This window comes from Sphingopyxis sp. (assembly GCF_035998965.1).
GTDB lineage: Bacteria > Pseudomonadota > Alphaproteobacteria > Sphingomonadales > Sphingomonadaceae > Sphingopyxis.
The window spans coordinates 1-56885 of sequence record NZ_DASYHE010000057.1 but is presented as its reverse complement, the minus strand read 5'-3'; the positions used below and the strand labels follow the sequence as shown (position 1 = coordinate 56885).

Sequence of the window (56885 nt, the reverse complement as noted above, 5' to 3'; positions counted from 1 at the left end):
GCGGCGGCCTCACCGCGTTTCTCCGGCAAGCCGAAAGGCCCAGGTCACAAGTAGGCCGGGGCTATTCGAGGCGAGTGCACATTCCCCCGAAATGCACGCGGCCCGGCGCGGTGATGATTTGTGGCCGTCCAGCTCATCGCGAACTTTCTGCGCAACGACGGCGGGCCAAGTATATTGCGGGAGCGCGCCCAAGCCGGGGGCGGCGCCGATGCGGTGTGTCCAGCGGCCCGCCTCATAGGAATGTTCCCATCGAAGCAAAGGCTCCGCTCCACTCTCGATGAGCAACTGGGCCGCAATCATTGCAGCGGGGTCGGAGGTCAGGCCTGCAATCACCTGCGCGCCGCGGGGCCAGTCGCCAAGCAACTCATCCAGCCCGCTTCCGACATCCAGCGCGAGAGACTTTTTCGAAGACGATATGAGGGACGCGGCAAAACGCTCGCTTTCCTCAACCCTTGGCTGGCTGACGACGAGAACGGCCTCTTCGTCCGCCGCACTTCCTGACCGGAAGCGGGAGGCTCCAACCAGACCCGCGCAAAAAACCCCGGCGCCCAATAGCTCCCGGCGCATCAGCACTGCCGCCATCAAATTGTCCTTTCCGATTTATCCGCCTGCGCCAGAGGCATCACTTCTGCGCCCTTCAGTCCGGTCCATCGGCGATCGGCGGCCCGATGGATGCCGAACTGGTCGAGGACCCGGATGCAGCTATGGTCGACGATTTCGTCGATCGACGATGGCCGAGCGTAGAACGCCGGGACGGGTGGGAAAATTATCGCCCCCATTTCGGTACAGGCTGCCATGTTTCGAAGATGGGCAAGGTTCAGGGGCGTCTCTCGCACCATGAGCGTTAATGGACGACGCTCCTTGAGCATGACGTCGGCAGCTCGGGTGATCAGATTGTCGGAGAGCCCATTGGCGATCGCCGCAAGGGTGCGCATGGAGCAGGGCGCGACAATCATGCCGTCACAGAGAAACGATCCGCTCGCGATACTGGCGCCGACATTCCGTATGTTATGAACCACGTCAGCCGACGCTTCAAATTTTTTCAGCGTTAGCGGCAGTTCCTCGCGGATGTTGAGCACGGCTGCCTGGGAGACCACGAGGTGCGTTTCGCAGCTCGGATCTTCACGCAGCATTTCCAGCAGACGCAGACCGTAGATTGATCCTGTCGCGCCGGTGATCGCGATCACGATCTTTTGCAACGTCATCGCCCCCGCCGGCGGAGGCCGCCTGTATCCGGTCGATTCGGCACTAGCATAGCCCGCTCCCGATTTCCTATTTGGACACAGCATACAATCCGTTGCTTATTGTGCAAGGCCAAAACCGGCGCGCGGATCGCGGTCACTGGCGGAATCGATCGAGCAGCCCGCGTGCCGCATCGGCGAGGGCGAACGCATCTATTCCGACAGCGACGAAGCTTGCGCCGCCGGCGAGATGTGCATCGAGAAGCGCGAGATCGCGCGACAGAATTCCCGCTGGCTTTCCCGCGGCAAGGATGCGGGACAACGCGCCCATCGTGAGCTCGCGCACCCGCTCCCGGTTGGCGCTTCCCAAGAGCCCGGCCGACGCTGCCAGATCGGCTGGACCGATGAACAGCGCGTCGATCCCGTCGACGCCGGCGATTGCTTCGATATTCTCGACACCCTGAATCGTCTCGATTTGCGCAATCAGACAAAGCCGCTCGTTGGCATCGGCAACATGGGTCGCAATGCCGCCCCAGCGCGATGCCCTTGCACCGCCGATGCCTCGGCTGCCCGATGGGGGGTAGCGGCATGCTTCGACCAACCGGAAGGCCTGCTCAGCCGTTTCGACCATCGGAACCATGAGGGTCGTCGCTCCCAAGTCGAGGATTTGACGGATCGCGACGGGGTCTGATGAAGGCACGCGCACGACGGCAGCGCAGGGCGGGCAGGACGCTATTGCCCGCAATTGCTCGATTATCCCGGGCAGAGTTTGCGGTCCGTGCTCGGCATCGACAAGGAGCCAGTCGAACCCCAGTCCGGCGCAGATTTCGGCGATGTCGGCGTTCGCCAGCGCCAGCCAGAATCCCATCTGCGTCCGCCCTTCGGCGAGCGCGACTTTGAAATGGTTGGGAGGATTTGCTGACGACATGTCAGACAAACCGCATCGCGATCGAGCCGAGCCTGCCATAATCCGCAGATATCACGTCGCCGCGCGACACAGGGACCGGGCGGGTAAAAGAACCGCCCAGCAGGATTTCGCCCGCCTGCAACTCTTCTCCCCACTGCGACAAGCGATTTGCCAACCACGCGACCCCTCGCGCTGGATGGTTTAGCACGCCAGCCGCAATTCCTGTTTCCTCGATGACGGCATTGCGAGATAATATGGCGCCGGCCCATCGCAGGTCGATGGCGTCCGGCCGGATGGGCCGGCCGCCGAGGACGATCCCGGCATTCGCCGCGTTGTCGGCAATCGTATCCTGGATTTTCCGGGCGCTGCCGGTCTCCGCGTCGATCGGCTGAACGCGGCTGTCGATGATCTCCACGGCGGGCACTACATATTCAGTGGCAGCGAGAACAGCCCGTGTCGTCACATCGGGACCACCCAGCGGCCGGGAGAGAATGAAGGCCAATTCGACTTCGACCTTCGGATTGATGAAGCGATCGATGGGAATTTCGCTCCCCTCCTCGAACGCCATGTCATCGAGCAACGTGCCATAGTCGGGCTCGGTGATACCAGCAGACGCCTGCATCGCACGCGATGTCAGACCAATCTTGCGGCCAATGGACCGACGTCCCGCCGCCTTCTTGAGCTCAACCCACGCGCGGGCGATGCGATATCCATCTTCTATCGTCATCTGAGGGAAGCGAAGCGACAGCTGCCGGACGGGTGTTTGGCTCGCCTCGGCGACATCCAGTTCACGCGCGAGCGATGCAACAGTCTCGTCGTCCATCTCGGCTACTCCCCGTCCCACAATTGCTTATCTGGCAAATGCATTGCACAATGAGATATGAGAGTCCAGTCGGCAGGTCGCTAGAGTTTACAATGGACAACACGATAGCCATTGTGCAATGTCCAGGTCGGATGGAATGCCATCGATAAGACGGAAGGGAGAGATTTCATGGGTTCGGATGTCATCCGGGAAGAGAAAATCGAAGGACGCGGGCTTACGTCGCACACGATGATCGCCGGCGATCCCAAGAAGCCTGCCATATTACTTCTGCATGGCGCCGGGCCGGGTGCGCACGCCGCATCAAACTGGCGCCACCTAATGCCCGATCTCGCCGAAAATTTCTTCGTGATCGCACCCGATCTGATCGGATTTGGCCAGTCCACCATACCGGATCCGTTCCCGGACAATGTCATGGCGTGGATCGGTGTCCGCGTCGAACAATGCCTCGGACTGATGGACGCGCTTGAGATCGACAGCGCCCATATCGTCGGAAATTCGATGGGCGGCGCGCTGACACTGCAGCTTCTGAGCGAAACGCCCGAACGATTCGATAAGGTCATTCTCATGGGGTCGATAGGTGCCCCGGCGCCGCGGACGCCGGAGTTGGTTCGGCTGCTCTCCTTTTATTCCGATCCGCGCCCAGCGCGATATCGCCAGCTGATGCACAGCTTCGCCTATGACGCTGACAAGTTCGAAGGAATGGAAGAGATCGTATCGTCGCGCTATCAAATTGCGACCGATCCCGCTGTCATGTCCATCGCGTCGAAGATGATCGATTCGATGAAGGTCGGGATCGAAACGCTTGCAATGCCGCCGTCGATCTTGGGCAAGCTTCCGCACGACGTGCTGATTTTTCACGGCAGGCAGGACCGGATCGTCCCTCTCGATACGAGCCTCTATCTGCTTGAGCATCTCCAGCATGCCGAACTCTATGTTCTCGATAGGTCGGGACACTGGAGCCAGCTTGAGCGATGGGACATCATGCGCCCGATGCTCGAACGCCATTTTGGCGCACGCGACTGGACGACGGCCTGAGGGCCGTTGTCACCCCGATGACGTACATATCCAAGGGCGCTGGCTCTCACCATCGCTCCCAGGTGTGACTAGATCGGATAGACCAGATAGCGGGGTAGTACCGTCGTATCGAGGAGGGTGCGACGGGAAAGAAGCTTAAGATCTCCATCCGCGCCTTCTCGAACGAGATCCTCATATTGCCCCGTCGCGAGGACTTCGGACACGCCGCTGTCTTCGGGCGTCATGAACACGCTGAAGTTGGACCGCGCTTTCCAGGTGTTATCATCAATTCGGTCCGCCGCGACGCGCTGAACGAAATGCCGAGTTCGATAGTCCTGAAATGTCCCGGCCCATATCTTCGTGATATAGGTCACTCGGTCGAGCAGGCGCGCGTGGCAGTCGTCGTACATGAAGCCCAGCGCGAGCCCCTGTTCCTCATTTTCACGCGACAGACAGATATAGGATGCGTCGTCCTCTTCCACATAGTTGGATAGCCAGCGCTGCATATCCTTGCTGTCGAGTGCGTCCGCGTCCGCGACGAGCAAGTCGTCGAGCGCGCGATTAAAGTTTTCGGGCGCCAAGGTCATGCTGCGCGCCTTTCGAAACCCATTATTTCCCGATAATATTCCCATCTCGGAAGATTTCCGCTCTCGTCGTTCTGAAGGAACTCGTCCTCGATCTTCTCTTTGTCACGGACACCTTTTTGAAAGATGGCCGCGCCGGGCGTGTGGTTCCCGATATGAATCCGGTGAAAAATCGACGCGTCTTCCATGCTGATCAGGCCGCTCGGACCCAAGAGGTTCGAACTTTGGCGCAAGCGGTGCCGCACCATCTCCTCATCGTCATCGGCATGCGCGAAATAAGCGTAATGCACTTCGACCCGCTCATGATCGATGGGCGTCGCGAACCGCAGGTTGATAACGTCCAAATGCTTCGTTGCAACGAAGGTCGGAAAGAGGCTGACGATCCGGGATCCGACGGAGGGGTCCTGCCCCTTGAACTCGATGATCGACGGATCTTCGAGCATCGTATCGCCACGGGCAACCGACAGCTCGGATTCAAAGCCTATATGGCCCCGTTTCGTGCTGGTGAACTGGCGCCCCTTACCGCCCTGCCAGTTTAGGAGATTGAAGGCCTGGTGCAGGAGCGGTGCATGATAGCCGTCATTGTCGGTATAGGACTTCCAGTTCGTGTTGTACCGGACCTTCTGGTAGCCGAGCAGCTTGAGGCGGCCGTCCCCCCCCACGAGCTCGCGGAGCGTTTCCACGATCGATCCGAGGCATTCGAGAAGGGGTTCGGTTCGAGCGGACATGGTGACGAACACGACGCCGTAGACGCTCTCCATCCGGGGTTGGGCCAAGGGATAGTCGGAGCGGTTGAAGCCAGGCACGAACTCGCGCTGGTTCGGACACCCGACCAGGTCCCCCCGCGTGCTGAACAGCCAGCGATGATATGGGCATTCGAATTCCTGCTTGTTACCCATCGGAGCGGTTTCGAGCTGGTTCCCGCGGTGCGAGCAGGCGTTGAAGAAGGCGCGAACGATACCATCATCGCCGCGCGCGATCAGCAGGGGAATACCGGCGAGACGAAACGTCTTGAAATCCCCCCGTTCCGGGATCTCGCTCTCATGGCAAACCGGATGCCACTCCTCGCCATGAAAAATGCGCTGCAGTTCGGTGTCGTAAACGTCCTTGCGTACAAAAACTTCCTTCGGAATCTCATTGAAATTGTGAGGCCAGTCCAAATCTAGCTTCGTCATGGGATTGCCTCCAATGATAATGGCGTGGATTGCTCGCGTTCCAGCTCGCGTCCCAGATCGGCCCACATCGTGCCGGATTTGCGCGCCCCGGCCAGAAACGGCTCGGGTACGAGATGATAGGGCGGCCGAACTGGTCCCGCTTTCATCCACCCTGCAGCGTCCATTCGGGCCTTCTCGAGGCCGATGTTATACGTTGAAAATTCCTTGAAGCTCCCATTCGGGAACAGGGGCGCGGCGGTGGGGCCCAGACGCGCCTGCAGCGCCCGCGCGGCCGCCCAGTCGCCGCTTGCCCTCGCCTTCGCGACAATATCGCGCAAACTCGTCGTCACGAGCGGATGGCAAACGGCGCCACTGGACCAGAAGGCATCGATCTCGTCGACCATCCGCGCCGCCGCATAATAATCGAAATCGATGGGGAGTAGCTTGATATTGCCCTTCACGGCCGCGAGATCGGCCAGCAGCGTACCGACCCCGATATATTTCGCGGTCACGACCTGGGGAATTTCCGCGACCTGCGCCCAGAATGCCCGCGGAAAATCGAACTTGAACGCTTCGGGGTTGGCGTAAATGGCGATATTCATTTCGGGGACGGCCTCGGCGACGTCGCGATAGAATTGCACGGAAACGTCGAGCGCGGGCGCGCACCACATCGGAATGCCAAGCATGGTCCCGTCGGCGCCAAGCGCAAGCGCTTCCCGGGTCAGGGCGATCGTATCGCGCGTGTTAAGGCAGGTCGTGCCCACGAACACGGGAACGCGGCCGCCGGCCGCATCGACAATCGCTCGCATATAATCGAGCTTTTCGCCGTGGGTGAGCGTTGCCGCCTCTCCCAAAGTTCCCATGCTGAGAATGCCGTCAATTCCAGCGTCGATCAGCCCGTTCACCACCCGCGCGGCTTCATCCAGGTCGACCGTGTTCTCTGAGCGCCAGTCCGAGGCGTTTTCGGTAGCGGGCGTCGGCACGATGGCCCAGGCGCCTTTGATATCATCGGGTCGGAGCAGCCGGCTGCGCATCATCCCTCTCCTTTTGGACCTGCAGAATCACGGCCCTTTCGTTGTTCATAGTGTAATGCATTACTCCTTGTGTTTGCAAGCTGCGACATGTAATTCCTGAATCAACCATTGCGTAACAATTCTATCCAGTTGATATTTATCAATTTTAGTTGCGCAATAATGGAGAGCTCACGATGATTTCCTCCGGGCGATATGCCGATAAAATTGCCGTGGTTACGGGCGGAGCCCAAGGCATCGGATTGGCGGTTGCGACCCGAATGGCCCGGGAAGGCGCGACAGTGACCATCGCTGACCGCGCCGAGGACGCCACGATGGCGGCCGTTGCGGGCCTTCGTTCCGACGGGCTCGACGCTTATGGTGAAATTCACGACCTTGAGAAAAGAGACGGCGCCTGTTCGCTTTACGGGAATGTGATCGAGCGGCATGGGCGCGTCGATGTCGCGGTCCATAATGTCGGCGGCACGATCTGGGCCAAGCCCTTCTGGGACTATTGCGCGGAGGAGATAGAGGCTGAGATCAACCGTTCGCTCTGGCCTACGATCTGGTGCTGTCATGCCGTGCTCCCGCATCTTTTGGCGGCGGGCCAGGGTGCGATCGTCAACGTCGGCTCGGTCGCGACGCGTGGGATCAACCGCTTGCCCTATGCCGCAGCGAAGGGCGGCGTTGCTGCGCTGACCGTGGCGCTTGCCCAGGATCTCGAAGACAGGCCCATTCGGGTCAATTGCGTGGCGCCAGGCGGCGTGAACGTCACGAGAGTCACACCCAGAAATCCGGCCGAGCCCACCGAGGCAGACAAGGCAGGGTTCGAGGCTGTCGTAAGGCAGACGCTGCGCGATACCCCGATGGCGCGCTTTGGCGAGGTCGACGAGATAGCTGCCGCCATCTGTTTTCTCGGCGCCCCCGAGGCCTCCTACATCACCGGACAGACGCTCTATGTTGCCGGAGGCGGGATAGGCTGAAGTTCGGGGACCTAGGAAGCAGACTTCTTCAATATTTCGCGCAGCGGGACATCGACATCGGCCAACTCCGCCGGTCCGACGCGCGCGCGGCGTTCGACAAGGCGCTTGGCGACTCCCATATCTGCCGACCGGTTCGCGGTCAGCGCGCCCATGACGAGATCTCCTGCGAGGAAGAATGCGCAAAAGGCATCATCCTCCACCCTCCCGCGCATGATGAGCTGCTGCTGCGCGTCGATGCGCCCGGTCACTTGTATGTTCAGATCATATTGGTCGCTCCAGAACCAGCACGGGCGGCAATATTCGACGGGTTGACCGAGCATGGCGGCCGCTGCAGCTGCGCCCTGCTCGGCTGCATTCTGATAGGTCTCCATTCGCACGCGGCCGCCGAAGAAGTCGGGTTGCTCGGCGACGTCGCCCGCGGCGAAGATGACGGGATTGCTGGTACGGCATTGCGCGTCGACTACGATCCCATTGCCGACGATCAGGCCGGCATCCGCTGCCAGTTCGACGGCCGGGACGATCCCGATACCCACAACAACTGCGTCGCAGGCAAGTTCTTCGCCATCATCGAGCTCGACGGCGCAGACTTTCGCGCCGCTCAGGCGAAGACCTTTGACCGATCGGCCGTAGAGCGCACGAACGCCCTGCATCCGGTGATGCTCGCCGAGCCAAGCTCCAAAATGGTCCCCGAGTGCCCGGATCATCGGCGAAGCGAACGGCTCAACAGCGGTAACATTGCAGCCCATTCGCCGCGCGCTGGCAGCAACCTCGGCGCCGATGACGCCCATTCCGATGATCACGATCTGCGCGCCGGGCCGCAGATCGGCGGCAAGGCCGGCGGCGTCGCCAAGGGTGCGAAGATGGTGCACATTGGCAGCCTCGGCCCTTGGCAAAGGCAGGCGGCGAGCGGCGCCGCCCGTTGCCAGGAGAATGCGGTCCGCCTGAACCGCTTCGCCGGACGCGAGCCTCAGCGCGCCGGCGCGCAGGTCGATCGCCGTTGTTCGCACGCCCAGGCGGAGCTCGACCTTGTTCGAGGCGTACCAATGCTCGTCATGAAGATAGAAGCTTCCAGAAGGCGTTCCGCCTTCCCACAGAAACTCCTTCGAAAGCGGCGGCCGTTCGTAAGGGCGCCACGGCTCCTCGCCGATGAGATGAATATGGCCGTCATAACCTGCGCTGCGCAGTGATTCCGCCGCCCTTGCGCCGGCCATGTTTGCGCCGACGACCGCAATGCTATTGATCACTATTGGTCACCCTATTGATCGAACATTCCAAGCTTGCCCTCGTCGAGGTTCACGATCACCGACTTCGTCTGGGTATAGTGGTTGAGCACCTCGTGACTAAACTCCCGGCCAAACCCGCTCTGCTTGTATCCGCCGAGCGGCATGTTTGGTTTGAGGTTATAATATCGGTTGATCCATACCGTCCCGGTTTCAAGCTTCCTTGCAATGCGATGCGCGCGCGCGAGGTCGCGGGTCCACACGCCGCCGGCGAGGCCGAAGCTCGTGTCATTGGCACGCGCCATCATCTCGTCCTCGTCGCGCCAGCTTTGCACTGTGGTAACAGGACCGAAGATCTCTTCTTGCGCAATTCGCATGTCGTTTGCGACCTTGGTGAAGATTGTCGGCTGGACGAAATGCCCTTTCGCGAGCCCGGCATCCGCCGAACGCGCGCCGCCGGCAAAGACCGTCGCCCCTTCCTCGATCGCGAGCGCGAGGTAGGATTCGATCTTCTCCATTTGCATAGTCGAAGCCTGCGCTCCGAGCTGCGTGGCAGGGTCCAGCGGATCGCCCTGCCTGATGTTGCCGAGCGCATCACGAAATTTCTCGAGAAACTCTTCCTCTATTGCCTCGTGAAGGAAGAGGCGCGACCCGGCGAGGCACACCTCGCCCTTGTTAAGGACGGTCGACATCGTTGCGCTCTCGACAGCCGCGTCGATATCGGCATCGGCACAAATGATGTGCGCCGATTTTCCGCCGAGTTCGAGCGTCTGCGGAATGATATTCGCCGAGGCATATTGGATCACGCGGCGCGCGGTCGCGACCGATCCCGTGAAAGCGACTTTGCGCACGTCGGGATGGGTTACGAGCGCCTCTCCGACGTCGGCCCCATAACCCGTGACGACATTCACCACACCCGGCGGCAGAATATCGGCCATCTCCACGAAAAATTCGAGCACCGAGAGGCATACCGTTTCGGCCGGCTTCAATACCACCGTATTGCCCGCCGCCAGAGCCGGCGCGATTTTGCACGCCATCATGAGCAGGGGAACATTCCACGGTATGATCTGGGCGCAGACGCCCAGCGGCTCGCGGTGCACGATGCCGATCGCATCGGGAAAGTCCAGCGTCTGGCCATGCAGGCCGTAGGCGGCACCCGCGAAGAGTTCGAACTGGCCGATCGCGTTGGGCAGGTCGAAATACAGCGACTCGCGGATGGGCTTACCGTTGTTCAGCGTTTCGAGGACGGCATATTCTTCAAGGCGCGCCTTGAGGCGGCGCGCAATTTCGTAAAGAAGGTCCTGCCGCTCCGCCGCGCTGCTCTGGGACCATGCGGGAAAGGCCGCTTTTGCCGCCGCCACGGCCCGACCAACATCGGCGGCGTTCCCAGCTTGAATTCGGGCGAGCGTCTCACCCGTAGCAGGGTTGAGCAGCGCGATTGTCTTGCCGCTGGCGCCCCCGACCCATTCTCCGCCAATCAGATGGCCATATTCGTCGCGAATGCCATAGTTGCTTTCAATCGCCTTCAGATTTGTCGACATGTCGCTTCTCCACCTTATTCCACAACTTCGATCGTCAGACGACCGAGAGGATAGAGCCGGCAAGCAAGGGCATAACCCGCCTGGAGCTCCGCGTCCGATACATGCGCCTTGCTCATCTTGCCGAGCCGATGCGCGCCTTCGATAACCCGTACCCGGCAGATTCCGCAGCCGCCGCCCCGGCATCCGACGCCGATGTCGCTCGCTCCGCTGCGCTCCATGGCAACGAGCACGCGCTCCCCGTCCGGGCATGGAAAGGCGCTGCCTCCCACGATTTCCACGAGATGCGGGCGCATAGCGACTATCCCCCGGACTCGCGCGCGCGCCGCGCGGCGAACGACTGGCCGCCAACTGCGAAATGTGCTGCGGGAACCTCACGCAGGATGACGCGAACCGACTCGATCGGCGCCCCGACGGCGGATACGGCGGCGTCGGTCAGCGCCGCGACGAGAGCTTCCTTCGCCTCCGGCGTTCGTCCCTCGAGCAAGGTGACCTCGATAATCGGCATCAGGCATCAACCCTGATCGAAACTGATCCGAGATTCTGGACAGTCGTGCGGATCGACTGACCCTTGGCAAGGGTCGGAGCAGCTGTGATCCCGCCCGCCAGGACGATATCCCCGGCCTCGATGCGCTCGCCGCCCTCCGACACCATGCGCGCGGCCGCAACGAGCGATCGTAGCGGATGCCCCAATATGGCGGCGCTGGACCCCACTTCGACGACTTCGCCGTCGATTTCGAGAATGACCCCGAGATTCGAGATATCCTGGTGCGGGTCGTTCCAGCTTCCGACGACAAAGCCCGAGGAAGAACTGTTGTCAGCGATGACATCGGCGAGCGCGAACTTGAAATTCTCGTATCGGCTGTCGATCACCTCCATCGCAGGCGCCACCGCGGCAACCGCGGCGAGCGCCTGGGCCATCGTAACCCTACCGGCGAGGGGAGCCGACATCAGGAAGGCGATTTCCGGCTCGATGCGTGGGTGGACGAAGTTAGCGAGCGCAAGGCTGCCCCCTTCCTCGATCAGCATCTTGTCGGTGAGTCGGCCCCAAGCCATCTGGTCGACGCCCACTTGTTGCATCTTGGCCCGGCTCGTGAGACCCATTTTGACGCCGACACGCCGCTCGCCGCGCTGGAGGCGAAGATCGATGGACAGTCGCTGGATTTCATAAGCGTCCTCAACCGTCAGCTCGGGTCGGGCATGGGTCAACTGCGGCGTAGCCACGCGTTCGTGCGCGGCCCGGTCCAGGATTTCGGCCAGACTTGCCAAATCGCTCATTGCGACACCGCCAGTTCCTGGTCCCGAACGAGGTCGAGGGCGACATCGACGATCATATCTTCCTGGCCGCCGACCATCCGCCGCCTGCCGAGCTCGACCAGGATCTGGCGGGTATCGAGACCATATTGTTCGGCCGCCTTTTCGGCATGGCGCAGGAAACTGGAATAAACGCCTGCATAGCCCAAGCTGAGAGTCTCGCGATCGACGCGCACCGGGCGGTCCTGCAGTGGCCGCACAATATCTTCCGCGGCGTCCATCAAGCCCATCACGTCGCACCCGTGCTTCCAGCCCTTGCGATCGGCGGCGGCGATGAAAACCTCGAGGGGGGCATTGCCCGCCCCGGCACCCATGCCGGCGAGACTGGCGTCGATGCGCACCGCGCCGGCCTGCGCCGCGACGATCGAGTTTGCGACGCCGAGCGAGAGATTGTGATGCGCATGCATCCCGCGCTGCGTTTCGGGCTTGAGGACCCGATCGTAAGCTTCGAAGCGGGTCCGGACGCCGTCCATGTCGAGGGCTCCGCCGCTGTCGGTTACATAGATGCAATGGGCGCCATATCCCTCCATGAGCAAGGCTTGCTGCGCGAGCGCTTCGGGATCGATCATATGGCTCATCATCAGGAAGCCAGAGACGTCCATGCCGAGGTCCCGCGCAATCCCGATATGCTGCTTTGCAACGTCGGCTTCGGTGCAATGGGTAGCGACGCGCACCGAGCGGACGCCGAGACTGTGCGCGCGCCTCAGTTCCTCGACCGTTCCGATGCCCGGAACCAGAAGCGTCGTCAGCACCGCATGTTCGATGACATCAGCCGCTGCCTCGATCCACTCCCAATCGGTGTGGGCCCCAAACCCGTAATTAAAGGATGTCCCGTTGAGGCCGTCGCCATGCGAGACTTCGATGGCATCGACCCCGGCTGCGTCGAGCGCCTTTGCAATGGCTCGCACGCTGTCGGTGCCATACATGTGAAGGATGGCATGCATCCCGTCGCGGAGCGTTACATCCTGGATGTAAAGCGACTGGCTGGATGGATCGAAGGTCATGCTGCGATTCTCCCCGTCTGACGCACGAGGACTTCGGCGGCAGCCTTTGCCGCAGCGGTCATGATATCGAGGTTGCCGGCATATTTTGGCAAATAGTCGCCGGCGCCTTCGACCTCGAGGAAGACGCTGGTCTTCATTCCTTCGAATTCGCCATAGCCCGGGATCTTTAGCGGCCGGTTCGATCCGAACCGTTCGAACTGAATGTCCTGCTTCAATCGATACCCTGGCACATAACGCTGGACCTCGGCGACCATCGCCTTGACGGCATCGCAGACCAAGCTCTCGTCAACCAAGTCGGTCAGGGTGAAGATCGTGTCGCGCATGATCATCGGCGGGTCGGCCGGATTGAGAATGATGATCGCGCGGCCTTTGGCCGCTCCCCCAACAACCTCGATGCCCTTGGCCGTGGTGCGCGTGAACTCGTCGATATTGGCCCTTGTACCGGGTCCGGCCGACCGGGACGAAACCGACGCGACGATTTCCGCATAATGGACCGGCGTGACGCTCGACACCGCAGCGACAATCGGGATCGTCGCCTGTCCGCCGCACGTGACCATATTGATATTGCGAGCGCCCGAGGAGACCGCTGCGTTGACCGGCGGTACCACGAAAGGGCCGAGCGCGGCGGGCGTCAGATCGACGACAAGCTTTCCATCCGCTGCGAGGGCCTTGGCATGTTCGACATGCGCATAGGCTGAGGTCGCGTCGAAAACGAGCTCGATGTCAGGGTAATTCGTAAGCGCGCGCAGTCCATCGATACCTTCGTGGGTCGTGGTTACGCCGCGCGCGCGCGCCATCGCAAGGCCTTCGGAGGCGGGATCTATTCCTACCACAACGGCAAGTTCGAGTTCGCTCGAGCCCCGCAATATCTTGACCATGAGATCGGTGCCGATGTTGCCCGATCCGATGATCGCGCATTTCGTCTTCGCCATCTCTTTATCCCTTTCCGGTTGATCGCCTCAGCTTGCAAACGCCGCTTTGACGGTCCCGACTCCATTGATTCTGGCCTCGACGACGTCGCCGGCCGCGACGGTTGCCATGGGTCCGAGAGCGCCCGACAGAAGAACATCTCCGGCAAGAAGCGGACGGCCTTCGCGTGCCATGACGCGCGCCAGCCACAAGGAGGCACTGATCGGGCTGCCAAGACAGGCGACGCCCGCGCCGACAGAAACAGGCTCGCCGCGGCATTCCATCACCATCCCGCACGCGCGTAGGTCGAGCCCGTCGAGCTTGCGCGGAACGGCGCCAAGCACGAACAGACCGCTCGAAGCATTATCGGCGATGGTGTCCAAGATCCGGATGTCCCAATTGGCGATGCGGCTGTCCACGACCTCGATCGCGGGCACGACATATTCGACCGCCCGGATCAGTTCGGCGATCGTAAGGTCGGGCTGAAGGAGGTCGCGCCCGACCACGATCGCGATTTCCGCTTCGACCTTTGGCTGGATGACCCGCCCGAGCCCGATCGGCTCGCCCTCGGGCACATCCATATCAGCGAAGAGCATGCCATAGTCGGGCTGGTCCACGCCGAGCTGCTTCTGGACCGCCCGCGAGGTAAGCCCGATCTTGCGTCCGACGAGACGGCGCCCCGAGGAGAGTGCGTGGCGGGTGTTCAATTCCTGCACCGCATAGGCCGCCGCGACGCCACCGCCGCTGAGGCTTTCGCGAAGCGGGGGGATCGGCGAGCGCTTTTCGGCCGCCGTTCGCAGGGCGATCGCTGCTTCTTCAATGATGTCAGGGTCAAGTGTATTTTGTTCGGACATGATCATATCTTCACGCAGATGTTTTCGAGCTCGGTGTAGAATTCGAGGCTGTGCGCTCCGCCCTCGCGGCCTATTCCCGATTGCCCCGAACCGCCGAATGCCGTGCGCAGGTCGCGCAGGAACCAGCAGTTCACCCAGCACACGCCGACGGACATTGCCGCCGCGACGCGATGAGCTCGAGAGAGATTTTCTGTCCAGACGGTAGCGCACAGGCCATAATCCGTGTCGTTCGCCCAACTTATCGCGTCGTCTTCGGTGTCGAAGGGAATGATCCCGCAGCAAGGACCGAAAATCTCCTCCCGCATGACGGTCGAATCATGAGCGAGGCCGGTCCAGATTGTGGGTTCGACCCAGAACCCGCCCGCCGCCGCGGCATCGACGTTGGGTACCCCGCCGCCCGTAACGGCGATTGCCCCTTCGGCGATCGCCCGCTCATAATATCCGAGCACTTTCTGCCGATGTTCTTCGCTGATCATCGGCCCGAGGTAATGCGGATCACCCTTGTTCCCGGGTTTCAGTGCGCGAGCGGCAGCGGCAAGCTTGGCTACGAAAGGTTCGAAGACGGATTGCTCGACATAGACACGCTCGGTCCCCAGGCACACTTGCCCGCTATTCAGAAAGGCGGCGCGCGAAATGCCTTCGGCTGCTTTCTCAAGATCGGCATCGGCGAAGACGATCGCTGGATTTTTGCCGCCGAGTTCGAAGCTGATGTCGCGAACGCCGACGGCAGCCTGCTTCATTATGGCCTGCCCGGTGCCGGTTTCGCCTGTGAAGGTGATGGCATCGACGTCCGGATGGGCGGTGAGGAACTCGCCTGCTGCGCCGGGGCCGAAGCCGTGGACGACGTTGTAGACCCCCGTGGGCATTCCGACCGCGTCCATCACTTCGCCGAGAAGGGCTGCCGTCCGCGGCGTCTCTTCGGACGGCTTGACGATCACGGTGTTCCCGCAGGCCAGCGCCGGGCCGACTTTCCAGGTCATCAGCAAGAGCGGGAAATTCCACGGGCAGACGACCGCGATGACACCCTTCGGTTTACGCACAGCGTAATTGATCGCACCGCTCCCGTCAGGCGTCGGGGTACCGAACGATTCTGTCGGGAGGGTCGTGACGATGTCGGCGAACATCCGGAAGTTCGACGCGCCGCGCGGAACATCGATGTGCGCCGCGACCGCTCTCGGCTTGCCCGTATCGGCCACTTCTGCATCGAGAAAGTCTTCCGAGCGCCGTTCGATCTCATCCGCAACAGCAGCGATGAGCCGAATGCGCTCGGCTGTTGTCATTTTGCCCCAAGGTCCTGTGAGCGCACGCTTGGCCGCCGCTACAGCGCGATCCACATCCTCACGGGTCGCCTCATGAACGCGCCCCGTCTCCCGACCGGTGGCGGGGTCGATGTTGGGGAACGTCGCCCCCGAGCCGCCCTTTACGAACCGTCCGTCGATAAAGTTCAAGATATCCGCAGCGACAGGTCGGTTTCTCTCTTCCGGTTCGACCGCAAGCTGTTGAACCTGTACCATTCAGAACTCCTTCGCACCAATCGAGGCGGCGGCTGCCCGGGCGCAGGCGATGTCGAACTCCTCGGAGCCGCCCGAGACTCCAATTCCCCCGATGCAATTCCCATCGACTATGATCGGGACACCGCCGCCGAACATCACGACCCGCGGCTGATGCGCGATGCCGTTGCATAAGGCTTCGGAGCCCGAGACCAGTTCGTAGACCGCTGCCGTCGGCACTTTGAAACTTGCGGCCGTGAAGGCTTTGTCCTGAGCGATCTTTTCGGAGTGAAAGGGAGCCGCGCCGCCTTTCAGGAACGCGACCAGTTCCCCCGACGCGCCCACGACCGCAGCGACCACGGGCGTTCCGCCGGCGGTGCCATGCCCTACGGCAGCGGCGACCGCCTCCAAGGCGGACCCGTGTGCAATCGTGTGGTAGTTTTCGACCATCGCAGGAAGTCAGGTATTGACGGTCATGAAGCGGTCGTTGAGCGCCTTTTCATAATAGAAAATCGCCTTGCCCGCCTGTTCGACGCCCCACGACCGGCGAGGATTATCGGGGTAATAATCATAACCGCCGGCAAAGGTCTCGTTCCGATTTCCCGAAGGGTCGAAGAAATATATGGTCTGACCACGCGTGATACCGTGGCGCGTCGGGCCGATATCGAGTGAGATATCATAGCGACTGATGATATCGGCAGCATTTCCGACGTCGTTCCAGGATTCCAGGCGGAACGATGTATGGTGGATTTTCGCATCCTCGGGGCCTGCAAGGAACGCGATATCGTGAGCCTTATTGCTACAGCTCAGGAAGATGCCGAGCCGAGTGCCGCTCGCTTCGTCGACGAGTTCCTCGGTAACGGAAAAATCGAGCGCTTCGACGAAGATTCGCGCCGATCCCGCGACATCGATGCCGTTGAGCGCCGAGTGATCATATCGCATAGCGCGCATGCCGCGCGGCTCACTGTGCCAGACGTCCGGGTTCTTTGTGGGAGGACCGTCTGCCGATAATTCCATGTCGGCGTAAAGGTCGAAGATATGCCCGGTAGGAACCGCGAAGCGCAGCTTGCGTCCGACGCCCTCTTCCTCGCCCGCGGTGATCCATTCGACGTCGACGCCGGTGGCTTGCAAACGGTCTGCGAATATTTCGAGGTCGCTGTCGCGGCAAACCTTGAAGCCGATCCGATCAAGACCGGGCATATCCGCCTCGCGCAGGATGACGCTGTGTCGATCGAATTCGTCGAACCCGCGGAAAAATGCCCGGTCACCCGAACGACCGACGAGTTCCAGCCCGATCCGGTCGCGATAATGGGGGATGGCCTCCTCGAGATCGAGGACGCGCATCTGGACAAAGCCTGGTCGCATCACGCCTGTAATTGCCATCACCGCTCTCCCGGGAAATTTAAAATTTTAGGCCGTGACTGAAAAATTCGATCACGGCGCGATTGAAACTGGCCATCCGCTCGATCTGTACCCAATGGCCACACTCTCCAAAGAAGCGGACGTCTGAGTGTGTGATCAGGTTTCCGAGGCGCAGCGACACCTCTTGCGGAATGACTTGGTCGGCCTTGCCGTGCAGGACGAGCACTTCATGGGGAAGCGCGGCGATATCTTCCTCGCGGCTCGACAGCATAGCAATATTGGCCTGCCGGTCGGAACCGCCGAACGTCGCATGATAGGGCTCATGCGCTCCTGGGCGGATGCTCGCGTGATAACGGGAGTCGATCAGATCGTCGGTCAGCCGGCTCTGGTCCCATGCGAGCATCTTCAGCGACTCATGCATCATTTCGCGGGATGGCTCATAACCCCAGACGAAATCGAGCGCCGGCGTGAGCGGGAATTCAAGTCCAGCCGCTCCCATCAAAACGGCACGATCGACCCTGTCGGGATGGGCGATCATGAAGGCGAGCGTCACGCCGCCGCCGAAGGAATTTCCGACCATCGAGACCTGGTCGATTTCCAGGTCGTCGAGAAGACGGACCAGTTGATTGGTCCAGATGGCCTTGTCGGTGATCCGACCCACCGAGTCGCTGTAGCCGAAGCCAATCATGTCGGGAGCAATGACCCGGAATTCCTTAGCAATCTCGGGCATATTAAGCCGCCAGTTCGCCCATGCCGTGACCCCGGGGCCCGAACCGTGGACGAGGAGGACCGGCCTGCCCTCGCCGGTGTCATGATAGTTGGTTTTGATCCCGTCAGCGACGAATGTCTTGCCGATTTCGGGCCGGACCATGTCGGGCGCCGAACTCATTGGCCAGCAACCATGTAATCATCATGTCGGGCGACCTGCCCCCAAACGGCTTCAAGCATCACTCAATCTCCGTTCCACGGGCCATCATGTCGCAGCCCTCTTGGGACAATGTTTTGCACCATGGGAAACGCGTTTGCAACCGGTAAATGAAACCGGCGCCTCTGATCCGGTCACTTCAGGCTCTCGGCTCGCACGGCTTCGAGGACACCGGGCTCCTCTTCCATCCGGGCGCGGTAGCGCGTCAAAGCGGGGAAGCCCGCGAGACCGATCTCCACTCGAGAGGGCCACCCGAGGATGCAATAGAGATAGGCGTCGGCCACGGTGAAGGCGTCCCCGAAGCAATAATTCTTGTCGGTCAATTCCAGGTCGAGCGCTTGGAGATGGTGCATGACGTCCCGCTTTGCCTCAGCGCGGATCTCCGGCCCCGCGGTTTTGGAGAAGAGCGGCACGAAGCTCTTGTGCAGCTCGGAGGCGATGAAGCTCAGGCTGTCCGTCAGCGTGTAGCGAGCGATTGTTCCGGCCGGCGGGGCGAGCCCCGCGCGCGGTGCCAGGTCGGCAACATAGAGAAGGATCGCTATCGTCTCTGTGAGAAGCTCGCCCGAATCCAGAAGGAGAGCAGGGATTTTTCCCGAAGGCTTTATCGACCGGAAGTCGGCGCCATGCTCGGTTCTGCGCGTGGGCATGTCGACTTTTTCAATATCGAACTCTGCCCCTATCCGGCGCAGCGCGATGTGCGGTGCCAGCGAGCAAAGGCCAGGCGCATAGTAAAGGAGCATCTCATATCCTTGTGGACGACTTGAGCACAGCGCGCGAATGGCCGTGCTTCACGCCGGAGTTGGGCCGGCGCGTCAGCGATCCACCTCGGAAAAGCCCTTTCCGGCGGTCAGCACCCCACAAGTCCGCATGGCACTCAGCATCATCGATGGATCGGCTTTGCCCGTTCCCACAATGTCATATGCCGTGCCGTGTGCGACCGACATATGGAGATAGGGTGGCCCCATCATGATCACGCAGTTTCCCGAGAATCCCCATGTCTTGACGGCTATGTGGCCTTGGTCGTGAAACATCGCTAGCACGAGATCGTATCGGCCTTCGATACATTGGCGAAAGACGGTATCGGGCGCGGATGGTCCATCGACATTGATGCCGCGCGCGCGCGCGCGCGCGACTCCAGGACCGATGGCACGATCTTCCTCATCGCCGATGGCATGAGGATTGAGACCCGCGACCACGATCCTGGGGTTGGCGACGCCCCAGCTTCGAAGCGCCGCGTCGATTTGCTGTAGGGCGGTATCGATCAACTCGGGCGTGATGAGGTCGCAGACCGCCCGAATCGACATATGATCGGTGAGGTGGGCGACACGGAGCGGTCCGGTGAGGAGGAGCAGATAACTCTCGCCCGGCGTCGGGCTGATCACCATATCCAGCTTTCCCGCCAGTTTAAGCGATCCGGTGCTGATCGGACCCATCACTGTGCCGGCGAAGACCCCGTCGCGCGCGAGCGCATCGAGTTCGGCTAGCCACTTGGCGGTCGCAATGCCCGATTCGAGCGTATCTTTCGCGAAGGGGAGCGCGCGGTCGTCCAGCGCACCTGTATCCAGGATATCGATGACTGCCGGGTCGTCGCTGAGCGGCTCGAGCGAACGCATGACACGCAGGCGGGCCGACACTTTAGTCAGGTCAAGCGCTCGTTCGACCGAGGCCGCCGACCCCACTAATAGGGGAACCGACACCTCATGCACGCGGCCTGACGCCCAGGCGCGAACGGTAACCTCGGGTCCGATGCCTGCCGGCTCGCCGACCATGGTACCGATGCAGGGCCGGAATCCGGCCTGCTGCGACGCTACGCCGACCTCAAATGCTGTAGACATCGAGCATCGTCTGCGCGAGGTCGTTGATGACGACGGTATATTTGCGTTTTATCACAAAGGCGTCGCCCATCGGTTCGAGATCGTAAATGGCCGACCCACTGTAGACCGTCGGCCGATCCTCCAAGACCGAGGTCACCGACCAATTCGTCCGCGCCCGAATGACGTCGTCCTCATGGTCGACCGCGAGCAGGCAAAAGATATGGGAAGTGCGCGGGGCCGGCGAACTGGCCGACGACCGGCCCGTCCGAATGCGATAGACGCGGTCCTCGAGCCCTGCCCGGGTCGGATAATAGATCAGCGAAATCTCGCGCCTTGGGTCCTCGGTCAATCGGCCGCTGTCATCCCACGCGGGGACCCAATATTCGGCATCGGGATGATATAGATCGATCCAGCTATCCCAATCCTTGGCATCGAGAGCGGCCGCTTCGCGCCCGAGAAATCGCTGGATCGCGGTCCATTGCGCAACTTCGCTGCTCATTTCGCCATCTCCGGCTTCGGGGGTAACGCGCGCTCGGCCTCTTCGCTCGCAATGGCTCCGCGCATGCGCAATATCCATTCGTCGTGGATCGCGACGTAAAGCCCCTCGTCGGCCACCGCCGTGCCGCTAAGGATGGCGTCGACGCCCAGGGCTTCGCCGTGGCTGCTGACGCCTTGCACCCACCGTGTCGATCCCCGCGACATGTCGTTCATCCGGCCAGCCCCGCCACCGAAACCGACCTGGCAATTGTTGAACTCGGTCAGGTCGTCCGGCGTAGCCATGCCGCTTGCATTGAAGAAATCTTCATACTGGCGGATGCGCAAGGCGCGGGCGTCGTCACTCTCACCCACCGGAGCTATGCAGTAGGTTGTCACCTCGGTCTCATCCACCGAGATGGGCCGGATGATACGGATCTGGGTGCTCGTCTGGTCCATGAGGAAGACGTTAGGGAACAGCTCCAGATTGCGTATCCGGCCGTTCATCCAGGTAGCGCGCTCTTCGCCGCGCTCGCGCTTCAACCAGTCCAGGATTTCGTAATTCGGCCGGTCCTGATAGTTTGCATAGTCATTCCAGAGCACGCAATGGCCGTTGTCGAAGGAGAAAGAGCCGCCCTCGAGCTGAGCCCAGCGACCGAAATCGAACGCCCTGGTATCGTTCTTCGATGTCCCGTCGACCCGGCGTGCGACCGTCATGAAGTAATTCGCGTGCACCGTGCCGATATGATAGCCGTCGAGGCCATTTTCGACCTGCAGCTTCCAGTTCCCTCGATAGCGGTAGCGCGTAGCGCCTGGAAGAACTTCGAGCTTCTCTTCGACCGACTGATCAACCATGAGATCGATGAATGTCTTCGCGCCCGCGAGATAGTCCTCAAGAGGAACGACCTCGGGGTTGAGACTGGCGAAAATGAAGCCCCGGTAAATCTCGATGCGCGCAACATGTTCTAGACCATAGTCTTCCCGCTTGAAGCCCGGCGCGTAGCCACCCCCAGCCTCATCTGTCACGTCGAGGAGTTGGCCCGCGGGATTATAGGTCCAACCGTGGAAGGGGCAGGTGAAGTTGCGGCGGTTTCCGCTCTTCTCGCGGCAAACGCGCGCGCCGCGGTGCGCGCAGGCATTGATCAGACAATGCAATTCCCCGGCCCGGTCGCGGGTCAGGATGACGGGCTGGCGGCCGATAAAAGTCGTGAGAAAGTCGTTCGGCTTTGCGACCTGGCTCTCGTGCGCAATGAAGACCCAGTTGCGCTCGAAGATATATTTCAGCTCGAGAGCGAACACGTCCGCGTCGGTAAAGGCCTCCCGGTCGATCTGAAAGCGGCCGCTTCCCTCGTCTTTTACGAGCCATGCATCGATACGCGAACGCAGTGATTCAAGCTCTGCCACGGCTGCGCCGTTTCCGTCAGGTTGCAACATCCTCTCCTCCATTTCCGGCCACCGAGATTCGTAGGTCAACTATTTGGATCAACGATTCTCGGCTCAACTCTTTGGACTCTTCCGATCCCGAATGACCCAACATAGCATGCGTGGCTCATTGTGCAATGGGTTGCACAATGATCTAAATTGCCCTATTCGAATCGCGTTGCATCATGTGCGACACGTCAACCAGGCTGGTTCAGGCGTATAAAAGCCAAAAATGGCTTGAGATTTGGGAGTGCGAAATATGGTGGGCGTGACCGAGCTGGGTTATCTAGGCTTGTCGGTATCTGATCTGGATGCATGGAAGAGCTTCGCGTGCGGCGTCGGCGGCATGGAATATGTCGATGAAGGCGAAGGCGACCGCGCGTATCTGCGAATGGACAAATGGCATCACCGCATCACGCTGCATGCTGATGGCGGTGACGATCTTGCCTATCTTGGCTGGCGCGTTGCGGGTCCGGTAGAGTTCGACGAAATTGTCGAGAAGCTGACAGTCCAGAATATCGAAGTCGAAATAGCGAGCGACGAAGCGGCGCGCGAGCGCCGGGTCCTCGGCTTGGCCAAGCTCAAGGATCCGGGCGGTAATCCCACCGAAATCTTCTTCGGCCCCCAGGTCGACAATTACCGCCCTTTTCATCCCGGCCGCCCGATGTTCGGTCGTTTTGTTACCGGCGCCGAAGGGATCGGCCATTGCATCCTGCGTCAAGATGATGTGGCCGCAGCGGTTCGCTTTTATCAGCTGCTCGGGCTGCGGGGCTCGGTCGAGTACCACCTCGCTTTGCCGAACGGTGAGGTCGCTGCCCCCTATTTCATGCATTGCAACGACCGGCAACATTCCGTGGCTTTCGGCCTCGGTCCGATGGACAAGCGGATCAACCATTTGATGCTCGAGTACAGCGAGCTCGACGATCTTGGCCTTGCCCACGACTCGGTGCGCGAACGAAAGATCGATGTCGCACTCCAGCTCGGAAAGCACGCGAACGACGAAGCGCTGACATTCTACTGCGCAAATCCGTCAGGGTGGCTGTGGGAATTTGGCTGGGGAGCGAAAAAGGCGGGCCCGCAGCAGGAACATTATCTGCGCGACCTCTTCGGCCATGGAAATGAAGCCGAGGGCTACGGAATGGACATCCCCCTCGGCTGACCACCTTAGGATATTTCAAGAGATGGATGTGATTGAAATGGAGAGACTTCGCCTGTGCCCAATTGACGCCCCCCAGGACGGCGAGCCGGTTGCGATACCGGCAGGCGCCTTCCCGGCGCTCGCGGTCTATAACGTCGATGGCCAGATTTATGTCACGGCCAACACATGTACGCACGGCAACGCGCAGCTTACCGATGGCTATCAGGACGGTGCGACGATCGAATGCCCCTATCATGGCGGCGCCTTCGACATTCCGAGCGGAGCCGCGACAACTTATCCCTGCCAGATCCCGCTTAAGACCTATGAAGTGACGATCGAGGACGGCTGGGTGACGATCGACGCTCCCGGTGCGCCGGAGAGCTGAGGCTATGGACCTTTCCACTCTGCCTCGCACCGAGCTCCTCCGGGAAGTGACGGACCTTATTGCCCTGCACGCCGAGCTGATTGACGACGATCAGCTCGAAGCGTGGCCCGATCTGTTCGTCGAGGACTGCCACTATTCCGTATTGCCGCGAGAGAATGCCGACCGCGGATTGCCGGTTGCGACGATCTTCTGTGACAGCAGGGGCATGCTTGTAGACCGCATCGTCTCGCTCCGGCGCGCCAACATTTTTCCGGTCCATCACTATCGACACATCATCAGCACCAGCCGCATTCACGAGGTTCGTTCAGATGCGGTTGTGGCACATACAAACTATCTAGTGCTCCAGACAAGAAACACCGGCCGATCATTTGTGTATAATGCTGGTAAATATGTCGATGAAATAGTGTTTTCGTCCGGGAAATTTCTTTTTCGGTCAAAGAAGGCGATTTTCGACACGGACCTGATCGACACTTTGATGGTCCGCCCCATTTAGCCCATTTCGAGGTTGCGATATGCTCAATGTTCAAGATACGGCCGTAGGTAAAGTGTCGACCGACACCGAGGAGCCCATTGGCTGCCGGATACCATATTCCGTGTTCACGGATGATGCCTTTTACAAGGCCGAACAGGAGCATCTCTTCCGCGGCCCCACCTGGAACTTCGTTGCGCTCGAGGCCGAAGTCCCGAACCCCGGTGATTTCAAATCGACCTTCATCGGCGACACGCCGGTCGTTGTGACGCGGGACAAGGACCAGAGCCTCCATGTCGTTGTGAACCGCTGCGCGCATCGCGGCGCGACGGTATGCCGCGCACGCCAAGGCAATGTGCCGCATCTCGAATGCGTTTATCATCAATGGGCTTATGAATTGAACGGAGACCTCATGGGCGTCCCGTTCCGCCGCGGGATCAAGGGCAAGGGGGGGATGCCGGCGGATTTCGATCTCAAGCAACATGGCTTGGTCAAGCTGCGCGTCGAAGCGTTGAATGGGCTGGTTTTCGCGACATTCTCGCAAGAAGTGGAGCCGCTGACGGACTATCTCGGTCCGCTCATCACCAAGCATGTCGAGCGGATCATGTGCCGCCCGATCAAGATATTGGGCAATCAACGCCAGTTCATCCACGGCAACTGGAAGCTATACGCCGAAAATACGCGCGACCCCTATCACGCAAGCCTCCTCCATCTGTTTCACAATACTTTCGGCCTCTATCGTTCGACGCAAACCGGCGAATGCCTGATGGACGAGAGCAAGCGGCATTCGTTCCTTTATTCGAAGGCGGGCAGCAACGACGCGGCGCGCGACAGCGAAGTCTATCAGGACTCGCGCAGCTTCGACACGAGCTTCTCGCTCCAGGATCCGTCGCTGCTCGCGGGCCGGAGCGAGTTTCCGGACGGCATCACCCTCGTCATCCTGGCCCTTTATCCCAACCTGATTTTGCAGCAGATCTCGAACACGCTCGCGGTTCGCCAGATCGTCACCCACGGACCGGATTCGTTCGAGCTCGTGTGGACCCAATTTGGCTATGCGGACGATGATGCGGAGATGGACGCGATCCGCCTCAAGCAATCGAACCTCATCGGACCGGCGGGCATGATCTCGATGGAGGATGGCGAGGCGGTCGAGATCGTGCAGCAGGCGGTCAGCTCGGACAGAAAGGCAAGATCCTATATCGCGATGGGCGGCGGCGGCGCCGATGATGCGGATCATCTTGTCACGGAAGGGGCCATCATCGGCTTCTGGCAAAATTACCGCGAGATGGTGGGAATCGAAGAGAGGGTCTCATGACCGCCACCATTGATTTCTACTTCGATTTCATCAGCCCGTTCAGCTATCTCGCACAGTTGCGTCTGCCGGAGATTGCGCGTCGGCACGGCCGGGCGCTCGCCTATCATCCCATCGACATCCCCGAAGCAAAGATTGCGGCGGGCAATTACGGCCCGTCCAACCGCGAGGTGCCGGCGAAGATAAAGGTTCTGACCGCGGATCTGCAGCGTTGGGCTCGGCGGTACGACGTGCCGCTTACCTTTCCATCGAGCTTCGAGTGCGGAGGCTGGAACACAGCCGCAATCTTCGCGGCCCGTCACGGTGCCGCCGAAGGCTTCGTGCGGGATGCCTATCGGCGCATCTGGGGCCTCGGAATCGATCCGCGAGACCGGGACGAATTGCGCGCCTCGGCGGCAACGGCGGGTCTCGAAGCCGATGCCGTCATGGCCTTCGTGGATTCGAAAGAGGGCAAGCGCGCCTATCGCGAAGCGCGGTCGAAAGCTTACGCCCGCGGCGTATTCGGCGCGCCGCTTATGTTTGTCGACGACCAGATATTCTGGGGAAACGACCGGCTGGATTTTCTTGAAGAGCATGTGCGGACGAATTGAAAAAAAGAATCAGGGAGAGGGAGAATGGACATGAGGACCAACAGTTATAATAGCGGGCGCGCCCTCGCGAGCGGCATCGCACTTTTCGCACTGGCCTGGAGCGCGGCCGGCCAAGCCCAGGATACGGCCCCGGCTGCCGAACCCGAGCCCGAGGCGCAGTCGAGTTCGGGTATCTCCGACATCATCGTGACGGCCACGCGCCGCGAGGAGCGTCTGCAGGACGTTGCTGTCGCCGTGACCGCGATCACCGGCGATTCGCTCTCGGCGGCAGATGTTTCGACGGTGCGCTCGTTGACCCAGGTGGTTCCCGGATTCATCGGGAGCCGCAACATGGGTGTCTTCCAGCCCGTCATTCGCGGCGTCGGGTCGACCGGCATCTCGATCGGCGACGAGCCAAACATCGCCACCTATGTCGATGGTGTCTACCAGCCAGAGTCGGCCGCCAACTGGATCGATCTCGTCGAAGTCGAGCGCGTGGAAGTGCTGCGCGGACCGCAAGGCACGACATTTGGCCGCAACGCCACCGGCGGCCTGATCAACGTGATTACCCCCGACCCCAGTTTTGACCTGCGCGGCAAGGCGTCGCTGCGTTACGGCCGCATGCGGAGGGACGCGGGCGATTATGATGCCCGCTTCTATATCACCGGCGGCCTTAGCGATAAATTGGCTGCCGATTTTGCCGCCCTCTATCGCAAGAACGACGGCTATATCGACGATCTGGTGCGCGGCGGCACGCTCGGCGACCAGCAAGTGATCAACTTTCGCAGCAAGCTGCTGTGGCAGCCTTCCGACAATGCCAAGGTCATCCTGACCGGCGAATTCTTCGACCAGAACAGCACGACCAATTCGCCCCAGCCGGTCAATGGGAATACGGCCGGCCGTCGCTTCCCGGGCGTTATACTTCCGACCGACGCTTGGCAGGCGTCACTGACCAGCATTCCTACGCTGGACTTACGGCGCTGGAGTGCGGCGCTGCATGTAAAACTCGAGTTCGACGGCTTCAACCTCGAGGCGACGAGCGGCTTCATGAATCTGCGCTGGTACCAGGAAACCGATTCGGACGCCTCGAACATCTTCCTCGGTAATTTCCCTGCAACATTTGCGACGGAATCGGGGAGCCAGGAAATCAAGTTCACGTCTGCCGACCCCGGCCGATTCCAGTGGCTCCTGGGCGGCTATTTCTACCAGTTCGGCGGTCATACTGAGTTGGATCTCGTCACGTCGCCGGGGCCTGGAATCCCTCCGACCACCCTCAACCTTGATCCCGCACTATCGGGTCGCTCGTTCGCGGGCTTTGCCGAAGGAACCTACGAGATCGTCGACGACCTGTTCATCACTGTCGGCGCGCGGTACACCACCGAGCGGCGGACCTTCGAACAGGTCGTTAATGGAAATCTGGTCGTTCCGAAGACCGCCAAGTCGTTCAACAAGTTCAACTATCGCGGCGCAGTCCGGTACCAGTTCGCACCCGACGGAAGCATTTATGCAAGCTATGGCACCGCATTCAAAAGCGGCGTCTACAATATGGCGGGCACATCGCCGAATCCGGTCAATCCCGAGAACATCAAGGCATGGGAGGCCGGCATCAAGGTCGACCCCTTCAATTGGCTCCGCACGAACCTCGCCGTTTATCACTATACGTACGACGATCTGCAAGTTCAGGCCAAAGACGCGTCGGGTCCGAGCTACGTCCTGCAGAACGCAGCGAGCGCCAAAATCTATGGCGGCGAGTTCGAGGCGATTATCCAACCGATTGACGATCTCAACATCCGCGGCTCGGCGGCCTACAGCCACGCGCGCTATCGTGATTTTCCGCTCGCGCAGAGCTTTTTCCCGCGCCCCGACGGAGGCAACACTGTTGCCCCGGCGGACGCGTCGGGTAACGTGATGACCCGCGCCCCGAAGTGGACGTTCAACCTGGGGGTCGATTGGGGCCATGAGTTCGATGCAGGGCGCCTTGGGGTCTCGGTCAACACCTTCTACTCGACCCGGCTCTATTATGACTTCCAGAATATTTTCTCCCAGCCGAGCTATACCCTTACCAATGCGTCGATATCCTTTGCCCCAACCGGTGATCGCTGGAAATTCAGCCTCTGGGCGACCAACCTCACCAACGAAAAGGTCTTCCAGACCATTCGTGTCGGGGCGCAGGCAACTGACGGCTTTTACGAACAGCCAAGAAAAGTGGGCGTCAGCGCCGAACTCCGGTTCTGACGCGCCCAAACGCGGTCCAAGGGCTTGATCCCGCGGATCGCGTGCGGCCGGGCTGCCGCCGTGTCCGCCAGCATGAGCCTCGGTGGCTTGTGCTGGCGGACTTTGTTTGCTGTCGCGTAAAGACGGTCCGTTCAACTGCTACTTGTCGAAGGATGCATGCATGACGATCACGGGACAAATGCAGCCTGCGCAACTGGCGATCGGCACGATCCTGACATATGCCGCCGCCGCGCACGCAACCCGGGAAGTGGTGTCGCGCGAAATCGGCAGCGATCGGTTGTGGCGTTATGATTATGCAGCGCTCGCCCGCCGGGTAGCGCAGGCTGCCAACATGTTCACCCTTGCCGGGATCGGGAGCGGTGACCGGATATCGTCGCTCGCCTGGAACACGCACCGGCATTTGGAACTCTTCTACGCGGTCCCGGGCCTTGGGGCAGTGCTTCACACCGCCAACCCCCGGCTCCCCGACGATCAGCTGATCTTTACCTTGAACCATGCCGAGAGTCGCATATTGGCGTTCGAGCCCAACCTCGCCGCGCTCGTCGAGCGGCTTGCGCCCAGCCTCCCGCATATCGAAAAATACATCGTACTGTCCGACGAAGGCGTCGGCATCGGCGAGGGGTTCGGGGCGCTGGCCTATGAGCCCTTGCTCGCGTCGGCACCGGTCTCGATCACCTGGCCCGAAATCGATGAAAATTCCGGGGCGTTTCTTTGTTACACCTCGGGGACCACAGGCGATCCCAAGGGGGTTCTCTACAGCCACCGGGCAGTCGTTCTGCATGCGATGGGAGCGGGCTTGGCGAGCGCGTTCGGCCTCACGTCGTTCGATTGCGTGATGCCTTGCTCCTCGCTCTATCACGCCACCGCCTGGGGCCTTCCGTTCGTGGCGCCGCTCTGCGGCGCCAAGCTCGTTCTTCCTGGCGACCGCATGGACGGTCCTAGCCTCCAGGCCCTAATCCGAGGGGAGGCGGTTTCTTTTACCGGTGGGGTGCCCACGATCTGGACCATGTATCTCGCCCACCTCGAGGCAACCGGCGGCGACACGGGAACGCTCAAGCGGATTATGATCGGGGGCTCCGCCGTACCTCGCGCGATGGCAGAAAGCTTCAAGGCCGACCATGATGTCGATGTCCTTCAGCTCTGGGGAATGACCGAGACCTGCCCGCTCGGTGTGATCGCAACACCGACGCCGGCCGTCGCGGACCTCGGCGAGGCAGCGATGCAGGATATATTGTGGACGCGGCAGGGACGGCTCCAGTTCGGCGTCGAGATGCGCATCTTGGGCGAAGACGGGCACCCCTGCCCCCACGATGGGGCGACGGCAGGCGCGCTACAGGTGCGGGGTCCGTGGGTGGTTCAGCGCTATTTTCGTCAGCCGGCGGATTGCACCGATGTCGACGGGTGGTTCGATACCGGCGACGTTGCGACACTCGAGGCCCAGGGGTTCATGCGAATCACAGACCGCACCAAAGATGTCATCAAGTCGGGAGGAGAGTGGATCAGCTCAATCGACCTTGAGAATGTTGCCGCTGGGTGCAGCGGGGTCAAGATCGCCGCGGTCGTCGGCATTCCGCACCCTAAATGGGAAGAGCGCCCGCTCTTGATCGTCGAGCCTCATGATGGAATCCTTCCCGACGAAAAGGAAATTCTATCAACCCTATCCGCGGAATTCGCGAAATGGCAGCTGCCCGATCGCATCCTCGTCGGCGCGGTGCCACTTACGGCAACAGGGAAAATCGACAAGAAGCAACTGCGCGAACGCTATGGTAATGTCTACGCGGCTTGAGGGAACGGGACCCGATGGTTCGGCAGCAATCACTGCGCGGCGAGAAGCTTGTCATCGCAAGCTTCAACCAATAGCGTCTGGGCCGCCCGTCCCGTCGTTCCGCTCCCGCAGCGACTGCGCATAGCCGGACAGCAAGGCAATTGTCAGCTCGGTGACGCGCCTTGCCCGCTCGGGGTCCTTTCCGATCTGGGCTCGCACCGCCAATCCGCGGAGCACGCTCCACAGCAGCCACAATATGTCTTCGGCGTCAGACGGAGACAGGCCGGTCTTGGCAAAACGGCTGACCCAGACTTGCTCGGCCCCGACGCGTCGTTGCTGCGACATACCGCGAACATCGTCGGCGAGGGCCCGAAGCTTGTTTCCCGAGATGACGAGGTCGAGCGCGATCAAAAAATCTTCACCGTAGAAGAATGCCTCTGCATCGTCGCATGCAGCCTCGAGGAGGCCGTCATCTTCGATAGCCTTACCCGCGGCAACGGTCGCCTTCTCGAGGGCTGCCGAAAAAACCTGCTCCAGGCAGGCGGCGACTAGTTGGTCCTTTGTCGGAAAATGGTGAAGCTGCGCTCCGCGAGAGACGCCTGCGCTTTCGGCAACGTCTGCGACGCGAAACGCCGAATAACCTTTCTCGCGCAACAGATTGATAGCGGCCGAAAGGATTCGAGCCCGCATCTTTCTACTGCGTTCGCCTTGTGGCTTGTGCGAATTGTCGTGAGCTGGGGAAATGTCCGCCACTGCGTCTGCTACACCTCTTGCCGAGACCCTCATGCGGCCGAACGTACAGATGGCATAGCTTTCCTATCGGGCTTGTCAAAGTCATAGCTGCGAGATGCAACAGGATGCCGTCCGCACCCGGCTGGCCATTCCGCCCGCCTCGTTGCGGGCCTGTTCAGCGAAACGTCGTACCGCCATCGACGGCTATCGACTGGCCCGTCACAAATTCTGCGCCGTCGGACGCGAGGTAAAGCGCTGCGGCGAGCAAGTCGTCTGCGGTCTCGTGGCGCTTGATGCACTGCATGTTCAATATCTGGGTCTTTTGCGCGGGCGTCACCGTCTCGCGCTCGATCTCCGTGAAGGTTGCGCCCGGAAGCAGCGCATTCACCGTGATCCCGTCGGCGCCGAGTTCACGCGCCATGGCGCGCGTCATACCGACCACCGCCGCTTTGGAAGCCACATAATGTAAATAGTGCGGTCGGCCCATAGTCACCACCCCGGACGAGATGTTGATGATGCGCCCATGACGATTACCTCGCATTACCGGCGCGCACGCCTTGGACACCAGCATTACGCCATCGACGTTCACGCGCATGACCTGTCTCCACTCGTCAAACGGGATTTCCTCGAAGGGCCGCATTTTCAGCGTCGAGAAGATCGCCGCATTGTTGATGGCGACGTCAATGCGGCCAAAGGCCTCCAATGTCTCCGCTATGGCGGCGTCGACGGCTGCCGGATCGGCCACATCGGCCCGAATGGCGATAACGGTGCCGGCGCCACATTCCGCTTCGACCTCGGCCGCTACCGACCGTCCGCTGTCTTCGTTCAGTTCGACGATGGCGATTTTCGCACCGGCGCGCGCGAAGCCTTTGGCGAAAACCCGCCCGATTCCTTGTCCCGCGCCCGTGATGAGCGCGACGCGCCCCGCGAAGGTGTCTGTCTTGGTCATGTCGGTCATATCGTTTCCTCTTTCTTGCTGGTATTCGGGCGAGGCAACGGGGCATATGCGAGCACCGCGCCTGACGTCATCCGCCGCTTGCTCCTCGACCTTCGGTCACGTCCATCGCCGTCAGCCAACTCCACATCCGCTCAACGACGCCGCCGGCCAGGGTCTGGCGCGCGCGTATCTCGTCTTCATCGAGAAGCCCGTGTTGAGGGCCGAACCCCATCGAGCGCACGTCGCGCTCTACCCGCGCGGCGTCTTCGAGGAAGAAGGCAAAAGTCGCAGCTTCCTTCAGATCTTGCCCGACCGTAATCGCTCCGTTTCCTCGCATGACGATCGCACGAGCCTCGCCAAGGGCAATTGCAAGATTTCTCGCTGAAGCGTCGTCGCGCAGGAGCCTGGGATCGTCCCAAAGCGGCGGCCGGGGAGCGAAATAGGCGCCTAGGCCGTGCCGCGCCGCCGGTGTGATCCCGAGCGTCGACAACGACATGGTGGCGGCGGGCATGATGCGACAAATGCCGCCGACATCGGACCGCGCGGCATAAATCGCCTGGTGCGCGCGCACTTCGCCAAGCACTTTTTGGGGAAGGGCGCCATCGACCGAGACAATAGTACCGGGTTCGTCCTTGATAAGCCCCATGGGCATTGCGGCACAGACAAGAAAGTGCCGCGCATCGATGCGCGCACTGCAATGGCCGAACGCGTGCACGAGCCCGGCGTGCGCCAGGCCGCGCGCCGCCATGCGCACCTGCATCTGAAGTCCGGGGTCAATCGTCGCCGGCATAAAACCCTCTCCCGAAGCAGAGTGATTCGGCCATCTTCATCGCGGAGGCCATGCTGGCGTGCTGGGCGATGCCCTGTCCCGCAATTTCCATGGCAGATCCGTGCGGTACGGTCAGATGAACATAATCGAGGCCGATATAGATGGTGCACGCGCCTTCGAAGGCAGCCGTCTTGAGCGCAATCTGGCCCTGGTCATGATACATTGAGACAACGACGTCGTATCGCCCCTCCATGGCAAGACGAAATATCGAATCGGGCGACACCGGCCCCTCGACGCGGCGCCCCGCCGCGCGCTCCCGTTCGACCGCCGGCGCGATCTCGCGCACTTCTTCAGTTCCCATCGCGTGCGGATTCAGGCCGGCGACGCCGATCCTGGGGGCATTGACGCCCCAACGCCTGAAAGTCTCGTCAACGAGACCGATCAGCGACGACACCGCCGCGGCAGAGACAGTGCCCGGGACCTCGGCGATGCTGATATGCTCGGTGATTGGGACGATCCGCAACGAGGGGCTGACTCGCAATAGATAGGTTCCAGTCGGCTGAAGATCGTCGATCGACGATATTTCGCCAGACGCCTTGAGTGATTGCGAGTCGACCGGGGCCATGATCCAGCCATCGATCTCTCCATTGCGAGCCAATTGCTCGGCCAAGCGGATCCATTCTATCACCGCCCGGCCCGAAGCGGCGCCCGACTGTCCGATATCCCATGCCCCCCTCGCCAGCGAGCCGTGGTCGAGAACGGCGATTTCGCCAACCGCACCGGACACCTCATCCGGCGTTTCCACCTGGTAGATGGGAGGGCTAATCCCGCTCGCCGCGGCCGCGAACCGGACAGCGTCGATGCTTCCGATCAATAGGTGCCGCGCCGCGTGGTTGCCGGCGGCGAGTGCCTTGACACAGACCTCTGGACCGATACCCGCCGGATCGCCAATGACGGTAGCGATGAGTGGCTGCTCACGGCGCGGCTTGCCCGCTCCTTCGCCTGCACCTCTCATAGCAGGAAGGTCACATTGCGCATGGGCGCATCATTGTTGATCAGATAGACCTTCTTGCCCAAGATTTTGAAGCCATCGGCCCCCTGTTTCAGGAGGTGGGTCGCGCGCGCGAACAAGGATTGATGCTGACCGGAGCGCGCCTCGCCCAGGATGAAGTTTGAACTGACAAGGACATCGGATCCGCCGGATGCGGCGACCGTAATGTTCGAGACGATGCGGATCAGACGCGACTTCGGACTTTGCGAATGCATCCGCTTATCCTTCAGGCGGAATATTCGATCCGAGATCTGGTCATAATGCTCGTAGATGATCGAGACGGACCGATCGGGGTCGAGGTCGGCCTGATTGGAGGGAACCCAGTAGAGGCCGCCCGGCTCCCAGAGCGCGAGCCAATCGTCATAGGCGTGGCTGTCCATCAATTCGGCCTCAAAATACAAAAATGCTTCGATTTTGCCGAAAATGTCGCTCCCGGGCAGGATTGCCCGGCTCTCCTTCAATTCCGAGAAGACGGTGAAATCGCAAAGATCTGCTGCTACCATGTTCATCCTAACGCCTCCCATCGGGCGATTCTTCGGCCATCATCGCCAGCCATTGCCGGATCTGAGCGCGCTGCGGAACCTCGTCGGAAACATGGCCGACGATCGTCCCATCTTCATCAACCCACTCGCGCTCCATCCCGCGCGATATATTGATCCACGGATCGAGATTAGCCTCCAGGCCGAGTTGCACCCGCTCGAAAATCTCGGCGTCGTCTGTCGATCCGGATCCTGCGGGTCCATAAAAGGATTCATGCTGGCGAAGTCGCAGCGCATTGATTTCGGTGCTGACGTTGGAGAACAGCACAGGGAACATCACGACCTCGGTCTCGTCGACAGACAGGGGATTAACGATCCGGATCTGGTTGTTGATCAGTTGCAGGTTTGGAAAAACGCCGACGTGAGGATCGCCCGCCATGGCAAGCAGCATGTCCGCCCAGGCAACATCATGCTCTGCATAGAGCGCGTCGATATAGTCTGCCCCTCCCGGCGTGTTTTCCAGAAGCGCGCGATATTTTCCCGAGTGCTTGAGCCGATGCTTACGGAAATCGAGCATCGTGTGGCCATGACCGAAGTCGCGCGTTTCCGAGATTCCGTCGAAGTCGAAGGGGTTCGCACTGTGCGTGGCACCGAGGCTGTGACCCGAATCGGTGTGTCGTTCCCATGTCGCCAGCACCGAGGCATGGACGAACAACGGATGATATCCATCCATCCCGACCTGCTTCCAATTTCCTTTATAGATCGTCCGGTTGAATCCGGCTCGCACGCTCAACTCTCCGCCCGGTGCCGCGTCGACCAGGATGTCGATCACCTTGGCTGCGTTGCCGAGATAGTCCTCGAGCGGAAGGACCTTTTCGCTCAAAGCCGCGAATATGAAGCCGCGATAATTTTCGACCCGCGGCACCGGCGTGAGACCGTTTTCGCTCGCGTCGAAACTCGGCCCATAGCCGTCGGGCCCGGAAACGCTGACCAGTTCGCCAGCATTGGAATAGGTCCAGCCGTGATACCAGCAGCGGAAAAAGCTGTCCCTGCCTTCGTCCACCTCGCAGACGATTGCGCCCCTGTGTCGGCAGCGGTTCAGGAAAACGCGGATCTCGCCATCCTGGCCGCGAACAAAAATGACCGGTTGACGGCCCATCTGCCGACGCTTGAACTCGCCCGTTTTTGCAATCTCGCTCTCATGGCCGATGAACAGCCAACCGGTGTGGAAAATCCGCTCGAGTTCAAGATCGAAAATCTTCGCGTCGGTATACACCGCCGAATGAATCCAGCCCGGTGCCACAAGCGATCGCAGGCCTGCCGCGTCATAGTCGCGGCCGCGTATGTCGAGGCGGTCCGGCATGCGGTGCGGTCCTGACGGCGCGCGATCGCCCTTGCCGGCCGGCAAGGTGCCGCCGGCGCCCATTGCTAGATGATTTTCCGCTGACAATTTCATTCTCCAGACAATGATGATGAACAATTTGTGTCACACTGGATTGACGGCCTTCCACCTGGTCATGTCGCGCCCGATCGACGACCGCGCGCGCCAGAAAAGAAATGCGGAGAATGGTGCGACCAGGCTTGTAAGGATGAGGGCGGCACGCAAACTCCTGCCGGAATCTTGATCGAACTGCCACGAGATCGCGTCGCTGGCCGTCCCGACGAACAGCGGTCCCAAACCCACGCCGACCAGGTTCAAGACCAGAAGGAAGAGGGCGGTCGCGCCGCCACGGATCTCCGGCGGTGAGACGCTTTGCTGGGTACTGTGGACCGGGCCCATCCACATGGCCCCTAGCATGTTGGGAAGCGCAAGGCCCGCAAGCGCCAGCGCGCCACTGTCGATGCTGAAGATGACGGCATAACAGGGAAGGGCCGCCAGCGACGCAAACGCAGGGATGGTTACATAGGCTCGGACGTCGCTCCGGCCGAACCGATCGGCCAGCAACCCACCGAGCCACACGCCGGCGGCGCCTGCGAGACCTGTGGAAAGACCGAGCGTCAGGCCCAGGAACCCCGAAACCCCCATCCCGGCCTGGGTGGCCATGGCGACGATCTCCGGGCCATGATTGCGGATAAAAAAAGATGCGATGAAAGGTCCGAAGCCATATCCTACCGCGGCTTGCAGCGCAGTCGCGATCACGATGAGCCGGTAGGTGCGAACCGCCCAAAGCGTCTTTACCGCCGCGAGAGCGCCCGGCGGCGCCGTTCGCAACAGAGCGGCGTGCGCCTTGCGCGGTTCGCGCAAAACCAGCAGCAAAAAGGGGGCAAGGACGACACCTGGTATGCCGGCCACCAGAAAGGCGGTGCGCCAGCCATAGGCATCGGCAACCAGCCCTCCCAATGCCATCCCCGCCAACGTTCCCAACGGCACGCCAAGATAGTAGAGCGAAAGCGCCGACGCGCGCCGCTCGGGTGGGTAATAATCGACGATGAGCGAATTTGCGGCAGGTGTCAGGCCGGCCTCGCCAATCCCCACTCCGACACGCCCCACCAAAAGTTGGGGAAAGCTTCGCGCGAGGCTGCAGGCGATGGTGAACCCGCTCCAGACGAGAACGGAAAATGCCATGATCTTTGGCCGGTTGCCGCGATCCGCCCAGCGCGCGAGCGGGATTCCGGCGACGCTATAAAGCAAGGCAAAGGCAAGGCCCGACATCAGCCCGATTTGCCAGTCCGCCAGCTGCAACTCTTCCCGGATCGGTTCGGCTAGAATGTTGACGATCTGCCGGTCAACAAAGTTGAGTGTGAGAGCAAAGGTCAGGAAAAACATGGCGATGCGGCGGCGGAAAGCCGCCCCCGCCACAGCCAGCGCGGCTTCGCCCTCGCCAGGCGGCGTGCGTGCTGTGCCGAGCGCCGGTTGCAGCACAGGAGGCGCGCCCCCGCCCGTCACCGGTTGCCCGATCCCAACGAGATGAAGATATTTTTCTCCTGGGTGAACGCCAGCAGTTCGCCGAGGCATTCCTCACGGCCGATGCCCGACTGTTTCATTCCGCCGAAGGGGGCTCCAAGAATGTGGCGTGAGGTCTCGTTGATCCAGACATAGCCTACGTCGACGGCCATGGCGGTGCGGTGCGCGCGTTCGAGATCTCGTGTCCAGATTGAGCAGGTCAATCCATACTCCAGTTCGTTGACGACCTCGATCATCGTCGGCTCGTCGGACCATCGCAGGATTCCGAGCACCGGCCCGAAAACCTCTTCGCGGGCCAAGCGCATGTCAGGGGTAACGTCGGCAAACACTGTCGGCTCGATGTACAGGCCGCGCGCAAGAGCTTGGTCGGCCGGTGGCCCCCCGCCGCATATCAGTCGAGCGCCTTCCGCCTGGGCGCTATCGATGAATCCGACTATGCGCTCATGCTGTTTCGCGCTGATGATCGCGCCCATCGAAGTCGCCTCGTTGGACGGATCGCCCGGCTGAAACCGCTGGGCTTCCTCCTCGATACGAGCCAGAACCGCGTCGTAGATGTCCTCATGTATGAACGCCCGGCTCGTCGACCCGCATGATTGGCCGCACCACGCAAAATTCATGCCCTGGATCAAGGCTTTTGCTACTTCGGCGGGATCGGCATCGCCATAGGCTATCAGGGCATTCTTGCCGCCAAGTTCGAGCAAGACTGGCTTGAGCGTTGGACTGGCCTCGCGCATCAGAGCGCGACCTGCAGCCGCGCTCCCCACCAAGCTGATCATCGCCACCTTGGGGTGGGCCGCTAACGCCGCCCCCGTTTCGGCTCCTCCCGTAAGGACGCTGAACGTACCCGACGGCAACAAGCCGTCGATCAGCTCGGCGAAGCGGAGTGCTGACAGGGGAGCCTGTTCGGATGGCTTGACGATTACCGCATTGCCGGCTGCAAGGGGAGCGGCAACCTTGCCGGCGCAGAACAGAAACGGATGATTGAAGGCCAGAATGCGGGCGACGACGCCAAATGGCTGCCTGACGGAGAAGTTGACCGCATCTGGTCCGACGGGGACCGAAGCACCTTTCATCTCCGTCACCAGCCCGGAGAAATAGTCGATGAGCGCGGCTGCCACATGGGAGTCGGCCGCCAGTTCACGGACCGGGTTGCCGCAATCGAGAGCATCGAGTTGCGCCAATTCCTTTGCATTCTGGCGAATGACTGCCGCTACTTCGCGCAGCAGCCGGGCACGTTCGAGGGGTGGCACATCGCGCCAGACCCTGGATCCGACGGCGGCAGCGAGGACTGCCCGGTCGACATCCTCGCTTTCTGCCTGCGCGACATGTGCGATGAGCGAGCCGTTGGCCGGATTGTGCGAGGGACTGTACCCGCCCGCCGTCGGTGCATGCCACCCGCCATCATAGTAAAGGTCGTACTGATCTGGAATTGCCATCTATGCTCTCAATCCTTGAGGGGCGAGCCAGCCTATGACCGGCGATCGCATCAGAATTTCACTTCGACGCCGGCGCCGATACGCCGGGGCAGCTCGTACCTGAGATCGGTGCCAAGCGCGCCGGGCCGAACTTCCTGGATGATCTTCTCATTGGTCAAATTCGTCGCCCAGATCGAGAACCGAAACTTTTCGTCATCCGTTCGCCACGAAATTTCGCTGTTGATCGCCGTATAGGGATCCTGCTTCACGGAATTCAGGAAGTCGAAATAGACGACCGAACTGCGGAACAGGGTGCCGTTGATGTTCAACATTCCCGATGCGAGCGGTACGTCGAGACTTGGAGCGATGTTAAAGGTCCAGCGAGGTGCCCGCGGTAGGCGGTTGCCCGACACATCCGCTTGCGACACGATATTGCCTCCCGTTGGCCGGGGAATGAAAACTTGCGCGAGCGGAAAATCGTCATATTCCGCATGGGCGTAGGCGACCGCCGCGTTGACCCGGAAATGATCGGTTGGCGCCAAAGTGGTTTCGAGTTCGCCGCCGTAAAGAGTGGCGTTCGCGGCGTTCTGCAGGACATAACCGGGACCCAACGGATCGCGGGCAGTGACCTGCAAATCCTTATAATCATAACGATACAAGGCGAGATTGGCGCGCAGCCAGGGCGTGATGTCAGACTTGATACCGCCTTCGAGGGCTTTGAGCGTCTCGGGATCGACCGCGAGAGGCGACACGCCAGTCATGTTGAACACACCGCTTTTGAAGCCGGTGCTGTAGGTCGCGTAGATATTCGTGTCCGGTCCGATTTCGAACCGGACCGTGCCTTTATACGTGACCCTGTTAAAGGATTTTTCCGCTGTCTGCGGAAAAAGGGCGACGCCGTTTACGATCTGATCGAAACTTCTTTTCTCATGGGTGTAGCGAATGCCGCCCGTCACGAACAGGCGCGGGACGACCTCAAGCGTCGCCTCGGCGAATCCGGCATAGGAGGTCGTCTTCAGGACGGGGTCGAATGTGCGCACGAGCAGTGGCTGGCTCGGATCAGCGCGACTGCTCAGAATGAAGTTGGCGTCGCCGGAGAGGTGGAAGGCATATAAACCAGCGATCCATTGAAGCGGCCCGGAGCCGGACGAGAGCAGGCGCACTTCCTGACTATAATATTCCGATGCGATTTTGGGGGCCACAAAAGTCGCGAGCAAGATATTCGACGAATCCGAATCCGTCGCCTGAGAGGTTCGGTTGGAGGCATATGCCCCGGTCGTCTCCAGATTGACCCCGCCTAGATCGAAGCGTGTCTGCAAGGCGACACTGTATCGCCGGGTGGCGAGCGAGGGGCGCAGATCGGCGGACAGCTGCCAGGGTTTCAACGGGAGGATCGCGCCGGGAAAGGCTCGACCTGCCGTGTTATTCTCATAGGGCTGGTAGACATTCTCCGAGCCCTTGCGATCGAAATATTCTCCCGTGAGGACGATCTTGTTTCCGTTCTCGCCGCGGTACATCAGCTTGCTGCGGACATCGACAACCTGATAGCCGCCAGCTTTCCCACCGCGCACGAGATCGTCGACAAAACTGTCCGTTTTGCGGTAAATTCCGGCGATATCGGCTGCAATCGTATCGGACAGGCCACCAGTCAGATAGCCGCGCACATTATAGTCTCCGTCGCCCGTCTCGAGGGCGGCCGCGCGCGCCGAAACCATGCCGCTGAAGTCGAAACTGGGATCAGGCGTAATGACATTGATCAACCCGCCCGTCGCGTTCCGACCGAATATTGTCCCCTGCGGCCCGCGCAGGACCTCGACGCGGTCGACCTTGACGAGATCGGTCCAGGTGGAAAATGGGTCTCCCTGGTAGATTCCATCGACATAGGTTGCTACGTTTGACTCGTCCCCGACCGAAATACTGCTCGACCCCACCCCGCGGATAACGGGCAGGAACACGCCCGCAGCGCGGCCACCGAAGAAGCCGGGCACGACCTGAGTGAGATTCCGGATGTCGGCCGCACCCGAACGGCCAAGCGATTCCGAAGTCACGGCGGTCACCGCGACCGGCACATCCTGCAACTTCTGTTCCCGGCGCGTCGCGGTCACGACGATATCTACGAGGCCGCTCTGCGTCGAGGTTTGATCCTGATCCTCGGCTGGGGCCGACGGGCTGGGCGCGGACAAACCGCCAACGGGCGCCGTTTGCGCCATGGATGGCGCGGCGGTCACGGCTGCCGTCATCATCAGCAGCGCTTTGGATGCAAAAAGGCCTTTCATTTTCGGTCTCCCTCCCGATTATTTAGTAATTGATTTATAAGGTTATTCTGTCACCGCTCACAAAGGAAACACCAGATACCGCGGCACGACCGCGTTGTCGGTCACCGCGTTCCGCGACAGAAAGCGACATTGATCGTCTTCCATTCGAATAATGTCCTCGTAGGTCCCGGCGGCCAGCTGCTGCGGCAGCCCGGTATCGTCGGGGGTAAAGATCACGGAGAAGTTCGAGACCATGTCGACGAGACCATCCGCGCGGCGGCTGGCGTGCACGCGCTGAACGAAATGCCGGGTACGATAGTCCTGGAATGTACCCGCCCATATGTCTTCGATGAAGGTGCAGCGATCGATTAACCTGTCGCGGCAGTCGTCGAGCATCATCGCCACGCGCAGGCCGCTCTCGACATCGTTGCGCGCGATGCAGATGTAACTCGCGCTCGGATCATCTTCGAACGTGTCGAGCCACGACCGCATTTTCTTCCCGTCCAGTGCCGACATATATGCCGACTGGAGTTCATCGAGCCGCGCGAGCTCGTCGAGCGTCAAGCGCGTCATGCCTCCCTCCTCCGGAAGCCCATGGCGGCGCGATAATATTCCCAGTGCGGAAGATTGCCGCTCTCGTCGTTCTGACGGAATTCGAACCCGAGCCGGGATGGATCGGTGACGCCTTTTTGGAAGATGGCCTTGCCGGGGGTGCGATTGCCGATCTGGACCCGGTGGAAAACCGAGGCGTCTTCCATACTGATCAGGCCGGACGGGCCGATCGCGTTGGAGCTTTGCCTTATTCGGTGCAAGACCATCGCGTCATCGTCGTCCTGATGCGCGAAATAGGCGTAGGTGACTTCCACCTCGTCGATTGCGACAGGCGTAGCGAAACGGATGCTGATGACGTTCAGGTAATTTGAGGCGACGAGCATCGGAAAGAGAGCGAGCACGCTGGCGTTTTTCGGCCGCCCCTCGTCGCGAAACTCGATGACCGAAGCATCGCGGATTACGCTCGTGGGCTGGGGAACGGTCAACTCGGTTTCGATGCAATAATGGCCACGTCCGGTAGTCGCATACTGGCGGCCTGCGCCGCCCTGCCAGTTGAGCATCGTGAACGCCTGGTGCAGGAGCGGCGGATGATAGCCGTCGTTGTCGCTATAGGCTTTCCAGTTGGTCAGATACCGGACCCGATGATAGCCAATCAGCTTGAGGCGTCCGTCACCGGCCATGATGTCCAGCAACGACCCTTTCGCTTCCTGCAGGAAGTCGTCGAGGCTTTCGGTGTCCGGCGACAGCGTCACGAACAGGAGGCCGCCGACCGATTCCTGCCGCGGCTGGGTCAGCGGATAGTCTTTCTTGTCGAAACCGGGGATGAATTCGCGCTGATTGGGGCAGCCGACCAACTCGCCCTCTTTGTTGAACAGCCACCGATGATAGGGGCATTCGAATTCGGCTCGATTGCCCGAAGGCTTTACCTCGATCTGGGTGCTGCGATGTGAGCAGGCGTTGAAGAATGCCCTGACCCGTCCGTCGTCGCCGCGGATGATGAGCAGGGGGACGTCCGCAAGATTGCAGGTTTTGAAGTCCCCCGGGTGCGGCACTTCGCTTTCGTGCGCAACGGGATGCCACTCGGCTCCACGGAAAATCCGGTCGATCTCGGCTTGGTAGAGGTCTTGCCGGACGAAAATCTCCTTGGGGATTTCGTTAAAATTTGCCGGCCAGACAATGTCTTGAAGATAAGCCTCCGGAACCGTCATCTCCCATCCTTTCTCTTTGCTATTTCGCCGCCCGCGTCACCTCGCGATGCGGTCACATTCATCCCATGCCCGCTGCCCACCGGGGCCCAAGTCTATGTGGACAACTCCTTGATTTTCGGGGTTGCGCCCCACATGCAGAAGCTCTTCGGTTCAAAGCCGAACTGGCGTTCCCTGTAGGTCTCTTCGTCGACCTCGCGCACGCCGACGGAATATTCAAAGACCATCCCGTCGGGACCCTCGAAATATACGAACCGCGCGCCCGAAGTCGGATGCCGGCCGGGTCCGAAGACGATGGGAACCTTATGCTGGCTAAGCAGCGCGTAGCTGCGCTGCACATCGTCGATCGACTGAACCTGGTGGTTGATGTGCTGGATACCGCACCGGTCTGCGGGGACGAGCGCGATGCTGTGGTGAATCTGGCTCAGACGGAGCAGCGGGAGCTCGCCTACCCGGTCACTGACGCGTGCATTGCATATTTGGGTCCAGAAATGCTCATCGCGACCGGGATCCCGGCTGAACAGACCGACGTGACTGAAACCCGTAATTCCCGCGTCGCGAGACAGCTGCGCGCCATTGCCACCGATCTGCGGCGAAACCGCGAATTCGATGCGTCCCCCGCTGGGGTCACGAAAGGCTATGAATTCGGAAACGTGCCGCTGCTCGCGTTCCTCATGCGAACCGTAGCACACCTCATACCCTAATGCTTCGAGCGTTTTCGCCGCATTGAGGAGATCCTCCCCATTCGCCAATTCGAAGCCGACAATCGTTTCGGATGGGTCGCCGATCTCGTAGCTCATCGTGCTCATGCGACTATCGGAGCGAAACGACAGGCGATCAACCGCGCGATCGACAGGCTCCAGGCCAAGTATTCGCGTGGCGAAATCGGTAGCGGCCGCGACATCCGGTGTCTTGAGACGAGTATAAGCGATGTCAATGATGTTGATGGTCATGGCAACGTTCCTCCCAATTCTTCGAGGTTGGAGGTCGAACCCCAACTGCATAGCGAGGCGGGAGAATCGGCAAACTGCCGTGGCCGGCGTCCGACGGGCGACGGATCCGATCGGGTCGAATAGGTGAAATAGCTGTCGGGCGAGGGCCCGCTGAAGGTCAGAAACACTTCACCGCTCGCGGGTTCCTTGCCTGGGCCGCGGACAATGCCGACCTGCCGGTCAAGGAGAAAATATTTCGACTGCATCACGGCGTCGATGCTCTCGACCTCAAACCCCACGACGAGGAAGCTCTCGCGCTTGCTCGGCACAATCATGATCCTGTGATGCTGATCGTCCCAGCCGAGGTAGATTGCGTCGCCCACCCGATCGGTGATCCGCGCTCCGAGGATGTCCACCCACACAGCGGCGTCAGACGCCGGGTCCCGGCTGCCGAGGATCACGTGTGACAGGCCGACAATTCCCGCATCGCGCGATGGAAAATATCGCTCGCCGCTCTCCTCGGCCCGAACGACCAGCTCGATGAGATTGCCGCTTAGGTCGCGACAGGCGAGCCCCGCGTGATAGCGGCGGCTTCGACACAGATCGTGAGGGATCGCCTCGACATCCCAATTTCGCTCCCTGAGTTTCCCGGAGACTTCCTGCAGCTGCTCGACGGTTCTCAGCGACACCGCCACGCTGGGCCGGAGGCTGCTCCCGGAACCGTCGAACTCCAGGCAATAGGACCGAGAGTCAGAACGGAACCGTTCGGCTTCCGGCAACCGTTCGCTGTGCTGCAGGCCGACGGTATCAACGGCGAGCCGCGTGGCTTCGCTAAGCGACTGAACCGGGATCCGTACGAACCGTAGCTGCTCCAGCATTTGCCACCTCAAATCCAATGATCAGTCAGTCTGTACTGTTTGTTTTGATTCGGGGCAAGCCTTATCGCGAGTCCCGAGAGGGGTGTCGTCATGACCGGGGCGATGTGCTGAGCGGCACCTGGCAGCATAGGGTTGTTATCGCCCGCTCGTCGCGAACGTTCGATCCTTCAACGCGCAGGGCCCGAGGCAAAGAGCGGCCGGCTTCGGCGAGCCCGTCGAGAGCGATCTGGTAGTCCCCGCTGCCCCGATATCAGACGTGTCGTGTCGGGCGATCCGCCGAAAGGGGAAGCACTAGCTTGTTCGGTACCCGACCGCGTGCGAGCCTCTTCAGGATTGGAAGCGCGTTGGGATAGGCGTCGGCGAATGCCAGAGGCTGACCGTCGGCGCCCAGCCTCACTTCAAAGACCGGCCCGTCGCCACAAGCGCAGCCACCGGCACTCTGTCCTCGCATGAAGCGCTCGGGTTGAGCCATGTCGGTCTCCAAGCAGAGATTCGTTTCCTAGTAGACAACACGTTGCACAAAATGGCTCGTCGGTCAATTGGCGTTGGCATGCGAAGCCAAGAGCGGTCTGCCTCGAGGAAGAGCCCTCACCGCCGAAAGATCGCCGGCTCGGTCGGACGATTTTGCTGACACGACAAGAGGTTAGGTAGGGCTCCCTGCCGCCATATTCGCAATTCGTTAGTCGTCAGTGCTGGCGATTTGGTGCAGAGGGGGCAGAACGGCGGCGGTGCGCCGCCGCAAACGCGAGCGGCGCCAATTGGGGAAATCGGCTTGCTGACGATGAATGGCGTCGGCCATTTCAAATCTTTCAATGCTTCTATCGAGGAGGCATGTCTTCCGATCCGCTTTCGAGATTGCCTGACATTTTCGTCAGCAATGCGCGGACCGCGCGTATTTCAGTCGGTGAAATCATATGGAGCAGCCGCGCGTAGATCATGTCGGCTTCGGCGCGCAGCTGGGGCAGGATTTCGATCGCTCGGGGTAAGAGATGAAGCTCCCAGACGCGCCGGTCGCCCTTGGCAGCGCGCCGTTCCGCGAGCGTCATTCTTTCCAGCTGGTCGACAACATGGCCAACGCTGGCACGCTCCAGTTCGAGCATTTGGCGAGATCGGTCTGGGTAATGCCCGGGGTCCGATAAATATAGACGAGCGCGCGCCACTGGGTTCGGGTCAATCCGAAGCGCGCCATTGAGGCGTCGAACAAGCGGCGAAGTTTGCGTGGCACTTCTTCGATGACAAAGACAAACTCGTCTGAGTCCGTCAGAAGACTTTTCCCGAGAGAAGCATCGCTGGTGCTGCGAAAGTCGACCATCGGCTGAAACTGTAAAGCCACTATCGGCATATGAACATGCTTTACTGTAAGATATGATACAGTATGATGCCTGAATGTATGATCGGACGATCACGCTTGCGGGAAAAGCGGGCCATGCAATCGCGGCGTCGATCGATGGACCGGAACTGGGCTTTCCGGTGATTTTGGCGCACGGCGGCGGCCAGACCCGCCGGGCGTGGAAGTCGGTGACCCGTCAACTCGCGAGCCACGGTTTTCGGACGATCGCCGTCGATATGCGCGGGCACGGCGAGAGCGCTTGGGCCAGTGATGGGGCTTATGACATTTCCGATTTCGCGGCCGATCTCGTTGAGATCGCTGCGGCGATGCGAAGAAAGCCGGCGATGATCGGCGCATCGCTTGGGGGGCTGGCTGGGATCATTGCGGAGGGAAACCGCGCACCGGGGAGTTTTGGATCGCTTACCTTGGTCGACGTCACGCCGCAGATGGAACCGAGCGGCGTTGCCCGCGTGGTCGGTTTCATGGCGGCCCATGCGCGCGAAGGGTTTGCGTCGGTGGAGGAGGCCGCTGAGGTCATTTCCGACTATCTGCCCCATCGGCCTAGCCGGAAGGCCTCGCCTGGGCTCGCCCACTATCTGCGCCGCAAGGACGATGGGCGCTTCTATTGGCATTGGGACCCGACCTTCATCGAAGGAGTTACGCGGCAAGGCGGTGTCTCAAGCGACAATGGCCGCAGCGAACTGAGCGCCGCCGCTGCCAGTTTAGCCTTGCCTGTGCATCTGATCCGCGGTGGGTCGAGCGACCTAGTTTCGCTGGAAGCCGTCAAGCATTTCCGAAGATTGGTCCCGCATATGGCATATAGCGACATCGCGAATGCGACCCATATGGTGGTGGGCGACGAGAATGACGCGTTTGGCAAGTCAATTGTGGAGTTTTTGCTCAGCACCCATGAAATGGAGATGAAGTCATGAACGCCCCACGGGTCGCCCCTGGGCTTGAGGAACTGGGGGAGCTGCTGTTGCTTGCGCCTTTCCACCGCTGGCTCGGGCTCAGGATCGCCGAGGTCGGCACCGACGAGTTGGTGATCTCAATGCCCTGGCGAGACGAAATAATCTCAAATCCGACGGTCGGCGCAGCGCATGGTGGCATTTTATCGGCGCTGATCGATCTTACCGGCCTTTACACGGTCATTGCCATGGGAGGGTCTGCGCGGGCTACGGCAAACTTGCACGTCGATTTTCACCGACCGGCCTTGCCAGGGCTGATGCGGGCGATCGGCAGGCCGGTCAAACTGGGTCGGCAGATAAGCATAGCCGGGACGCGGATTGTGTCTGCAGACGGAACCTTGATAGCGAGTGGTAGAGGTGCTTACGTCGCCTGACCATCGCGCAAGAGTCGTGGCACTTCTCGCAGCCATCGTGCTGGTGCGGTCCTGCCTCGGCGACCTTTTGATCATCGCTGATCGGCTGCGGCGAGTTATCGAGCGGAACTAAGTCTTAGGGCATAGTTGCGGCACCGCGTTTGGCGCTGTCATGCGTCGCGCCGAACGCTCGAGCAAGATGCGCAGGGCGAGATGGTCCGCCTTCGGTTCTACTTGCTCTACTCGCGTTCGTATTGAACCGCTCCATGATCGAGAAAGCGGTCCTTCATGCCCTTCGAAAGCCGGCTGTCAGCACAACCACGCGGTGTCCAGCCCCCTCCGTTGAGCCAGACCGCTACCTCACGGCGCGGCCTGGCCCAGGCACCATAGGCGAAGTTTTGCCGATCGGGTCAGGGCGCCGGAGTGCGGTTCGCAATCGCATCCTCGATCAGATCCTGCATGACCTGCTCGAGCTCGACGCCCTTGCGGTCGCCTCCGCTCGATATTTCGGTCGCGATCAGGGCATAATAGCCGGTCTCGCGATCGATCCAGCCGGTCCAGCCATAGGCGCCGGGCGAAGAGTTGATCTTCGACGTCGCGCACGCCGAGGGCGTGTCGCATTCGACGAAGGAGCCGAGCGCATATTCCCAGTTCACTGTGCTCGCCGGAACGAAAACACGCGGCAGTCCGATCGTGCGCGGCTGCGTGAAGGCCGTCATGTTGGTGATGAAGCTGCCGCCGAGGAACGCGCGCAGCAGTTTCGCATAGTCGCGCGGCGTGGAGAAGGCGCCGCCGGCCACCCACGGATTGGTTGGGACGGTCGCGGGGGGGTGGGGATCGTACCACGTGGTGCTTGACATCCCGAGCGGGATGGTGACGTGCTGCGCAAACAGTTCGTGGAAGTTCCGCTCGCGTGCTGGCGACGTTCCTGGTTCTATGCTTGTATCCTTGGCCTCCAAATACGCCCCTGCGACCTGAATGCCGTGAGGACCGTAGCTATATTGAGCACCAGGCGCATTGCCCGGGCGCAGGATGTCGTAGCGCAGGTCGTGGATGCTCTTGGCGCAGTTATAGAGACCAAAAGTCGGGAGAAGCTGGCAGCCGCCGACGAGCGGGCTCGCATTAAAGCCCGATGTCATCGACAGCGTATGCTTGAGTTTGACATCCTTCTTCGTTCCGCTCGTCGTCCAGAAGGCGAGTGGTGGCCGCATCGGATCGTCGAGCGTGGCAATGCCCGCCTGCACCATGCGCATGCCGAGCGCGCCAGCAAACCATTTGGAAGCCGAGGCGAGCGGTGTCACCCGGTCGATGCCAAAACTGCCCTTGTCGAATTCGAAAAGATAAGTGGGATCGGACGCGTTCCCGACAATGAAATAGCCACTAGCGACTTCGGTGTCAGCGACGATCGCGGCCTTCAGCGCTGTCCAGTCATAGGTGTAACCGCCGACGGTCGTTGTGAGGCTTGCGGTCGCGAGCGCCGACGCAGCGGATGCCGTCGCCTTGGCGGCGGACGGCGCGGGTGGCAGTTGGACCATCGGACGCGTTTCGCCGCCGTCGCTGCTCCCGAAGCCACTTTGCGCCGCAAAAACCGCTACGCCGACCAATGCGGCGCCGGCGGCAAGCCATATCGATTTCCGTCGTCCAGACATTTTATCTCTCCCAGCTTCGTTGCACGTTTCGAAACGGTGGGCCTGTTTGGCCGAGCGGGCTAAGGCCTGGGTTGGCCTGCCGCGAAATGGATTTTCAGCAGGTGGTCGAGTTGCGCCTTGCGAAAACCGGCGACGACGGCTGACCGGGGCGCGAGATGTGCGAGACGGTCGTCAGTCGGCTGGTACCGGGGCCAGTCAGGCACCAGCGCGCAGTCGGGTACGCCATTCTTCGCGAAAGCGACCCAGCAGGCGGACACGCCTTCGCCGAAGCGGCGATCCTCGTCGTCGACGGGGCCGGCGAGCGAAGCGAAATAGCCCAGCGTCCCGAAAATATAGGGAATTTCGGAGCCATGCCCGGCGCCCTTCGCCCGATCGCGGCGCGCTGCTGCAACATAGTCGAAATGATAGAGGTAGGACGGCGCGCCGGCGGACGTCCGCGCCGCGAGCCATCGCGACGGTGCGACGAACCAGGCGTCGCCCAGAATTTGGCGGGCCAGTTCGTCATCGGCGAGCCCGGTGCCATAGGCGGCGCGGCCCGCCGCCTGGTCGGGCCCGAGATAGGTGAGCGCGGCCGCCGGCGGCACGCCCATGGCGAGGATTACGCTGGCTTCGTTGCTGTTAGCGCCGACGAGGAGCGGCACGTCGATCGGCTCACTGCGCGCAAAAACGCGCCATGGCGCTTCGCGCACCAGCTCGCCGTCGAGAATGGGGCCGACCATCGCGCCCGGCGTCCGGACATCGCCGGCCGCGACGAGCGCGTCGGCCGAAAGCGCCCGGAGCGCGTCGATCGTCGCCGAAGGCGGCGCGCCGGCGCGAGCCGCCAATGCCGTGCCTAGCGCTTCCTGCTCGATAAGCGGGCGCGGGTCGAGTAGGCCGACGCCCGACTGTACGATGGCGCGCGCGAACAGGCCCTTGGCTTCGGAGTGGGCGAGGATCGTCGTCACGCCGATTGCCCCCGCGGACTCGCCGAACAAAGTGACCTTCCCCGGATCGCCACCAAAGGCTGCGATATTTTTCTGGACCCAGCGAAGGGCGGCCATCTGGTCCATGAGGCCATAATTGGCGAGCGCCTCGCGACGCGGCTTGGCTGCGCTCAGAGCCGGGTGGGCAAAATAGCCGAGTGCGCCGAGCCGGTAGTTGATCGTGACAAGAATGACCCCTTGCCTTGCGAAGGCTGTACCGTCGAAAGCCGGGAACGTACCCGACCCGATGACATGCGCACCGCCATGGATCCAGACCATGACGGGAAGTTTCCGCGCGCCGGCCGGGCGCCAGATATTGAGCTGTAGGCAGTCTTCGGATTGATCATCCGCTACTCCACCGGCGACGAGCGCAGGCCGCACCATCTGCGGGCAAGCGGGTCCGAACTTCGCGGCATTGCGAATACCCGCCCAGCGCGGCGGAGCCTGCGGCGCGCGCCAGCGGAGCGCGCCTACGGGAGGCGCAGCGAAGGGAATATCGAAAAAACGCTCGACTCCTGCCTCTGCAGCGCCCGTTAGTCGCCCCTGCGCCAGCGTCGCTTGCGGAGGGGCAACCGCCGCCGCGGCGGATGCTGAAGCGAGCAGCGTCGCGGCTCCAGCACATGCTGCCATGACCCATTGCCGCATTTCGCCGTCCCTTTCGTCTCGGCTGGCGGCCGCAGGCCGCGGGCAAGCATATCCCCTAGAAAGAAATGCGGCCCTCGACGCCTATCACCCGGGGTTGGCTGTAACGGTTGATCGTCGGCGCCTGGGCAACATAGTAGAGCTTGTCGAAGAGGTTGTTCGCGAAGGCGCTCACATTGACCTTTCCGAAGTCGACGCCGATGCGAAGATTGACGAGGACATAATTGTCGAGGTCGACCGACGTTGCGGTCAGCTCCTGCTTGCCACCCCATTGTCCGCTGACAAGCACATTGCTCGTCAAGGCAACGTCGCCGGTGACCGGATAGCGAAGATTGAGGTTCGCCGAGGCGAGCCAGTCGGGAACCTGCGCGAGATCGAGACCGTCGTATCGGCCCGTCTTGACCTTGCCGCCCTGCCGCGAGCCGCTGAGCGCGAGGCGGCCGTCGCCTTCTCCAAGGTCGAATCCGTGGCTATATTCTGCCTCGATACCCCAGCTCTTCGCATTACCGGCATTAGTGAGATAGGCGACCGCGGCGACCGGGCAGGCCGCGTTGGTCAGCGCGCATCCATCGTCGACCTGCGCGATCAGATCCTTGAGCTCGGTATAATATCCCGCGATTGCGAAATAGCCGCGCCGCACCGGGCTGCCCTTGATGCCGACCTCATAGGAGGTGCTGCTTTCGTTGCCGAACAGTACCTGTACCGGGCTCGGAGCGCGGGGATCGGACAGGCGCGTGTTGAAACCGCCGGCGCGGTAGCTGCTGCCGACCTTGCCATAGGCGAGAATATTTGGAGTAAGTTTGTACGAAAGCGTCGCATTGTAGGAGAGATTGTCGGCGCTGATGTTGTCGTCGATAATCCGCGATGACCCGCCTGTTGGCAGGCCTGTCGCGAGATCATAGAGCCGCGCGCTGATGCTCCGGCTGTCGCGTGTATAGCGGAGCTCGCCGGTCAAGTTGAGGCTGTCGGTGATATCGAAACCGAGCGAACCATAAGCCGCATAGCTTTCGAAATGGAGCCGGGCGGGGGCGATGTTGCCCGGAGAAGGATTGGCAAGCGTCGGCGTGCGCGTCGTCGTCACGGAGAAATCGCTGTCGAGCAGCAGCATCTCGGCGCCCACGAGCCAGGTCAGACGGTCGCTCGCGCCCGTCACATGGATGTCCTGCGAGAAATTGTCGGTGGTGTCGACGACATAGGAGGCGCCGCTCGGGTCGAGCGGGGTTAGCGCCCCGATCTGACCTGCAGCGCGCGCGCGCGCAAGTTCGGCCGGGCTCACCGCGTCATTGTCAAGGTCATATTCCGAGTGGCGCTTGCGAAAGGATGTTGTCGAGGTGAGGTCGGCGCCGCCCAAGTCCACGCGGATAATCGCCTGCAGTCCATCGACATCCTGGCTGGCACGGGGCGCCGTGTTCCAGGGATAGCGGAAGCGATCCTGGGTATATCCCCCCGGGAAGCCTGGCGTGCCGGCGGGGATGGAAATCTGATAATGAACCGCCGGGGTCGTCAGCCGCTGGGTCTCGGCCATGATGATCGCGTCGACGGGTCCGCGTTTGAGACGGATCTGGCCGCGCAGACCATGACCCTTCTGTTGGTCGAAATAGACGTCGTTGTCCGGATTGTAGAAGAAGCCCTTGTCCTGCTCGACGAGATCGCCGCTGAGACGGATCGCAAGACCTTCGGCAAGCGGAACATTGATCGCGCCTTGCGTCTGGAAGCTGTTATTCTCGAAGCCGTAGCGCGCACTCGCCCAGCCTGAGAGATCGAATTCGGGCTCGGCCGAAATGATATTGATCGCGCCGCCGACCGCGTTGCGGCCATAGAGTGCGCCCTGTGTCCCCCGCAGCACCTCGACCCGGCCGATATCGAGGAGATCGAGGCGGGTGAAGTTTCGCCCGCCCACGGGACCACCGGCGATATAGGCACCGTTGCGATACAGGCCGACGCTGGGATCGCCATTGGTCGCGCGCGCGGTCGACGAGGCGCGGATCGAAATCTCGGAAGTGATCGATGAGCTGAGATTGTTGAACCTGACGCTCGGCTGGTCTGCTAGCAATTCGCCGCTGCCGCTTGCGCCGCCGCGATCGGTGAGTGAGGTGATATCGATGACAGAAGCGGCTGTAGGAACGTCGGCGAGCCGCTCCTCGCGGCGCCGCGCCGTCACGACGATCGCGCCGTCATCGTTCGCTTCCGCCGCGTCCGGAAGAGCTTCGGGCGGTCTGTCTTGCGCGAAAGCAGGCGGAGCGACGGCTACCCAAATTGCGGCCGTGCAGAAAAGAAGGTTCGCCCTGCGTCCCATGGTCACTCTCCCCATTTTGTTATCGCAATTATTATCGATAATTTTGTGCAGAAAACGCGAGCGAGTCAAGCCGGAAAGCGCAATGTCATTGCACGTGGGTCACGGGTTTAGGAGACGACGGCGCTCAGCAGGTCGCGGACGCCCCGCGCCGTAGCGGCAAGCGGGTCAGGTGTGACGGTAGATAAATCGTCGGTCACAGCGTGGTGATGACGGTGTGCGCCAAAGATGCCAGCATGACGTGTGTAGCCGGCCTTTATCACTTCCGAGAGTTCGCCCGCTGTGCCTTCCGCCGAAGGATAGGCCATTTCCAACCCTGGCTGGCCTTTGAATATCTCGCGCGCACGCGCAACGAATTCGGGCGATGTCATGAGAAAACGATAGGGATCGGCACTCGGCAGCGGCAGCAAGCGCCCCGGCATTTCCTGATAGTCACGTGCTGCGGCATTGGCGCCGAGATGCAACCAGAAAGCCGTCTCGCTGGGGGCTGGACCAAACTTGTCGGCGATATGGCTCGCACCGAGATTCTCATATTCATGCCCGCTGTTGCACAGAAAGAGCAGGCTGTGCTGGGGAAACGCTCGGGGCATCCAGTCGGCGAGCGCGAGCCACATCGCGATGCCCGGCCCCCGCTCGCCGGCGCAATCGGTCCAGCCTGAACGCGGCGTCGAGACGACGAGCCAAGGGCGGCCGGAGCGAACGAGTCGCCCGATTATATTCTGAGCTGCCCGAGCCCCACCGCGCCCGCGCAGCGCTAATTTCGCCGCGGCACCGTGGCGCGCGGCTTCAATCACCGGGGCGGCGAGTCGCGGCGCGAGCAAGGCAAGTGGCTTTTCCGATACGGGATGACCGGCCGGGACATTGAGGAGCAAGGCCTCGCCCGTCGGCCCGGTCGTAATGAGAATGACCCCGCTCGCACCGCGCGCAAGCGCATCGGCGAGCGGCTCGCGCGCTGCACGATCTACGAGGCTCGACCAGCGGCGGAAAGGCAGGCGCACTACGGCGATCGCGCCGTCGAGGCGTTCAGGAATTTCTGCGAGGCGCAGCGGCGCAGCGAGTCCAGCCTCGCCGGTTTCGATGGCGAGCGGTTGTGCGACGAGCGGTATCGTGATGTCGCCGAGCCTGAGGTCGCAGCGCGAGGCCTCGAACCAAGGCACGTCAAACGTCTGGCGTTCGACTTCGAATCCGGCACTGGACAGCCGCTTCGCTGTCCAGTCGGCGGTCCAACGATCGCCCTCGCCGCCCGACTGCTTGTTGCCGGCCTCGGTATAGCTTTGGACGTCGGTGAAGAGGCGTTCGGAGCCGAACATGGTCAAATCCCGAGATACAGCGGCAGCGGAGTTAACCTGCAATGCGATCGGCGCCGCGAGGCCCGCCTTAAGCAACGTGCGGCGGTCGGTCGGGAGGCGGCTCATGTCACTTTTGCGCGGCGGCGGCTGGGCTTAGTCTTTGCGTGCCGGGCCTTATATTCCTCGAGTGCGCGCCCGAAACTATTCTGAGTAACGCCGATCAGATCGCGCGCCACCGCATCGGCGGCATCGCCATCGCGCGTGACGATATGGCGGCAAAGCGCGTCGTAGAGGATGGCCGATCGCTTCGCGGCGTCATTGCCATGCGTCTCGATATAGCTGTCGGTATAGACATTGTGCTGCCAGCGCGCGAGCAGCGCGACCCGGTCGAGGAGCTCCAGCGCGAGCGGCGCATTGCTCCGCTTGGCGATGAAGCGGCCGATGCGGTTCGAGACTTTGATATGCTCGAACGTATTTTCGGTGCGCTGGGTGACATCCTTATATTCGACCAGACGGTGCATCAGTTCGCGCCCGTCGCGATCCGTCATCTCGACCGCAGCCAGGCGGCAAACTACACCGAACAGGGATTTCCACAGCTCATAGACCTCGTTCGCGGCATGCTCGTCGATATCGATCACATAGGTTCCGCGCCACGGGACCACCTTCACGAGACCGATCCGCGCAAGATGACGGAATGCTTCGCGCACGGGCGCATGGCTCACCCCGAAGCGCGCGGCGATTTCGCGCTCGCGCAGCCACGATCCCGGCTGGATGCGCCATTCGACGATGTCGTCAGTCAAGAGACGCGCAATGACGCGGTCTTGAGTCGGTGCACTGTCGTCTTCGGTCTTCGTCGCGCCCATTTCTCTCCGTTCGGCTTTCCCTGCTACCGGCACCATCCTAATCGGACAGTGCACGCGAGCAATCGATGATTGCGAATGAAATTATTATCGATAATATCGAGAATGACAAGCACCAGAAAATGGGAGTCGGAACTTGAAGCGCACCATCCTCTTTTTCGCAGCAGCCGTTGCGGCACAGCCGGCCACGGCAGGCGAACCCGCTCCTCTTCCCGGCTGTGCCGCGGCGATCGCCTATTCCGAGGCAAACTCTGGCGTGGCGCTGCTGATCCTTGAGGATGGCGAGGTTCGATGCCGTTCTGCAGATATTGCGACACCGCAGGAACTCTGGTCGGGCACCAAGAGTCTTGTCGGGCTGATGGCGGCGGCGGCCGTACAGGACGGGCTTTTGACGCTCGACGAGCGGGCATCAGAGACGCTCGCTGAGTGGAAGGGCGACGCCGAAAAGGAACAGATCACGCTTCGCCAACTGCTGTCGATGACAGGTGGTCAGGCCTCAACCGTCGGGAGACCCCAAGGGTATTTGGACTCGGTCAAGGCACCGCTCGCGGCGGCACCGGGCGGGAAATTCCAGTATGGCCCTGCTCCGATGCAAGTCGTCGGCGAAATCATGCGCCGAAAGCTCGTCGCCAAAGGCGAGGACGGCAACCCTCGCCATTATATCGAGCGTCGCATTCTAATGCCGCTAGGCGTAACGGTCGGCGATTGGCGCAGCGGCCCCGATGGCGCACCGCTCATGCCGCAGGGCCTAGTGCTGGCCGCATCCGAGTGGGCGAAGATCGGCGAGTTCGTCCGCGGGGGCGGAAAGCTCGAAGGCAGGCCACTTGTCGACGAAGCGACATTCGGCGAGATGTTCCAGGGTAGCCAGGTCAATCCTGCCTACGGTCTCACTTGGTGGCTACCCCGTAGCACGCCGGCTGTCGATATTGTTACTCGGCCCACCGATATCACCAGTCATGCCGCCGAACTACCGGCGGATATGGTCGTCGCCGCCGGCGCGGGCGATCAACGCCTCTATATCATTCCGTCGCTTCGGCTTACGATCGTGAGGCAGGCGAAACTCGACATTGCCGCCTTAGCGGCGGGGAAAAAAGGTGATTGGTCCGATTGGCGGTTCCTGTCGCTGTTGCTGAAACCAGCGAGTGAATAATTTGAAACGCGGGCGAGAACATCTCGGGGGCGATCGAACCTAAGCCGTGCCGCTGCAATATGATCATTGAGAATTGCTGGCTGAATGCAATCGCGGCCCGTGGAGTTTGCCCATGGGCCAGCATGATGACGGTCATTGACAGCCAGCGCGGCGATCGGAACCGAGAGGCGGAACCGTGCGCGCGACGGCGCAGTGGGGCGAAGAAGGATGCAGCATGTTGCGGGGATTGATGCAGGACGCGCCGCTGCTGATCAGCGGAATATTGGAATATGCAGCGCGCGCGCACGGCAAGAGGGAGATCGTCTCGAAGGCTGTCGTGGAGCCGGTTTGGCGGTATGACTGGCACCGCTGCGATCAGCGTGCGCGTCAGGCTGCGCAGGCCCTTGGCGTCCTCGGGATTGCGACGGGCGACGGCGTCTCCTCGCTCGCCTGGAACACTCCCACCGCCACCTCGAACTCTTCTATGCGGCGCCGGGCATGGGCGCCGTATTGCACACCGCCAACCCGCGTCTCAGCGACAAGCAGATCGCCTTCACTATCGCTCATGCAGGGAGCCGCATTCTCTTCTTCGAGCCCAATCTAGCCGAGCTCGTCGCACGGCTGCGTCCTCTCCTTCCGGGTATCGAGCGCTATGTCCTTCTCGCGGAGCGCGGAACGATCGCGCCAGATGTTGCCGACACGTTGAACTACGAAGCGTTGCTGGCAAGCGAGGACGGAGCCCTCACCTGGATGAGCTTCGATGAAAAGGCAGCCGCATTTCTTTGCTACACTTCGGGGACGACGGGCGACCCCAAGGGCGTCCTATACAGCCACCGCTCAATCGTTCTTCACGGGATGGCGGCCGGTCTAAGCAGTGCCTTCGGGTTCAGCGCTTTTGATGTCATCATGCCCTGCTCGTCCATGTATCATGCAACGGCATGGGGACTTCCCTTCACGGCAGCGATCAACGGCTGCAAGCTAGTGCTTCCTTGTGACAGGATGGACGGTGCCAGTCTTGCCGACCTGATCAACGAAGAGGGCGTCACCTTTTCGGGTGGTGTGCCGACGATCTGGACCTTGTACCTCGCTCATCTCGACACTACGGGGACGGGGGTCGGCAATCTCAAGCGCCTCGTGATTGGGGGCTCGGCCGTCCCCCGGGCGATGGCCGAGACATTCCGAGCCAAATATGGTGTCACTGTGCTGCAGCTCTGGGGCATGACCGAAACCAATCCGCTCGGCGTGATTTCGACGCCCTCCCCGCTCCTGATGGCCGAAGGCGAGGATTTCGCGAACGACCTCCCGCTGACGAAGCAGGGTCGCATGCAATTTGGCATCGAACTGCGCATTATCGACGGCGATGGCACGCCGCTCCCCTGGGACGGTGAGCAGGCGGGTGCGCTCCAGGTCCGCGGACCGTGGGTCGTCGATCGCTATTTCCCCGA

General features: G+C 61.2%; 57 protein-coding genes (1 of these 57 running past the window's edge). 13 read left to right on the top strand and 44 right to left on the bottom strand.

Features of this window, described 5'->3' with window-relative positions; all coding sequences use genetic code 11:
* The 5 genes from VGN68_RS10570 to hpaH form a co-directional block, all read right to left on the bottom strand.
* A protein-coding gene (locus VGN68_RS10570; protein ID WP_037557655.1) for an FAD-binding oxidoreductase crosses the window boundary here: on the bottom strand, window positions 1-13 show its start. The gene continues 1541 nt to the left of window position 1, outside the view; only the first 13 of its 1554 coding nucleotides appear in the window; its start codon is at window positions 11-13; its stop codon lies beyond the left edge, outside the window.
* Window positions 10-582 (bottom strand): hypothetical protein, encoded by a 573-nt coding sequence (locus tag VGN68_RS10565; protein WP_052182497.1) that lies wholly within the window; start codon window positions 580-582, stop codon window positions 10-12. Before VGN68_RS10565 ends, VGN68_RS10570 begins: the two co-directional genes overlap by 4 nt.
* The gene (locus tag VGN68_RS10560) at window positions 582-1205 is read right to left on the bottom strand and encodes a UbiX family flavin prenyltransferase (protein ID WP_231732769.1); all 624 of its coding nucleotides are present in this window, start codon (window positions 1203-1205) and stop codon (window positions 582-584) included. Before VGN68_RS10560 ends, VGN68_RS10565 begins: the two co-directional genes overlap by 1 nt.
* A 133-nt stretch (window positions 1206-1338) precedes the next feature.
* On the bottom strand, window positions 1339-2109 hold the full coding sequence (locus VGN68_RS10555; RefSeq protein WP_037557654.1) for an HpcH/HpaI aldolase family protein: 771 nt from the start codon (window positions 2107-2109) through the stop codon (window positions 1339-1341).
* 1 nt (window position 2110) lies between these two features.
* A complete protein-coding gene (gene hpaH / locus VGN68_RS10550) occupies window positions 2111-2911 on the bottom strand; it encodes a 2-oxo-hept-4-ene-1,7-dioate hydratase (protein WP_037557653.1) in 801 nt (266 codons plus the stop codon).
* Between the two features lie 168 nt (window positions 2912-3079).
* Between hpaH and VGN68_RS10545 the strand changes: the two genes are divergently transcribed.
* The gene (locus VGN68_RS10545) at window positions 3080-3946 is read left to right on the top strand and encodes an alpha/beta fold hydrolase (RefSeq protein WP_037557652.1); all 867 of its coding nucleotides are present in this window, start codon (window positions 3080-3082) and stop codon (window positions 3944-3946) included.
* Window positions 3947-4014: 68 nt separating this feature from the next.
* On the opposite strand, the gene VGN68_RS10540 is transcribed toward VGN68_RS10545, so the two are convergent.
* The 3 genes from VGN68_RS10540 to VGN68_RS10530 are packed head-to-tail and all read right to left on the bottom strand — an operon-like array spanning window position 4015 to window position 6697.
* Window positions 4015-4512, bottom strand: coding sequence for an aromatic-ring-hydroxylating dioxygenase subunit beta (locus VGN68_RS10540; RefSeq protein ID WP_037557651.1), 498 nt, complete (start codon window positions 4510-4512; stop codon window positions 4015-4017).
* Window positions 4509-5684: an aromatic ring-hydroxylating oxygenase subunit alpha gene (locus VGN68_RS10535; RefSeq protein WP_037557650.1), complete on the bottom strand. Its 1176-nt coding sequence runs from the start codon at window positions 5682-5684 to the stop codon at window positions 4509-4511. The genes VGN68_RS10540 and VGN68_RS10535 overlap by 4 nt, the downstream gene beginning before the upstream one ends.
* On the bottom strand, window positions 5681-6697 hold the full coding sequence (locus tag VGN68_RS10530; RefSeq protein WP_037557715.1) for a dihydrodipicolinate synthase family protein: 1017 nt from the start codon (window positions 6695-6697) through the stop codon (window positions 5681-5683). The genes VGN68_RS10535 and VGN68_RS10530 overlap by 4 nt, the downstream gene beginning before the upstream one ends.
* Window positions 6698-6870: 173 nt before the next feature.
* Here VGN68_RS10530 and VGN68_RS10525 point away from each other — a divergent pair, with 173 nt between their 5' ends.
* Window positions 6871-7656: a 1,6-dihydroxycyclohexa-2,4-diene-1-carboxylate dehydrogenase gene (locus VGN68_RS10525; RefSeq protein ID WP_037557649.1), complete on the top strand. Its 786-nt coding sequence runs from the start codon at window positions 6871-6873 to the stop codon at window positions 7654-7656.
* Window positions 7657-7667: 11 nt separating this feature from the next.
* On the opposite strand, the gene VGN68_RS10520 is transcribed toward VGN68_RS10525, so the two are convergent.
* The 16 genes from VGN68_RS10520 to VGN68_RS10445 form a co-directional block, all read right to left on the bottom strand.
* Window positions 7668-8900, bottom strand: coding sequence for an NAD(P)/FAD-dependent oxidoreductase (locus tag VGN68_RS10520; protein ID WP_327476419.1), 1233 nt, complete (start codon window positions 8898-8900; stop codon window positions 7668-7670).
* Between the two features lie 11 nt (window positions 8901-8911).
* Complete coding sequence (locus tag VGN68_RS10515; protein WP_037557648.1) at window positions 8912-10417, bottom strand: aldehyde dehydrogenase family protein; 1506 nt, start codon at window positions 10415-10417, stop codon at window positions 8912-8914.
* A gap of 14 nt (window positions 10418-10431) precedes the next feature.
* Entirely contained in the window at window positions 10432-10635 is a 204-nt protein-coding gene (locus tag VGN68_RS10510) for a 2Fe-2S iron-sulfur cluster-binding protein (RefSeq protein ID WP_327195734.1), read from the bottom strand.
* A gap of 80 nt (window positions 10636-10715) precedes the next feature.
* On the bottom strand, window positions 10716-10922 hold the full coding sequence (locus VGN68_RS10505; RefSeq protein WP_037557646.1) for a 2-hydroxymuconate tautomerase: 207 nt from the start codon (window positions 10920-10922) through the stop codon (window positions 10716-10718).
* Complete coding sequence (locus tag VGN68_RS10500) at window positions 10922-11692, bottom strand: 2-keto-4-pentenoate hydratase (protein ID WP_327476416.1); 771 nt, start codon at window positions 11690-11692, stop codon at window positions 10922-10924. Before VGN68_RS10500 ends, VGN68_RS10505 begins: the two co-directional genes overlap by 1 nt.
* Window positions 11689-12732 (bottom strand): 4-hydroxy-2-oxovalerate aldolase, encoded by a 1044-nt coding sequence (dmpG, locus tag VGN68_RS10495; RefSeq protein ID WP_037557643.1) that lies wholly within the window; start codon window positions 12730-12732, stop codon window positions 11689-11691. Before dmpG ends, VGN68_RS10500 begins: the two co-directional genes overlap by 4 nt.
* A complete protein-coding gene (locus VGN68_RS10490) occupies window positions 12729-13664 on the bottom strand; it encodes an acetaldehyde dehydrogenase (acetylating) (RefSeq protein WP_037557641.1) in 936 nt (311 codons plus the stop codon). The genes dmpG and VGN68_RS10490 overlap by 4 nt, the downstream gene beginning before the upstream one ends.
* Before the next feature lie 27 nt (window positions 13665-13691).
* Window positions 13692-14495: a 2-keto-4-pentenoate hydratase gene (locus tag VGN68_RS10485; RefSeq protein WP_037557713.1), complete on the bottom strand. Its 804-nt coding sequence runs from the start codon at window positions 14493-14495 to the stop codon at window positions 13692-13694.
* Window positions 14496-14497: 2 nt separating this feature from the next.
* Window positions 14498-16009, bottom strand: coding sequence for a 2-hydroxymuconic semialdehyde dehydrogenase (locus tag VGN68_RS10480; protein WP_052182496.1), 1512 nt, complete (start codon window positions 16007-16009; stop codon window positions 14498-14500).
* On the bottom strand, window positions 16010-16396 hold the full coding sequence (locus VGN68_RS10475) for a GlcG/HbpS family heme-binding protein (protein WP_231740077.1): 387 nt from the start codon (window positions 16394-16396) through the stop codon (window positions 16010-16012). It abuts the gene before it with no gap.
* Window positions 16397-16444: 48 nt separating this feature from the next.
* Window positions 16445-17368: a catechol 2,3-dioxygenase gene (locus tag VGN68_RS10470; protein ID WP_037557638.1), complete on the bottom strand. Its 924-nt coding sequence runs from the start codon at window positions 17366-17368 to the stop codon at window positions 16445-16447.
* Window positions 17369-17387: 19 nt separating this feature from the next.
* Entirely contained in the window at window positions 17388-18236 is an 849-nt protein-coding gene (locus VGN68_RS10465; protein ID WP_037557636.1) for an alpha/beta fold hydrolase, read from the bottom strand.
* Window positions 18237-18406: 170 nt separating this feature from the next.
* Window positions 18407-19012, bottom strand: a complete 606-nt coding sequence (gstA, locus tag VGN68_RS10460; protein ID WP_037557634.1) for a glutathione transferase GstA — start codon at window positions 19010-19012, stop codon at window positions 18407-18409.
* Window positions 19013-19084: 72 nt separating this feature from the next.
* Window positions 19085-20107: a PdxA family dehydrogenase gene (locus VGN68_RS10455; RefSeq protein WP_052182495.1), complete on the bottom strand. Its 1023-nt coding sequence runs from the start codon at window positions 20105-20107 to the stop codon at window positions 19085-19087.
* Complete coding sequence (locus VGN68_RS10450; RefSeq protein ID WP_037557632.1) at window positions 20091-20585, bottom strand: aromatic-ring-hydroxylating dioxygenase subunit beta; 495 nt, start codon at window positions 20583-20585, stop codon at window positions 20091-20093. The genes VGN68_RS10455 and VGN68_RS10450 overlap by 17 nt, the downstream gene beginning before the upstream one ends.
* Window positions 20582-21994 (bottom strand): Rieske 2Fe-2S domain-containing protein, encoded by a 1413-nt coding sequence (locus VGN68_RS10445; RefSeq protein ID WP_052182494.1) that lies wholly within the window; start codon window positions 21992-21994, stop codon window positions 20582-20584. The genes VGN68_RS10450 and VGN68_RS10445 overlap by 4 nt, the downstream gene beginning before the upstream one ends.
* A gap of 247 nt (window positions 21995-22241) precedes the next feature.
* Between VGN68_RS10445 and bphC the strand changes: the two genes are divergently transcribed.
* The 7 genes from bphC to VGN68_RS10410 all read left to right on the top strand — a co-directional run bounded on the left by bphC (window position 22242) and on the right by VGN68_RS10410 (window position 29876).
* On the top strand, window positions 22242-23141 hold the full coding sequence (gene bphC, locus VGN68_RS10440; protein ID WP_037557631.1) for a biphenyl-2,3-diol 1,2-dioxygenase: 900 nt from the start codon (window positions 22242-22244) through the stop codon (window positions 23139-23141).
* Window positions 23142-23178: 37 nt separating this feature from the next.
* A complete protein-coding gene (locus tag VGN68_RS10435; RefSeq protein WP_037557710.1) occupies window positions 23179-23505 on the top strand; it encodes a non-heme iron oxygenase ferredoxin subunit in 327 nt (108 codons plus the stop codon).
* A 4-nt stretch (window positions 23506-23509) separates the two neighbouring features.
* Window positions 23510-23998 (top strand): aromatic-ring-hydroxylating dioxygenase subunit beta, encoded by a 489-nt coding sequence (locus VGN68_RS10430; RefSeq protein WP_037557630.1) that lies wholly within the window; start codon window positions 23510-23512, stop codon window positions 23996-23998.
* Between the two features lie 100 nt (window positions 23999-24098).
* Entirely contained in the window at window positions 24099-25289 is a 1191-nt protein-coding gene (locus VGN68_RS10425) for an aromatic ring-hydroxylating dioxygenase subunit alpha (protein WP_306997167.1), read from the top strand.
* Window positions 25286-25876, top strand: a complete 591-nt coding sequence (locus VGN68_RS10420; RefSeq protein ID WP_037557628.1) for a 2-hydroxychromene-2-carboxylate isomerase — start codon at window positions 25286-25288, stop codon at window positions 25874-25876. Before VGN68_RS10425 ends, VGN68_RS10420 begins: the two co-directional genes overlap by 4 nt.
* A gap of 24 nt (window positions 25877-25900) precedes the next feature.
* Entirely contained in the window at window positions 25901-28090 is a 2190-nt protein-coding gene (locus VGN68_RS10415) for a TonB-dependent receptor (protein ID WP_231733416.1), read from the top strand.
* Between the two features lie 160 nt (window positions 28091-28250).
* Window positions 28251-29876 carry a long-chain fatty acid--CoA ligase gene (locus VGN68_RS10410; RefSeq protein WP_327476405.1) on the top strand — a complete coding sequence of 542 codons (1626 nt, stop codon included), beginning with the start codon at window positions 28251-28253 and terminating at the stop codon, window positions 29874-29876.
* A 63-nt stretch (window positions 29877-29939) separates the two neighbouring features.
* On the opposite strand, the gene VGN68_RS10405 is transcribed toward VGN68_RS10410, so the two are convergent.
* From VGN68_RS10405 to VGN68_RS10335, 15 genes are all read right to left on the bottom strand, one after another.
* Window positions 29940-30608, bottom strand: coding sequence for a TetR/AcrR family transcriptional regulator (locus tag VGN68_RS10405; RefSeq protein ID WP_161786581.1), 669 nt, complete (start codon window positions 30606-30608; stop codon window positions 29940-29942).
* Between the two features lie 154 nt (window positions 30609-30762).
* Complete coding sequence (locus VGN68_RS10400; RefSeq protein WP_197411509.1) at window positions 30763-31545, bottom strand: SDR family NAD(P)-dependent oxidoreductase; 783 nt, start codon at window positions 31543-31545, stop codon at window positions 30763-30765.
* 67 nt (window positions 31546-31612) lie between these two features.
* Window positions 31613-32314: a class II aldolase/adducin family protein gene (locus VGN68_RS10395; RefSeq protein WP_037557627.1), complete on the bottom strand. Its 702-nt coding sequence runs from the start codon at window positions 32312-32314 to the stop codon at window positions 31613-31615.
* Complete coding sequence (locus VGN68_RS10390; protein WP_052182491.1) at window positions 32298-33308, bottom strand: PdxA family dehydrogenase; 1011 nt, start codon at window positions 33306-33308, stop codon at window positions 32298-32300. Before VGN68_RS10390 ends, VGN68_RS10395 begins: the two co-directional genes overlap by 17 nt.
* Window positions 33305-33853 carry an aromatic-ring-hydroxylating dioxygenase subunit beta gene (locus tag VGN68_RS10385; RefSeq protein WP_052182490.1) on the bottom strand — a complete coding sequence of 183 codons (549 nt, stop codon included), beginning with the start codon at window positions 33851-33853 and terminating at the stop codon, window positions 33305-33307. Before VGN68_RS10385 ends, VGN68_RS10390 begins: the two co-directional genes overlap by 4 nt.
* Window position 33854: 1 nt before the next feature.
* On the bottom strand, window positions 33855-35303 hold the full coding sequence (locus VGN68_RS10380) for an aromatic ring-hydroxylating oxygenase subunit alpha (protein WP_327476402.1): 1449 nt from the start codon (window positions 35301-35303) through the stop codon (window positions 33855-33857).
* Window positions 35304-35309: 6 nt separating this feature from the next.
* Window positions 35310-36686, bottom strand: a complete 1377-nt coding sequence (locus VGN68_RS10375) for a spinster family MFS transporter (protein ID WP_197411507.1) — start codon at window positions 36684-36686, stop codon at window positions 35310-35312.
* 20 nt (window positions 36687-36706) lie between these two features.
* The gene (locus tag VGN68_RS10370) at window positions 36707-38164 is read right to left on the bottom strand and encodes an aldehyde dehydrogenase family protein (protein WP_037557626.1); all 1458 of its coding nucleotides are present in this window, start codon (window positions 38162-38164) and stop codon (window positions 36707-36709) included.
* A gap of 50 nt (window positions 38165-38214) precedes the next feature.
* Window positions 38215-40419 carry a TonB-dependent receptor gene (locus VGN68_RS10365; RefSeq protein ID WP_081933247.1) on the bottom strand — a complete coding sequence of 735 codons (2205 nt, stop codon included), beginning with the start codon at window positions 40417-40419 and terminating at the stop codon, window positions 38215-38217.
* 57 nt (window positions 40420-40476) lie between these two features.
* The gene (locus VGN68_RS10360; protein WP_037557625.1) at window positions 40477-40971 is read right to left on the bottom strand and encodes an aromatic-ring-hydroxylating dioxygenase subunit beta; all 495 of its coding nucleotides are present in this window, start codon (window positions 40969-40971) and stop codon (window positions 40477-40479) included.
* The gene (locus VGN68_RS10355) at window positions 40968-42158 is read right to left on the bottom strand and encodes an aromatic ring-hydroxylating oxygenase subunit alpha (RefSeq protein WP_037557624.1); all 1191 of its coding nucleotides are present in this window, start codon (window positions 42156-42158) and stop codon (window positions 40968-40970) included. Before VGN68_RS10355 ends, VGN68_RS10360 begins: the two co-directional genes overlap by 4 nt.
* Window positions 42159-42250: 92 nt before the next feature.
* Complete coding sequence (locus VGN68_RS10350; RefSeq protein ID WP_037557623.1) at window positions 42251-43108, bottom strand: VOC family protein; 858 nt, start codon at window positions 43106-43108, stop codon at window positions 42251-42253.
* Window positions 43105-43965 (bottom strand): hypothetical protein, encoded by an 861-nt coding sequence (locus VGN68_RS10345; RefSeq protein WP_052182489.1) that lies wholly within the window; start codon window positions 43963-43965, stop codon window positions 43105-43107. The genes VGN68_RS10350 and VGN68_RS10345 overlap by 4 nt, the downstream gene beginning before the upstream one ends.
* Window positions 43966-44783: 818 nt before the next feature.
* On the bottom strand, window positions 44784-45011 hold the full coding sequence (locus VGN68_RS10340) for a hypothetical protein (protein ID WP_037557622.1): 228 nt from the start codon (window positions 45009-45011) through the stop codon (window positions 44784-44786).
* Window positions 45008-45307, bottom strand: a complete 300-nt coding sequence (locus tag VGN68_RS10335; protein WP_037557621.1) for a MarR family winged helix-turn-helix transcriptional regulator — start codon at window positions 45305-45307, stop codon at window positions 45008-45010. Before VGN68_RS10335 ends, VGN68_RS10340 begins: the two co-directional genes overlap by 4 nt.
* Window positions 45308-45435: 128 nt before the next feature.
* On the opposite strand from VGN68_RS10335, the gene VGN68_RS10330 reads away from it, so the two are divergent.
* A complete protein-coding gene (locus VGN68_RS10330; protein ID WP_293647197.1) occupies window positions 45436-46227 on the top strand; it encodes an alpha/beta fold hydrolase in 792 nt (263 codons plus the stop codon).
* On the top strand, window positions 46224-46637 hold the full coding sequence (locus VGN68_RS10325; protein WP_037557619.1) for a hotdog fold thioesterase: 414 nt from the start codon (window positions 46224-46226) through the stop codon (window positions 46635-46637). The genes VGN68_RS10330 and VGN68_RS10325 overlap by 4 nt, the downstream gene beginning before the upstream one ends.
* A 389-nt stretch (window positions 46638-47026) precedes the next feature.
* On the opposite strand, the gene VGN68_RS10320 is transcribed toward VGN68_RS10325, so the two are convergent.
* The 5 genes from VGN68_RS10320 to VGN68_RS10300 form a co-directional block, all read right to left on the bottom strand.
* Window positions 47027-48265 (bottom strand): serine hydrolase domain-containing protein, encoded by a 1239-nt coding sequence (locus VGN68_RS10320; protein ID WP_058539115.1) that lies wholly within the window; start codon window positions 48263-48265, stop codon window positions 47027-47029.
* 59 nt (window positions 48266-48324) lie between these two features.
* Window positions 48325-49872 (bottom strand): carboxylesterase/lipase family protein, encoded by a 1548-nt coding sequence (locus tag VGN68_RS10315; protein WP_037557617.1) that lies wholly within the window; start codon window positions 49870-49872, stop codon window positions 48325-48327.
* 55 nt (window positions 49873-49927) lie between these two features.
* Window positions 49928-52030, bottom strand: a complete 2103-nt coding sequence (locus VGN68_RS10310; protein ID WP_161786579.1) for a TonB-dependent receptor — start codon at window positions 52028-52030, stop codon at window positions 49928-49930.
* A 242-nt stretch (window positions 52031-52272) separates the two neighbouring features.
* The gene (locus VGN68_RS10305) at window positions 52273-53577 is read right to left on the bottom strand and encodes a hypothetical protein (RefSeq protein ID WP_037557615.1); all 1305 of its coding nucleotides are present in this window, start codon (window positions 53575-53577) and stop codon (window positions 52273-52275) included.
* On the bottom strand, window positions 53574-54251 hold the full coding sequence (locus tag VGN68_RS10300) for a GntR family transcriptional regulator (protein ID WP_197411506.1): 678 nt from the start codon (window positions 54249-54251) through the stop codon (window positions 53574-53576). The genes VGN68_RS10305 and VGN68_RS10300 overlap by 4 nt, the downstream gene beginning before the upstream one ends.
* 196 nt (window positions 54252-54447) lie before the next feature.
* On the opposite strand from VGN68_RS10300, the gene VGN68_RS10295 reads away from it, so the two are divergent.
* On the top strand, window positions 54448-55461 hold the full coding sequence (locus tag VGN68_RS10295) for a serine hydrolase domain-containing protein (protein WP_327476396.1): 1014 nt from the start codon (window positions 54448-54450) through the stop codon (window positions 55459-55461).
* Between the two features lie 477 nt (window positions 55462-55938).
* On the top strand, window positions 55939-56885 hold a 947-nt coding region (locus VGN68_RS10290), incomplete at its 3' end, for an AMP-binding protein (RefSeq protein WP_327476394.1).

What these genes read in the sequence shown, in the direction of transcription:
- VGN68_RS10565 (WP_052182497.1), bottom strand. Translation starts at nt 582, where the DNA reads ATGGCGGCAGTGCTGATGCGCCGGGAGCTATTGGGCGCCGGGGTTTTT.
- VGN68_RS10560 (WP_231732769.1), bottom strand. Translation starts at nt 1,205, where the DNA reads ATGACGTTGCAAAAGATCGTGATCGCGATCACCGGCGCGACAGGATCA.
- VGN68_RS10555 (WP_037557654.1), bottom strand. Translation starts at nt 2,109, where the DNA reads ATGTCGTCAGCAAATCCTCCCAACCATTTCAAAGTCGCGCTCGCCGAA.
- hpaH (WP_037557653.1), bottom strand. Translation starts at nt 2,911, where the DNA reads ATGGACGACGAGACTGTTGCATCGCTCGCGCGTGAACTGGATGTCGCC.
- VGN68_RS10545 (WP_037557652.1), top strand. Translation starts at nt 3,080, where the DNA reads ATGGGTTCGGATGTCATCCGGGAAGAGAAAATCGAAGGACGCGGGCTT.
- VGN68_RS10540 (WP_037557651.1), bottom strand. Translation starts at nt 4,512, where the DNA reads ATGACCTTGGCGCCCGAAAACTTTAATCGCGCGCTCGACGACTTGCTC.
- VGN68_RS10535 (WP_037557650.1), bottom strand. Translation starts at nt 5,684, where the DNA reads ATGACGAAGCTAGATTTGGACTGGCCTCACAATTTCAATGAGATTCCG.
- VGN68_RS10530 (WP_037557715.1), bottom strand. Translation starts at nt 6,697, where the DNA reads ATGCGCAGCCGGCTGCTCCGACCCGATGATATCAAAGGCGCCTGGGCC.
- VGN68_RS10525 (WP_037557649.1), top strand. Translation starts at nt 6,871, where the DNA reads ATGATTTCCTCCGGGCGATATGCCGATAAAATTGCCGTGGTTACGGGC.
- VGN68_RS10515 (WP_037557648.1), bottom strand. Translation starts at nt 10,417, where the DNA reads ATGTCGACAAATCTGAAGGCGATTGAAAGCAACTATGGCATTCGCGAC.
- VGN68_RS10510 (WP_327195734.1), bottom strand. Translation starts at nt 10,635, where the DNA reads ATGGAGCGCAGCGGAGCGAGCGACATCGGCGTCGGATGCCGGGGCGGC.
- VGN68_RS10505 (WP_037557646.1), bottom strand. Translation starts at nt 10,922, where the DNA reads ATGCCGATTATCGAGGTCACCTTGCTCGAGGGACGAACGCCGGAGGCG.
- VGN68_RS10500 (WP_327476416.1), bottom strand. Translation starts at nt 11,692, where the DNA reads ATGAGCGATTTGGCAAGTCTGGCCGAAATCCTGGACCGGGCCGCGCAC.
- dmpG (WP_037557643.1), bottom strand. Translation starts at nt 12,732, where the DNA reads ATGACCTTCGATCCATCCAGCCAGTCGCTTTACATCCAGGATGTAACG.
- VGN68_RS10490 (WP_037557641.1), bottom strand. Translation starts at nt 13,664, where the DNA reads ATGGCGAAGACGAAATGCGCGATCATCGGATCGGGCAACATCGGCACC.
- VGN68_RS10485 (WP_037557713.1), bottom strand. Translation starts at nt 14,495, where the DNA reads ATGTCCGAACAAAATACACTTGACCCTGACATCATTGAAGAAGCAGCG.
- VGN68_RS10480 (WP_052182496.1), bottom strand. Translation starts at nt 16,009, where the DNA reads ATGGTACAGGTTCAACAGCTTGCGGTCGAACCGGAAGAGAGAAACCGA.
- VGN68_RS10470 (WP_037557638.1), bottom strand. Translation starts at nt 17,368, where the DNA reads ATGGCAATTACAGGCGTGATGCGACCAGGCTTTGTCCAGATGCGCGTC.
- VGN68_RS10465 (WP_037557636.1), bottom strand. Translation starts at nt 18,236, where the DNA reads ATGAGTTCGGCGCCCGACATGGTCCGGCCCGAAATCGGCAAGACATTC.
- gstA (WP_037557634.1), bottom strand. Translation starts at nt 19,012, where the DNA reads ATGCTCCTTTACTATGCGCCTGGCCTTTGCTCGCTGGCACCGCACATC.
- VGN68_RS10455 (WP_052182495.1), bottom strand. Translation starts at nt 20,107, where the DNA reads ATGTCTACAGCATTTGAGGTCGGCGTAGCGTCGCAGCAGGCCGGATTC.
- VGN68_RS10450 (WP_037557632.1), bottom strand. Translation starts at nt 20,585, where the DNA reads ATGAGCAGCGAAGTTGCGCAATGGACCGCGATCCAGCGATTTCTCGGG.
- VGN68_RS10445 (WP_052182494.1), bottom strand. Translation starts at nt 21,994, where the DNA reads ATGTTGCAACCTGACGGAAACGGCGCAGCCGTGGCAGAGCTTGAATCA.
- bphC (WP_037557631.1), top strand. Translation starts at nt 22,242, where the DNA reads ATGGTGGGCGTGACCGAGCTGGGTTATCTAGGCTTGTCGGTATCTGAT.
- VGN68_RS10435 (WP_037557710.1), top strand. Translation starts at nt 23,179, where the DNA reads ATGGAGAGACTTCGCCTGTGCCCAATTGACGCCCCCCAGGACGGCGAG.
- VGN68_RS10430 (WP_037557630.1), top strand. Translation starts at nt 23,510, where the DNA reads ATGGACCTTTCCACTCTGCCTCGCACCGAGCTCCTCCGGGAAGTGACG.
- VGN68_RS10420 (WP_037557628.1), top strand. Translation starts at nt 25,286, where the DNA reads ATGACCGCCACCATTGATTTCTACTTCGATTTCATCAGCCCGTTCAGC.
- VGN68_RS10415 (WP_231733416.1), top strand. Translation starts at nt 25,901, where the DNA reads ATGGACATGAGGACCAACAGTTATAATAGCGGGCGCGCCCTCGCGAGC.
- VGN68_RS10410 (WP_327476405.1), top strand. Translation starts at nt 28,251, where the DNA reads ATGACGATCACGGGACAAATGCAGCCTGCGCAACTGGCGATCGGCACG.
- VGN68_RS10400 (WP_197411509.1), bottom strand. Translation starts at nt 31,545, where the DNA reads ATGACCGACATGACCAAGACAGACACCTTCGCGGGGCGCGTCGCGCTC.
- VGN68_RS10395 (WP_037557627.1), bottom strand. Translation starts at nt 32,314, where the DNA reads ATGCCGGCGACGATTGACCCCGGACTTCAGATGCAGGTGCGCATGGCG.
- VGN68_RS10390 (WP_052182491.1), bottom strand. Translation starts at nt 33,308, where the DNA reads ATGAGAGGTGCAGGCGAAGGAGCGGGCAAGCCGCGCCGTGAGCAGCCA.
- VGN68_RS10385 (WP_052182490.1), bottom strand. Translation starts at nt 33,853, where the DNA reads ATGAACATGGTAGCAGCAGATCTTTGCGATTTCACCGTCTTCTCGGAA.
- VGN68_RS10370 (WP_037557626.1), bottom strand. Translation starts at nt 38,164, where the DNA reads ATGGCAATTCCAGATCAGTACGACCTTTACTATGATGGCGGGTGGCAT.
- VGN68_RS10365 (WP_081933247.1), bottom strand. Translation starts at nt 40,419, where the DNA reads ATGAAAGGCCTTTTTGCATCCAAAGCGCTGCTGATGATGACGGCAGCC.
- VGN68_RS10360 (WP_037557625.1), bottom strand. Translation starts at nt 40,971, where the DNA reads ATGACGCGCTTGACGCTCGACGAGCTCGCGCGGCTCGATGAACTCCAG.
- VGN68_RS10355 (WP_037557624.1), bottom strand. Translation starts at nt 42,158, where the DNA reads ATGACGGTTCCGGAGGCTTATCTTCAAGACATTGTCTGGCCGGCAAAT.
- VGN68_RS10350 (WP_037557623.1), bottom strand. Translation starts at nt 43,108, where the DNA reads ATGACCATCAACATCATTGACATCGCTTATACTCGTCTCAAGACACCG.
- VGN68_RS10345 (WP_052182489.1), bottom strand. Translation starts at nt 43,965, where the DNA reads ATGCTGGAGCAGCTACGGTTCGTACGGATCCCGGTTCAGTCGCTTAGC.
- VGN68_RS10340 (WP_037557622.1), bottom strand. Translation starts at nt 45,011, where the DNA reads ATGACGCTCGCGGAACGGCGCGCTGCCAAGGGCGACCGGCGCGTCTGG.
- VGN68_RS10335 (WP_037557621.1), bottom strand. Translation starts at nt 45,307, where the DNA reads ATGCCGATAGTGGCTTTACAGTTTCAGCCGATGGTCGACTTTCGCAGC.
- VGN68_RS10325 (WP_037557619.1), top strand. Translation starts at nt 46,224, where the DNA reads ATGAACGCCCCACGGGTCGCCCCTGGGCTTGAGGAACTGGGGGAGCTG.
- VGN68_RS10320 (WP_058539115.1), bottom strand. Translation starts at nt 48,265, where the DNA reads ATGTCTGGACGACGGAAATCGATATGGCTTGCCGCCGGCGCCGCATTG.
- VGN68_RS10315 (WP_037557617.1), bottom strand. Translation starts at nt 49,872, where the DNA reads ATGCGGCAATGGGTCATGGCAGCATGTGCTGGAGCCGCGACGCTGCTC.
- VGN68_RS10305 (WP_037557615.1), bottom strand. Translation starts at nt 53,577, where the DNA reads ATGAGCCGCCTCCCGACCGACCGCCGCACGTTGCTTAAGGCGGGCCTC.